The sequence below is a fragment of the Frigoribacterium sp. Leaf8 genome (assembly GCF_001421165.1).
Lineage (GTDB): Bacteria > Actinomycetota > Actinomycetes > Actinomycetales > Microbacteriaceae > Frigoribacterium.
The window spans coordinates 49,325-105,124 of sequence record NZ_LMKB01000001.1 but is presented as its reverse complement, the minus strand read 5'-3'; the positions used below and the strand labels follow the sequence as shown (position 1 = coordinate 105,124).

Sequence of the window (55,800 nt, the reverse complement as noted above, 5' to 3'; positions counted from 1 at the left end):
CAACTGGTCGCGCCGCTACAAGGCGAACCTCGAGAAGCTCGCCAGCGGTGACGTCATTAAGGTGTCCGAGGTCGTCCGCGACCTCTGGCGTCGCGATCAGGACCGTGGCCTCTCGGCCGGCGAGAAGCGCATGCTCGCCAAGGCTCGTCAGATCCTGATCAGCGAGCTCGCGCTCGCCGAGAAGACCGACGAAGAGAAGGCGTCGAGCGTCCTCGACGAGGTCCTTGCGTCCTAGCACTCCCGACGACCGCTCGGTCGACGACGGCGGGGTCCACACCCCGTTCGCCGCCGGTCGGGCGGTCGTCGTCGTTGCGGCCGGAAGCGGCACGCGCCTCGCGCTCGGCAAGCCGAAGGCCTTCGTCGAGGTGGCCGGGCGCAGCATCCTCGAACGCTCGCTCGACGCCGTCTTCGCCTCGGCCGTGCCGACGCAGGTCGTCGTCGTCGTGCCCGAGGCGCTCGTCGACGAGTCCCGCACCCTCGTCGACGCCCTCGCCGGCCCGGCCCGTGACTACGCCTCCGTCGTCGTCGGCGGTGCCACCCGCCAGCAATCGGTCGCGGCGGGCCTGACGGCCCTGGGGCCCGACGTCGAGACCGTGCTCGTCCACGACTGCGCCCGACCGTTCACGCCCACCGCCCAGTTCGACCTGGTCGCGACGACCGTCGAGGCGAGCGGTGACGGCGTCGTCCCGGGGCTCCCGGTCACCGACACGATCAAACGCGTCGACTCTGACGCCGCCTTCGTCGTCGACACCGTCGACCGCAGCGAACTCGTCGCCATGCAGACGCCGCAGGGGTTCCCGCGCGCCGCCCTCGACCACGCCTACGCGACGGCGTCCGTCGAGCACACCGACGACGCGGCGCTCTTCGCCGCCGCCGGTCACCGCGTCCGCGTCGTGGCGGGCGACCCCGTGGCCTTCAAGATCACCACCCCGTGGGACCTGCGCCGGGCCGAGACGATCGTCGCCGAGACCGAGGCGACCCGGCCGGGTCCCGAGGCGAGCGGTGGACCGGCCCCGCGCCTCCTGACCGGGGTCGGCACCGACGTCCACGCGTTCGACGCGGCCCAGCCGATGCACCTCGGGCTGCTGCACTTCCCGGGCGAGGCGGGCCTCGCGGGCCACAGCGACGGCGACGCGGTCGCCCACGCGATCGTCGACGCCCTGCTCTCGGCCGCGGGCCTCGGCGACATCGGGTCGAGTTTCGGCACCGACGACCCCCGGTTCGCCGGGGCGTCCGGCGACGTCTTCCTCACGGCGACCCTCGAGCTGCTCGCGGCGGCGGGGGCCGCTCCGGTCAACGTCGCCGTCCAGGTCGTCGGCAACCGGCCCCGGCTGTCCTCCCGCCGCGTCGAGATGCAGGCGGGGCTGACGCGCGTGGTCGGCGCCCCGGTGAGCGTGTCGGCCACGACGACCGACGGGCTCGGCTTCACCGGTCGGGGCGAGGGCGTGGCCGTGATCGCGACGGCACTCGTCACGCACGACGGATCGTCCACGCGCCACGGGGCGTCCCCGGGCGACGCGACCGAAGCCGCGTCAAATAGGCTGATCACGTGACCATCAGGCTCTACGACTCCCGTCAGCAGACGCTCGTCGACTTCGTCCCGCTCGTGCCCGGCCAGGTCGGGCTGTACGTCTGCGGACCCACCGTCCAGTCGTCGCCCCACATCGGGCACCTGCGCTCGGCTCTGGTCTACGACCTCTGGCGTCGCTGGTTCACCTACCGTGGCCTCGACGTCACCCTCGTGCGCAACGTCACCGACATCGACGACAAGATCCTCGCGCTGGCCGCCGACACGACCGAAGAATGGTGGGCGCGCGCCTACCGCTACGAACTCGAGTTCACCGCCGGCTACCAGGCGCTCGGCATCCTGCCGCCGACCTACGAGCCCCGGGCGACCGCCAGCGTCAGCGAGATGCAGCAGATCATCACGACGCTGCTCGAGAAGGGGCACGCCTACGTCGCCCCGGACGGCTCGGGCGACGTCTACTTCGACACCGCCGCCTGGCCGACGTACGGTGCCCTGACCAACCAGTCGATCGACGACATGGCACCCGCGGCCGACGCCGACCCGCGGGGCAAGCGCGACTCCCGCGACTTCGCCCTCTGGAAGGGCCACAAGGCCGACGAGCCCGAGTCCGCCTCGTGGGCCTCGCCCTGGGGTGAAGGGCGACCCGGCTGGCACATCGAGTGCTCGGCGATGTCGGCCCGCTACCTCGGCGAGGCGTTCGACATCCACGGCGGCGGGCTCGACCTGCGGTTCCCGCACCACGAGAACGAGCTGGCGCAGTCGACCGCGGCCGGCATGGGCTTCGCCTCGTACTGGATGCACAACGGCCTCGTCGCCGTCGAGGGCCAGAAGATGTCGAAGTCCCTCGGCAACTCCATCTTCGCCGCCGACTTCCTGGCGCAGGCCCGTCCCGTCGTCGTCCGCTACTTCTTCAGCGCCGCGCACTACCGGTCGACCATCGACTACCACGAGGGCGCGCTGCTCGAGGCCGAGGCAGCCCTCGACCGCGTCGAGACGTTCCTCGAACGGGCTCAGCGTCGCCTCGCCGACACGCGCTTCGCCGGGGTCGGTGCCCGCGTCGTGCCCGACGAGTTCGGCGAGGCGATGGACGACGACCTCAACGTCCCCCAGGCCGTGGCCGTGCTGCACGACACGGTGCGCGCCGGCAACGTGGCCCTCGACGACGGCGACCTCGACACCGCCGCGCGCTCCTGGCAGCACGTGGCCGCCATGGTGGCCGTGCTCGGCATCGACCCGACGGCGCCCGAGTGGCGCGCCGGTGACGAGGTCGACGCGCACCGCGCGCTCGGCACGCTCGTCGACGTACTCTTGGCCGAACGCCAGCAAGCCCGGGCCGATCGCGACTTCTCGCGGGCCGACGAGATCAGAGGCGTCCTGACGGGCGCCGGCATCACCATCGAAGACACCCCCAGCGGGTCGCATTGGAGCCTCGAACAGTGAAGAACACCAGCGGAGCACGCAAGGGCCGTCCCGGCAGCAGTGCCGTGCGTCAGGGCAGCAAGGGCAAGCAGGTCGGCAGCGGCGGCCAGGGGCGCCAGGCGCTCGAGGGCAAGAAGCCCACCCCCGCGGCGGAGGACCGCCCGTACCACCCCGCGGGCAAGGCCAAGGCGGCGCGCGAGCGACTCGAGGCGGCCCGTGGTCGTGGCGGAGCCGGTCCCCGTGCCGGGTCGCCGATCGCCGGTCGAGGCGGACCGGACGCCCCCCGTCGTCGCCCCAAGTCGGCCGACGACCACGAGATGGTGACCGGTCGCAACTCCGTCGTCGAGGCCCTGCGGACGCGCATCCCCGCCACGACGCTCTACATCGCGGCCCGCATCGAGATGGACGAGCGCACGAAAGAGATCCTGCAGCTCGCCACCCGCCGCGGCCTACCGATCCTCGAGGTCATGCGCCCCGAGCTCGACCGCATCACCGGGCACGACTCCGTGCACCAGGGCGTCGCGCTCAAGGTGCCGCCGTACGAGTACGCGCACCCCGTCGACATGCTCGAGGCCGCGGTCAAGCGCCAGCAGAAGCCGCTCTTCGTCGCGCTCGACGGCATCACCGACCCGCGCAACCTCGGAGCGATCATCCGCTCGGTGGCCGCGTTCGGCGGGCAGGGCGTCATCGTCCCGCAGCGTCGTTCGGTCGGCCTGACGGCGTCGGCCTGGAAGACCTCGGCCGGTGCGGCCGCGCGCATCCCCGTCGCGATGGCGTCGAACCTGACCCAGACCCTCAAGTCGTTCAAGGAGCAGGGCGTGTTCGTCGTGGGCCTCGACGGTGACGGCGACGTCATGCTGCCGGGGCTGGAGCTCGCCGACCGCCCGATCGTGGTCGTCGTCGGCAGCGAGGGCAAGGGCCTGTCGCGCATCGTCGCCGAGACCTGCGACGCGATCGTGTCGGTGCCGATCACGGGTGCCGTCGAATCGTTGAACGCCGGCATCGCGGCCTCGGTCACGTTGTACGAGATCTCGAAGCTCCGCGCCGAGCGCAAGAAGAAGTAGCGCAGGCGCCCGCGAGACGCGGGGCCTCGAGGAGGCGCGGGTCGGCTGGTCGCCGGCCCGCGCCTCCTGCGTTCTCAGACCTTGCTGCGCCAGTCCTCGTCGGCGTCGGCCTCGTCGGCCTCGAGCTGGGCGGCCTCGGGCAGCGTGAGGGACTCGGTCGCGGGCTCGATCACCATCTGCTCGTCGCGACGGTGGCGCAGCACGTCGTTGATGTACGAGGTGAGGGCCTCGGCGATCGGCACGTCGCGGTTCTCGGCCTGCGACTGGTACCAGCGGTGCTCGAGCAGCTGGTGGAAGACCTCGGCGGGTTCGAGCCGTCCGCGCAGGTCGCGGGGGATCGAGCGCACGACGGGCTCGAAGACGCGCGAGGCCCACTCGTGGGCGATCATCTCTTCGTCAGAGTCCGACTGGTCGGTGCGCATGCGGTACGCGTCGAGGTCGTTCAACAGTCGACGGGCCTGGTTCTCTTCGACGTCGAGGCCGGTGAGTCGGAGCAGGCGGCGCGAGTGGTGCCCGGCATCCACGACCTTGGGCTGGATCTTGACCTGGCTGCCGCCCTCGGCCGTCTTGATGGCCAGTTCTTCGATGTCGAAGCCGAGGTCGTTCAGGCGCTCGACGCGGTCGTTGATGCGCCAACGCTCCGAGCTGTCGAAGGTCTCGGCCCCGGTCAGTTCGGTCCAGAGGCTGCGGTACGCGGCGACGATGCCGTTGCTCACGTCGACCGGGTCCAGGTTGTCGTCGAGGCGACCCCCGGCCTCGAGGTCGAGCAGTTCGCCGGCGATGTTGACGCGGGCGACCTCGAGGTCGTTCTCGCGCTGCCCGTTCGAGAGGCCGCCCGGGTAGAGCTTGCCCGTCTCGGCGTCGACGAGGTACGCCGCGAACGCACCGGCGTCCCGGCGGAACAGCGTGTTCGACAACGACACGTCGCCCCAGTAGAAGCCGATGATGTGCAGCCGGACGAGCAGGAGGGCGAGCGCGTCGACGAGGCGACGAGCCGTGTCGGGGCGCAACGTCTGCGAGTACAGCGCCCGGTAGGGGAGCGAGAACTTCAGGTGCCGTGTGACGAGCACCGGGTTCAGGGGCGACCCGTCGGCGTCCTGGCGGTTGGTGATGACCGCGAGCGGGTCGACGCACGGGATGTCCATGCGCTGCAGCGTGCGCAGCATCTCGTACTCGCCGCGGGCCATCTCGCCCGACGTCTCCTTGATGGCGATGACGAAGCCGCTGAGGTGCGCGAACCGGACGAGGTGGCGCGAGATGCCCTTGGGCAGGGTCGCGATGGCCTCGTCGGGCCACTCCTCGAGCGGGAGGGCCCAGGGCAGGTCGAGCAGCGCCGGGTCGGCCGTGGCCGAGGTGATGTTGAGGGAGTCGGGCATGAGGGCCTCTCGTGCGGGGGAGCGCCGCCTGAGGCGAGGCGGCGGGGGAGGTTCGGGAGGCGCGGGGCCGGAACGCGGGACGGCCCGCCGGGTCGATCGGAGGAGTGCTCCGAGCGGACTCGACGGGCCGACCCGACGGGGTGCTACGCGCTGACGACGGCCTTGTCGCCGAGGCGCTCGCCGCTCTCGGTGTCGAAGACGTGCACGTGGTGCGCCTGCGGGGTGACGTAGATCGTCTCGCCCAGCTTGGGGTGGTTGCGACCGTCGACGCGGACGACGACGTCGACGCGGTTGCCGTCGACCTCGGTGTGGCCGTAGAGGTACCCGTCGGCGCCGAGCTCTTCGACGACGTCGACGGTGACCGCGAGGCCCTCGCCGGTCGTGTTGACCACGACGTCCTCGGGACGCACGCCCACGGTCACGCTCTTGCCGTTGGCCTGGCCGACGGTGTCGCGGTCGACCGCGGTGACGGCGGTGCCGAACTGGATGCCACCGTCGACGACGTCGGCGGGCAGCAGGTTCATGGCGGGCGAGCCGATGAAGCCGGCGACGAAGACGTTCTGCGGCTTCTCGTACAGGTCGCGCGGCGTGCCGACCTGCTGCAGGACGCCGTCCTTCAGCACGGCGATGCGGTCGCCCATGGTGAGCGCCTCGGTCTGGTCGTGCGTGACGTAGACCGTGGTGACGCCCAGTCGGCGCTGCAGCGACGCGATCTGGGTGCGGGTCTGCACGCGCAGCTTGGCGTCGAGGTTCGACAGCGGCTCGTCCATGAGGAACACCTGGGGCTGACGCACGATGGCGCGGCCCATGGCGACGCGCTGACGCTGACCACCCGAGAGGGCCTTGGGCTTGCGCGAGAGGTAGGGCTCGAGGTCGAGCAGCTTGGCGGCCTCGAGGACGCGGGTGGCCCGCTCTTCTTTGCCGACGCCGGCGATCTTCAGGGCGAAGCCCATGTTCTCGGCGACCGTCATGTGCGGGTAGAGCGCGTAGTTCTGGAAGACCATCGCGATGTCGCGGTCCTTCGGCGGGACGTCGGTGACGTTGCGGTCGCCGATGTAGATGTCACCCGAGTTGACCTCTTCGAGGCCTGCGAGCATGCGCAGGGTGGTCGACTTGCCGCAACCGGAGGGGCCGACGAGCACGAGGAACTCGCCGTCGGCGACCTCGAGGTCGATGCCGTCGACCGCGGCGCGGGTGCTGCCGGGGTAGAGACGAGTTGCCTTGCTGAACGTGACTGACGCCATGATCTTCTCCTTCACCGGCAGGTACGTGCCGGACGATCCGTTGTGAATGGACGGTGATCAACCTCAGAGGTCTGCGGTGACCACCACCGATCAGCATGCCATGAAAATCTCTCGGATCGCCACGGGAGCGCCTCTTCTCCACCCGCTCTCGCCCGCGCCTGGCGGACTTCTGCCAGGCTCGCCTCGTACCATGTTTCGTGGCCACGACTCGTGGCGACCGTCCCCACCACCCGCTCGACGCGACCATGCGAGGCCGTCGCGCACCGGAGCCCCATGACTGACCTGAATCCCGACGACTCGTCGTTGACCAAGAACCAGCGGCGCGCGGCGGCCCGCCAGAAGGCCCAGCTGGCGCGCCAGAAGCAGAAGCGGCGCCAGCGCGCGGGCAAGTGGGCGCTGCAGGGCGGTCTCGCCCTCGTGGTGATCGCGATCGTCGTCGGCGTCGTGCTGGTCATCACGAACAGCATCCGCCCGGCCGGCCCCGGCCCCGCCAACATGGCCAGCGACGGCATCAAGATCGGCCAGGGCTTCGAGGCCGTGCAGACCGGGGCCCTCGGCCCCGACGACGAGCCCACGGCGTCGGCGTCCACGGCGTCGAGCGACACGGTCGACATCGTCGTCTACCTCGACTACCTCTGCCCCATCTGCGGCGAGTTCGAGCAGGCGAACAACGACTACATCAGCGGCCTCGTCGAGTCGGGGGCGGCGACGGTCGAGTACCACCCGGTCGCCATCCTCACGAACCAGTCCCTCGGCACGAAGTACAGCAACCGGGCGGCCAACGCGGCGGCCTGCGTGGCGAACTACTCGCCGAACTCGTTCTTCGACTTCAACACCGCGATGTTCGAGCAGCAACCCGAAGAGGGCACGCGCGGTCTCGACGACTCGCAGCTCGCCGACATCGCGACCGGCGTCGACGGGGTGACGAAGGCGAGCGACATCACCAGGTGCATCGACGACGACGAGTTCGGTTCGTGGGTGACGGCGGCGACCCAGCGGGCCATCGACGGTCCCTTGCCGAACAGCGACCTCGACGCCCTCACGGGCACGCCGACGGTCCTCGTCAACGGGCAGAAGTACGACGGCAGCCGTCCGTTCACGGTGCAGGAGTTCCGCAGCTTCGTCGTGACGGCGGCCGGCAACAGCTACACCGAGTCGGGTACGGCCAGCCCGGCGCCGACCCCGACCGAGTCGGCTCCTGCCGAGTCGGCCCCGGCCGAGACGCCGGCCGGCTAGGTCGTCATGCGGGGGTGCGGGAGCACCCCCGTGCGGTCCCGGGCGGCCACGGGCAGCTCGTGCAGCACCACGTCGCGCACCTCGCCCGCGTCGAGGGTCAGCGTGAGGTAGGTGGCGTGCGGCTGGCGACGGCGGTCCGTGGGCGACCCCGGGTTCAGCAGGCGCAGGCCCGCAGGGGTCGTCGTGTCCCACGGGATGTGGCTGTGCCCGAACAGCAGCAGGTCGGTCTCGGGGAAGTCACGGTCCATGCGTCGCTCGCGCGCCTCCTTGGCTCCCGTCTGGTGCACCACGGCGAGGCGCACGCCCTCGATCGTCGTGCGGGCCACCTCGGGCAACCGGGCGCGCAGCGCGTCGCCGTCGTTGTTGCCCCAGACCCCGATCAGGAGGCGCGCGCGGGCCTCGAACTCGTCGAGCAGCGGTTCGCCGGTCCAGTCGCCCGCGTGCACGACGACGTCGGCCCTCTCGACCGCGGTCCACACGGCACCCGGAACGGCCTTGGCCTTCTGCGGCACGTGGGTGTCGGACACGACGAGGACGGAGGTCGGCATGCCTCCCACGCTAGGCGCGCGTCGGGTCGCGGGGGCACCGATCCGGCCCGATATTCTCGTGACGGGGTTGGCTGTCCTAGTCGGGCCGATCACCCCCGACGCCTCCGTCGGCGCACCGGCACGCGGCCGTGTCCGGCCGTGCCCTCCCCGGCGCCCCTCTCGACCCCCGCACCCCCAGAAACGAGGACGACACCGTGGCACTCTTCCGCAGCCAAGAAGCCGAGGTGGCCAAGCAGGACGCCGCGGTCCGGCACTCCCTCTGGGCCGACGCGTTCGGCACGCTCGCGACGCGCGCCGTGCAGATCATCGCGGTGCTCGTCGTCGCGATCGGCGTCATCTACGTCTTCCTCAGCCTGAGCCTCGTCACCCTGCCGGTGCTGCTCGCGCTGATCTTCGCCTCGGCCATGCTGCCGGTCGTCGCCTTCCTGCGGCGCCACAAGGTGCCCTCGGTGCTCGCGACCCTGATCTGCCTCTTCGCCGTGTTGATCATCCTCGGGCTCGTCGCCTGGCTGATCGTCTGGGCCGTCGAGAGCCAGGCCAGCTCGCTCGCCGACTCGGCCACCTCGGGCTTCAACAAGCTGCAGGACTGGGTCACGACCCTTCCGTTCTCGATCAGCGACCAGCAGATCGACGACGTCCGCAACACGGCCGTCGACTTCGTGACGAGCTCGCAGTTCGGTTCGGGCGCACTCGCCGGCGCCTCGGCCGTGGGCAGCTTCGCGACGGGCCTCGTGCTGATGATCGTCGTGCTGTTCTTCTTCCTCAAGGACGGCCCGGCGATCTGGGAGTTCCTGCTGCGCCCGTTCAAGGGTGAGAACTACGCCCGCGCCCGTCGCATCGGCGACAAGACGGTCACCACCCTCGGCGGCTACGTGCGCGGCACGGCGACGGTCGCCTCCGTCGACGCCATCGGGATCGGCGTCGGCCTCTGGATCGTGGGCGTGCCGCTGGCCCTGCCGCTCGCGGTCATCGTGTTCCTGACGGCGTTCATCCCCCTCGTGGGCGCCACGGCCGCGGGCATCCTCGCGGCGCTCGTCGCCCTCGTCGCACTCGGCCCCGTCCAGGCGCTGATCGTCGTCGGCATCGTGGTCGTCGTGAACCAGCTCGAGGGCAACTTCCTGCAGCCGGTGCTGATGGGCCGCACGTTGCAGCTCCACGGCCTCGTCATCCTCGTCGCCCTGACCGCCGGCACGATCCTCGGCGGCGTCGTCGGGGCCGTCATCGCCGTGCCGCTCATGGCCGTCGTCTGGGGCATCACCCAGGTCTGGAACGGTGACCACCAACCGGCCGAGATGTTCCGCCAGAAGCGGCCCGAAGAGGTCCGCTAGCGCTCACGGGCGAGGCGGGACGCGCAGGAGGCGCGGTGCGAGGACGACTCGCACCGCGCCTCCTGCGCGTCCTCGGTCGGGAGCCCCCTCGCGCGGGCGTTCGAGAGAAATGTGCAGCAACTGCACTCAAATGGTTGCGGATCGTCAACGAAAGCGTATGGTTGACATTCTGCAACCAACGGACCCGGCCAACGGCGGTCAGTCCTCACCATCTCGAACCACCGGAGCGCACCTTGTCGCAGACCACGACCGCCGCGGGCACGAAGCCCGCGGCACCCCACGAACCGGGCGAAGCGCCCGGCATGAGCCACCGCGAAGTCCTCACGGCCCTGTCGGGCCTGTTGATGGGCATGCTCGTGGCGATCCTCTCGTCGACCGTCGTGTCGACCTCGCTGCCGCGCATCGTCAGCGACCTCAACGGCAGCCAGACCTCGTACACCTGGGTCATCACCGCGACCCTGCTGGCCACCACCGTCAGCACCCCGCTGTGGGGCAAGTTCAGCGACCTGACGAACCGCAAGGTGCTGCTGCAGGTCGCCCTCGTGCTGTTCGTGCTCGCCTCCGTCGCCGCAGGTTTCTCGCAGAACACCGCGACGCTGATCACCTTCCGCGTCTTCCAGGGGCTCGGCGCCGGTGGCCTCACCGCGCTGGTGCAGGTCGTCATGAGCGACATCATCAGCCCGCGTGAGCGCGGCCGCTACATGGGCTACCTCGGCGCCGTGATGAGCGTCGGCACCATCGGCGGGCCGCTGCTCGGCGGCGTGCTCACCGACTCGATCGGCTGGCGCTGGAACTTCTTCGTCGGCGTGCCCGTCGGCGTCGCCGCGCTCATCGTCATCCAGCGCACCCTGCACCTGCCCCCGAAGCCCAAGAAGGCCGTCGTCGTCGACTACTGGGGCGCGGGCCTGATCGCCGGCGGCGTCTCGCTGCTGCTCGTCTGGGTGTCGCTCGGCGGCAAGCAGTTCGACTGGAACTCGACCACCAGCTGGCTGATGGGCGTCGGCGCGGCCGTCCTGCTCGCGCTCGCCGTCGTCGTGGAGTTCCGCTCGAAGGAGCCGATCATCCCCCTGACGCTCTTCACGAACCGCACCTTCACCTTCGCGGTGATCGCCTCGCTCAGCGTCGGCGTCGCCATGTTCGGCACCAGCGTGTTCCTCGGCCAGTACATGCAGCTCGCGCGCGGCCAGTCGCCGACCATGGCGGGCATCCTGACCCTGCCGATGGTGCTCGGCCTGCTGATCTCGTCGATGGTCGCCGGTGCGCTCATCTCGAAGTACGGCAAGTGGAAGCCCTACATGATCGTCGGGTCGATCCTGCTCGCCGCCGGCCTCTTCCTCATGTCGACCATCGAGTACGACACGAACTTCGCCATCGTCTCGGTCTTCATGGCCATGATGGGGCTCGGCATCGGCATGGTCATGCAGAACCTCGTCCTCGTCGTGCAGAACTCGGTCGACGTCAGCGTCGTCGGTGCCGCCTCGTCGAGCGTCGCGTTCTTCCGCAGCCTCGGCGGCACGATCGGCGTCTCGGTCATGGGCGCCGTCCTCGGCACCAAGGTCTCGGGCTACATCACCGACGGCCTCACCGACGCCGGGGTCGACCCCAGCGCGCTCGGCAGCGGCGGCTCGACGAGCATCCCCGACCTCAGCACCGTGCCCGGCCCGATCCGGACCATCATCGAATCGGCCTACGGTCAGGGCGTCGCCGACGTGTTCCTCATCGCGGCGCCGCTGGCGATCATCACCATCGTGTTCGTCTGCCTGCTGCCCAACGTCGAGCTCGGCACCAAGACCGGCCTCCAGCGTGCGGCGGCGAAGACGGACGACCCGGCGGACGGCGCTGCCTCGGCCTCGGCCTCGGTCGAGCACGACGGAGGCGCGGCTCCGGTCGACGCGAACGCCGCGTCCCCGGCCGCCAAGGGAGCCGCGGCCACGGCCGGCCTGGCCCCCGCCGTGTCGAGCGCCCCGGCGACGGAGTCGACGCCGGCACCGGTCTCGCCGATCGACGAGGGCCGCGGTCCCGCCGAGGGCCAGCGCCGTCACCACGGCCACACGACTACCGCCACCGGTACCATCGACACGATCATCGCGACGGGCGCCGCCGAGGTGGCAGGGCACCCGGTGCCCGCCGACGAACTGGCCGAGAGCCCGGTGTTCTCGTCCCTGGTCGAGGAGAAAGATGTCGCAGCCGACCGTTGACGGCCAGCCCGAGGGTGCGGTGCTCGACGCGCCGCGCCCCTCGGGGGGCGACCCTGCCGACCAGGCCGCACCGCACCTCCTCGGGGCTGCGGGGCAGGCCGCACCCCACCTCCCGGGTCCCGACGACGACGGGCGCGAGGGCCTCATGGCCGGCGTGGTCGACGAGATCGGCTCGATGATGGTCGAGGCCAAGCGCACCATCGCCGCGGCAGCGTCGCGCTTCGACCCGGACGTGCCGCCCACGGCCTTCTACGTGCTGCGCTACGTGATGAAGCACCAGCCGTGCAGCGCCGGCGACATCGTCAAGGCGATGGCGATGGACAAGAGCGCGGTCAGCCGGCAGGTCACGCTGCTGCGCGAGGCCGGGTTCGTCGACGTGGTGCCCGACGCGGCCGACGGTCGGGTCATGACCCTGCGCAGCACCGAGCGCGCCGAGAGCCGCATGCTCGAGGTGCGCCACGAGAACCGCGCCGTGTTCCGCAACCACGTCGAGGGCTGGTCCGACGACGAGCTCGCCGAGTTCGCCGGCTGGCTGCGCCGGTTCAACACCCCCGCCGGGTAGCGCCGGAGCCGTCCGGCAGCGCCCCGCACCACGACGACGAAGGCCCCCTCCCGTGATGGGAGGGGGCCTTCGTGCGTGCAGGTGGGTGCTAGATGGTCGCGGTGTCGATCACGAAGCGGTAGCGGACCTTGCTGGCGACGACGCGCTCGTAGGCCTCATCGACCTCGTCGGCGCCGATCGTCTCGATCTCGGCTCCGATGTGGTGCTCGGCGCAGAAGTCCAGCATCTCTTGCGTCTCGGGGATGCCGCCGATGTTCGAGCCGGCGAGGCTGCGACGGCCACCGATCAGCGAGCCGGCGCTGAACGACTGCGGGTTCTCGGGCAGGCCGACGAACACCATGGTGCCGTTCAGGCGCAGGGTGCGGGCGTAGGCGTCGATGTCCATGTCGGCCGAGATCGTGTTGATGATCAGGTCGAACGAGCTGCGCAGCTGCGTGAACGTCTCGGGGTCGCTCGAGGCGTAGTAGTGGTCGGCACCGAGCTTCAGGCCGTCCTCCTGCTTGGACAGGGTCTGGCTGATGACGGTGACCTCGGCGCCCAGCGCGTGGGCGATCTTGACGGCCATGTGGCCGAGCCCACCCATGCCGACGACCGCGACCTTCTTGCCGGGGCCCGCGCCCCAGTGCTTCAGCGGCGAGTAGGTGGTGATGCCGGCGCAGAGCAGCGGCGCGGCCTCGTCGAGCGAGATGCCCTCGGGGATCGACAGCACGTAGTTCTCGTCGGCGACGATCTGCTTGGCGTAGCCGCCGTAGGTGGGCTCGCCCGAGTACTGGCGACCGTTGTAGGTCGCGACGTTGCCCTTGACGCAGAACTGCTGTTCGCCCGCGAGGCAGTTCTCGCACTCGCGGCAGCTGTCGACGAAGCAGCCGATGCCGACGCGGTCGCCGACCTTGTGCTTCGTGACGTCGGAGCCGACCTCGGTGACGATGCCGGCGATCTCGTGGCCGGGCACCATCGGGAAGATGGCCTTGCCCCATTCTTCGCGGGCCTGGTGGATGTCGCTGTGGCAGATGCCGGCGAACGCGATGTCGATCTGGACGTCGTTCGGGCCGACGTCGCGCAGTTCGACGGTGGAGTGCTCGAAGGGGGCGCCGGCGGACGGCGTGAGCAGGACGGGGACGGTGGTGGGCATGAGATGACCTCTCTGCGAGTGGTGGTGCGGTGGTGGTGCGCGCCCCGCGGGCGCGACGGATTCCGACGACGTTGTGGGATGCAACCCAGCCTAGGCGGCACCTCCGACACCGGCTCCCAGAGAAGCGGCGGACCGGAGGAGGCGCGGGTCGTCGACCCGAGGAGGCGCGGCTCAGCCGAGCAGCTCGGCCTGCCAGACGAGCGCGGCGGCCCCGACCAAGGGGCTCTCGTCGCTCAACCCGGAGCGGACGACCCGGACGCGACGGGCGTACTCGTTGACCGGCGCCTCCTGGACCGCGGCCCGGACGAGGTCGAGGTAGTCGTCGCTGACGCGCGAGAAGCCGCCGCCGATGGCGACCACGTCGAGGTCGAGGAGGGTCGTGACCGACGAGATCGCCTCGCCCACGGCGTTCGCGGAGCGACGCACCGCCGCGACGGCGATCGCGTCCCCGGCGACGTAGCCGGCGGCGAGGTCCTCGCCGCGCTCGCCCGTCCAGCCTCGTTCCCGGGCCCAGGCGACGACGTTCGGGCCCGAGGCGATGACCTCGAGCGTGGCGGCCCAGGCGCTCTCGCCCTCGGGGCGGTCCGCGATCTGGATCTGGCCGATGTGACCGGCGTTGCCCGTGCCTCCCGAGAGCAGCCGGCCGTTGACGATCAGGCCGCCGCCGACGCCGGTCGAGACGGTGATCGCGAGGGCGTTGTCCGCCCCCTGCGTGGCACCCACCCAGTGCTCGGCGAGGGCGAGGCTGACGCCGTCGAGCCGCAGGGTGACCGGGGCCGCGTCGGGCAGGGTCGACGCCGCCAGGGCCGCCACCTGCTCGCGCAGCGGATAGCCGCGCCAGGCGTGCAGGTTGATCGGCGAGACGGTGCCGTGCACGAGGTCGACGGGCCCGGCGCTGCCGATGCCCGCCCCGACGAGGGCGTCACCGTCGGGCAGGGCGTCGAGGGCGTGCGCGACGACCGCGCGGACCGCCTCGGCGAGTTCGTCGGACGTCGACCCGGCACCGGTGGGGCGTCGGTCGCGACTTCCGTCGAGGAGGGCTCCGTCGGAGGCGACCAGCGCCGCCTCGACCTTCGTTCCGCCCACGTCGACGGCCAGTGCGTAATCGGTCACGTCGGCCAGCGTAGCGGGGGAGTGCGGCCCGACCGCGTGCCGGAATAGGGTGGCTGCCGGCACGCTGACGAAAGGCACCCCCATGGACACCACCGACGGTCGGGTCGCCGTTCTCGGCGACGCCCTCATCGACGAGCTCCGCACCGACGAGGGCTCGACCGACCACGTCGGCGGGGCCGGCCTCAACGTCGCCGTCGGGCTGTCGCGCCTCGGCGTGCCCACGACCCTGCTCGCCTCGATCGGGGACGACGCCGACGGCGAGGCCATCCGGTCGTTCCTCGCCGAGCACGGCGTCGAGCTCGTCCCGACGATCAACCCCCTCGGCACCGGCCGGGCGGTCTCGCTGCGGGTGGCCGGCGAGCCGACCTACGTCTTCACCGACGCCGCCGTCGCCCGCGGTCTCGACTTCTCGCCCGAGCAGCGGGCCGTGCTCGACGCCGCCCGCGTGGTCGCCGTCAGTTCGTACCCGTTCGACGACGCCCCGCTGACCGATCGCTTGCTGCGCGCGGTCGGCACCGACCCCGTGCGGCTCGTCGTCGACCCGAACCCGCGGCCGGGGTTCCTGCCCGGCGGGGCCGCGCAGATCGCCGACTTCGCCGCCGGCTTCGAGCGGGTCGCGGCCTCGGCCCTGCTCGTCAAGATCGGTGACGACGACGCCGAACTCGTCGCCGGGCGCTCGCTCGACGACTGGGAGGAGGCGCTGCTCGCGGCGGGCACCGGGGGAGTGCTCGCGACCCGCGGCTCGGCCGGGGCGGGTCTGGTGCTGGCCCCGTCGGCCGGCGACACGGCGGGCACCTCGCTCACCCGCGGCATCTCGGACGCCGACGGCGAGGTCGTCGACACGATGGGTGCGGGCGACGCGACCTTCGCGTCGATCGTCGCCTCGTTGCTCGCCGAGCGGCGCGGGCCCGGTTCGGTCGACTGGGCGGCCGCCCTCGGGCGGGCCATGGACGTGGCGGCGGCGACGGTCAGGGCTCCGGGAGCGCTCCTCCGGCTGCCCCGGTGACGTCGGCGGGTCCGGTGGTGCGCGCCTCCTGAGCCCGCCCGCCTCGCCCGCCGGGCGGGAGGCTCAGCCGAGCGACTCGGCGACCGCCCGCGCCTTGCCCGACAGGTACCAGTGCGAGCGTGCACCGGTCTCGACCGGCTGCATGCCCACGACGACCTTGCCGCGCGAGTGCTGCTCGGCGAGGTCCTCGAACGCCTGGGCGATGTAGTCGAACGGGTAGAAGCCCGAGACGAGCACGCGCAGCTTGTTCTCGGCGATGAGCTTCGCGAGGGCCGAGAGGATCATCGCGGGTTCGGTGTCGTCGCGCTCGGCGCCGATGAAGCGGATCTCGCGCTCGAGGCGGTCCTCGCTCGAACTGAACCGCGCCGGCAGGACGCCGAGGTCGGCGCTGAGGGCCGGGTTGTCCCCGCCGAAGTTGTCGATGAACGCCGTCACGTGGCGGTCGGTGCCCGCGGCCTTGTCGATGCGCTCGCGCAGGCCCTCGCCGTAGTCGACGGGCACGACGCCGATCGAGCGCAGGTAGTCGTGGTTGCCCGGGCTGCAGGTGCCGATCACCTTGGCGCCGAGCTGCAGGGCGAGCTGGCACTCGATGTGGCCCACGCCACCCGCCGCGGCCGTGATCACGACGACGTCGTCCGGCCCGAGGTGCAGGCTGCGGACGGTGTCGTACGCGGTGGCTCCCGCCAGGTAGAGCCCTCCGGCGACCTCCCACGGGACGTGCTGCGGCTTGGGCACGACGGCGCTCGCCGGCACGGCGATGTAGGTGGCGTGCGCGCCGCCCCCGACCGCGTGACCGATCACCTCGGCGCCGACCGAGAAGTTGCGCACCGCGGCACCGCGCTTCTTCACGATGCCCGCGAAGCACGAGCCCTCACGGGCCGGGAAGTCGAGGGGCAGCCGGTCGACGAAGTCTCCCTGCCGGATGAAGTTCTCGATGTGGTTGAGGCCCGCGCAGATCACCTCGACGACGACCTCGTCGTCGGCCGGTGTCGGCAACGGCTGCTCGACGAAGTGGAGCTGCGAGACGTCTCCGTACCCGTCGAACTCGATGGCCTTGCCCGGTCGTGCCATGACGTGCCTCCACTGCTGTCGTCGCGGCGGCGCCTGTGCCGTCGCGAGGGTGAGTGAAGTGTGCGCCCTCCGGGCCGCCCTCGCCCGGAAGCGCGCTTCGAGTTGCCTGGACGCACCGTGCCGCGGTGGCGGCGTCGACCGTCAGGAGGCGCGGGTCGGCCTCGTCGTCAGAGCTGGTCGGTCGGCACCGAGAAGGTGTCGCAGGCCGTCGCGCCCTGGCTGCGCCCGGTCTCGAACCACTTCTGGCGCTGCTCGGCCGAGCCGTGCGTCCAGGTGTCGGGATCGACCTGGCCGCCGCCGGCGGACTGGATGCGGTCGTCGCCCACCGCGGCCGCCGCGTCGAGCGCGTCGGCGACCTGCTGGTCGGTCACGGGCTCGAGGAACGTGGTGCCGTTCGCGTCCTGCACGGTGGACGCCGCGCCGACCCAGGCCCCGGCGTAGCAGTCGGCCTGGACCTCGAGCCGGATGGTGTCGGAGCCCGGGCCGGTGCCGCTGCGGTCGGCGCGGTCGAAGGCGCCGGTCAGCTGCTGGACGTGGTGGCCCCACTCGTGGCCGACGACGTACATCTGCGCGAGGGGGCCGCCGCTGGCGCCGAACTGCGACCGGAGCTGCTCGAAGAAGTCGGTGTCGACGAAGAGGGCCTCGTCGGGTGGGCAGTAGAACGGGCCCGTGGCGCTCGTCGCCCCACCGCAGCCGGTGTCGGTCGAGCCGCTGAAGAGGAAGAAGTCGGGGGTGCGGTAGTCGGTGACACCGAGTGCCGGGGCCTCGGCGGCCCAGTACGCGTCGAGCGAGTCGGCCGCGCCGACCATGCGGCAGTCCACGCTGTCGTTGGCCTGCGCGCCGGTGGTGCACTCGGACGACAGGTCGCCCTCGCTGACCGGCTGGGCGCCTCCGCCGGCCGTCCCGCCGCCGAGCAACCCCGAGACGTCGACGCCGGTGACCTGACTGATGAGGAAGACGGCGATCAGGCCGACGATGCCGATGCCGGCGACACCCACCGTGCGACCGCGACCGCGTCGCTTGACCTTGCTGCCGTCGAGGCGCGCGTCGTCGTTGAAGGACATGTCGCCGACGGTAGCGCAGGGCGGGGGTCAGTGCCCTTCGGCGGCTTCTTTCGCCTCGCGCTCTTTGCGGAGCACCTCGCGGCCGGCGTTGCGCTCTTTCACGCGCAGTTCTTCTTCGCGCACGTCGGCGTGGATGCCGCGTTCGGTGCGGAGCCAGTCGGGCATCTCGTCGAGCAGGGCGTGGATCTCGTCGGTGGTCATGACGTCGTCGACGCCGGCCCGGGCGAGGCCGGAGGTCGAGATGCCGAGCTTCTGGGCGACGACGGGTCGCGGGTGGGGACCGGTGCGGCGCAGCTCGGACAGCCACTCGGGCGGGTTCGTGCTGAGCTCGGCGAAGGCCTCGCGCGTGACGGGGGCGGCCTGGAACTCGGCGGGCGTGGCCGGCAGGTACACCCCGAGCTTCTTGGCGGCCGTGAAGGGCTTGAGGGTCTGCGGCTGCTTGCCGGACGGCGCGTCGGAGGTCATCTGCCCAGGGTACCGGGCCGATACCCTCGACCCATGACGACCGAGCCGGCCCGCACCCCGTTCCGCATCGGGGTCGTGCCCGGCGTCACCCTGTCGAAGTGGTCGAGGCTCTGGGAGGAACGCCGTCCCGAGACCCCGCTGGCCTTCGTGCCGCTCGCCGACGCGGACGCGGTGCCCGCCCTCGACGACGCCCGGGGCGACGACCGGGTCGACATGGTCCTGGCCCGTCTGCCGATCGAGGTCGAGGGGTTGTCGGTCATCCGCCTCTACGACGAGCGAGCCGTCGTCGTCGTGCCCAAGGACCACGCCGTCACCGCGGCCGGCCTCGAGGACGAGGTCGAGGCCGCCGCGTTCGACGACGAGCATCGTCACGACCTCGACCCGTCCCTCTCGCTCGCCGATGCCGTCGCCGTCGTCGCGACCGGGGCCGGAGTCGCCGTCATGCCGCAGTCCCTCGCGCGATTGCACGCCCGCAAAGAGGTGACGTACCGCTACGTCGCCGACCTGCCGCCGACCACGATCGCGCTCGTCTGGCCCGAGGGCGAACTCACCGACGACCTCGACGACTTCATCGGCGTCGTGCGGGGTCGGACGGCCCGCAGCTCGCGATCGCGGAGGCGCGACGAACCCGAGCAGGCCGCCACGGCCCGCAAGGGGTCGGCTCCCGACCCGCGCGGGGCGAAGCCGAAGCGCACGCCGCCGAAGGGCCGAGGGCCGCAGCGCGGCACGGGCCGCAGCCGACCGCGCCGCGGGCGCTGATTCCTCTCGCGTGACCCCGCCGGCGCCGACCGGTCTGACAAGCTGAGCGGATGTCGAAGGAGACCCGCATGTCGAAGAAGATCTGTCTGCTCACCGGTGCCGGCCGCACGAACTCGATCGCGAACGGCGTCGCCCACGAGCTCGCCGCCGACGGGTGGGACCTCGCCCTGACCACCTGGGACGGTTACGACGCCGCCATGCCCTGGGGTCTCAAGGCCGTCGACGTGGGGTCGCTCGTCGGCGAGCTCGAGGCCGCGGGTGCGCGCGTGGCCGTGTACCCGGCGGATCTGGCGGACCCCGCGACCCCCGCGCGCCTCCTCGGGGCGGTGAACGACGACCTGGGGCCGGTGACGGCGCTCGTGCTGTCGCACTCGCACAGCGTGGACTCGTCGATCCTCGACACGACGCTCGAGAGCTGGGACGCGCACTACGCCGTCAACGTGCGGGCGGCGTGGCTCGCGATCAAGGCGTTCGCCGAGCAGCTGCCCCCGGTCGACCTCCTCGACGACGGTGCCCGCATCGTCGCCCTCACGAGTGACCACGTCGTGCACAACCTGCCCTACGGCTCGAGCAAGGGCGCCCTCGACCGGCTCGTCATCGCGGCCGCCCGGGAGCTCGGGCACCTCGGCGTCTCGTCGAACGCCCTGAACCCCGGGCCGATCGACACGGGCTGGATGGACGACGAGATCCGCGCGAGCGGCATCGAGCGGCAACCGACCGGCCGTCTCGGCACGCCCGCCGACCTCGGCCCGGTCGTGCGCTTCCTGCTGTCGCCCGAGGGGCGCTGGATCTCGGGCCAGCTGATCAAGGCCGACGGCGGCTTCTCGGTCTGACCGGTCCGGCCCGCCGCCCGCCCGACCACGGATCGCCGCGCCCTGTACCCCGCGTCGCTGGGTGACGGGTCGGCACGGGCGGGGTACCGTCCACGCCACCACCGCGCGGCACCGGACGCCGACGGACGGATCGACACACCAAGGAGGCGCGATGTCGTTCAGCAAGGGAGATCACGTCACCTGGAACACCCCCCAGGGCGAGACCCACGGCACGGTCGTGGAGAAGCGCGTCGAGGAGTTCCAGCTCGACGGGCAGAAGTTCAAGGCCTCGGACGACGAGCCCTACTTCGTCGTCGAGAGCGACAAGAGCGGGGCGAAGGCCGCCCACAAGGGTTCGTCGTTGAGCCCGAAGAAGAAGTAGCACCAGCCGCACCCCACCCACCACCGCCCCACCCCACGAGGAGAACACCATGGCCGACCTGAACGACGTGCGCTGGAACGACGAAGCGCGTGACAAGATCCTGACCGACGCCGACAACGTGCTGCGTGATGCCGTCCGCGACGCGGCCGCAGCCCACTCGGGCGAGTCGTGGGAGGAGTCCTTCAAGGCGATCAACGACGCCGTCAAGGACCGCTTCATCGACTACGAGCCCGGCCCGGACGTCCGCAAGTACGCCGAGGCGATCGAGCGCGGCGACTTCAGCTGACCCGCGCCTCCTGGCCGGCGTCGATCCGTCGCACCCGTGAGCTCAGCGCCACGGCCACCGCGACGGCGACCACGAGGCCGGCCAGGGCGGCGAGGGTGGCCGGGGTGCCGATCACCTGGGTGAGCGGTCCGACCACCACCTCGCCGACGGGCACGCCCGCCAACGACGCCAGCGTCAGGCACGAGAAGACGCGCCCCAGGTAGGCCCCCGGCACCTGCCGCTGGACGACCACGTCCAGCGGCACCGTGAAGACCTCGAGCCCGACGCTGGCGGCGAAGAGGCCGAGGCTGATCCAGAAGAACCAGTGCAGCGGGTCGAAGACCACGGGGTCGGTGCCGTAGGCGAACGACAGCAGCACGAGCGGCAGGGCCAGCGCCGCGGCGCCGAGGCAGGCGGCCCACAACCGGAGCCGCCCGCGGAGGGCCCCGGCCCAGTACGCCCCGACGATCAGGCCGAGGGTCTGCAGGGCACCCGCGAAACCCCAGAGCAGACGTCCGAACGACTGGTCGGCCACGAGCGGGCCCACCACCTGGACCCCGCCCGCGAAGGCGAACTGGAACGTGAACGCGAGCGCCGCGGTCGAGACGAGCCAGCGCGTGCGCCAGACGAAGCCGAGTCCGCTGCCGAGGTCCCCGAGCACCGACGTCCCTCCGGAGGCGCGGGCACCGTCCCGGGGCAACCCCACGAAGACGGCCGCCGCGACCACGAAGACGACCGCGCCGACGGCCAGGGCGACGCCCGATCCGGCGGTCGCCACGACGGCCCCGCCCACCGCCGTGCCGATCACCAACCCGACGTTCATGCCGACGCGGCTGAGCACCGTCGCGTCCCGGAGCCGGTCGTCGGGGACGGTCTCGCGCAGCAGCGCGCTCGTGGCAGGGCCGAAGAAGGCGGCTGCGGCGCCGCTCACCGCGCCGACCGCCGCGAGGGTGGGCAACGTCTCGGTCTGGGTCAGCATCAGGGCGGCCGCGACGACGAGCGACGCCGCCGACAGCCACGACGAGGCGATCGCGACGGTGCGTTTCGAGAAGCGGTCCGCGAGGGCACCGCCGACCAGGACCAGGGCGATGTTGGGCACCGACCGGGCGACGACCACGAGCCCGAGGTCGACGGCGTCGGCCCCCAGGTCGATCGCCGCGAAGACGATGGCCAGGGGCGCGAAGCCGCTGCCCACCCACGAGAACAGGCGCCCGACCCAGAGGGCCCGGAAGGCAGGCGTTCTCAGCAGCGACCACGGCACCGCTGAACTCTATGCCGACGCACCGTGTGCGGACGCCGCGTCCCGCGGCGTCGTCATCCGCGCGGGGACGACCTAGGCTGACCCCGATGGACGCCCCCGAGCCCGACACGACCCGCGCCGACGTCACCGACGTCCCGCCGGTCGCTGCGGTGCGCGAACCCGGTCGCTACCGCAAGGGCATCGCCAAGCGCGAGGCGATCCTCGACGCGGCCCTGCCGGTCTTCGGCAAGGTCGGGTTCCACGGTGCCACCCTGCGCGAGATCGCGCGGCGGTGCGGCGTCTCGCACCAGTCGCTCATGCACTATTTCCCGACCAAGGACGAACTGCTGATGGCCGTGCTCCGGCGGCGCGACGAACGACTGCGACGCCACTTCGACGACGACGGTGGCATGCGCGTCGACGAGCTCGTCGCGCTCGCCGAGTACAACGTCGACGTGCCGGTCGTCATCTCGCTGTTCATCACGGCGTCCGCCGAGGCCACCTCGCCCGACCACCCGGCGCACCGCTACTACGCCGACTACTACGAGCGCATCGTCTCGTCGACGTCGGCCTACCTCGGGCTCGCGCAAGCCCGCGGTTGGTTGCGCGACGGCTACACCGCCGAGTCGGCGGCCCGCGTCGTGCTCGCCGTGCAGGACGGTCTGCAGTTGCAGTGGTTGTACGAGCGCGACGCCGTGGACGTCCCGGCCCTCATGCGCCTCGTGATCGGGAGCGTCCTCACGGTGCCGACGAGCGAACTCGACACCGCCGTGCGCGAGGCGGCCGGGCACGCGGGCTGACCCGCGCCTCCTCGGCGGACGGGCGACGCCAACGGCAGGCGACGGGCGTCCGGCGTCCGCTACTTCGCGCTGATGCGCTGGAACTTGCGGATGCACAGCGGCACGAAGACCACCAGCATCACGGTGATGCCGAGCAGGACGGTCGCGTAGGGGTGCTGCATCGTCCAGATGTCGGGCACCGGGGTGTCACCCAGGTTGCCGAACGAGGTGCGGGCGGCCTGCACGAGCGACGACACCGGGTTCCACTCGGCGAAGACCCTCAGCACGGTCGGCAGGGTGTCGCTCGGCACGAACGCGTTCGAGACGAAGGTCAACGGGAACAGGATCATGAACGACGCGTTGTTGATGGTCTCGGGCGTCTTGACGCTCATGCCGAGCAGGGCCATAACCCAGCTGAACGAGTAGCTGAACAGCAGCAGCAGGGCGACCCCGCCCACGAACGAGGCAGGTGAGGCGTTGACCCTCCAGCCGACGGCGAGACCGGTGAGCATCATGATGACCATCGAGATCGTGTTGAGCGCCAGGTCGCTGTTCGTGCGACCGATCAGCACGGCCGACGGGCTCATCGGCAGGGTGCGGAACCGGTCGATGATGCCCTCCTTCAGGTCTTGGGCCATGGCGGCACCGGAGAAGGTCGAGCCGAAGACCACGGTCTGCGCGAAGATGCCCGCCATGAGGAACTGCGTGTAGTCGGTGCCCTGGACGGCGATGGCACCGCCGTAGACCTGGCTGAAGAGCAGGACGAACATGATCGGCTGCAGCACGGCGAAGATCAGCATGTCGGGCGAGCGCTTCACCTTGATCAGGTTGCGCTTGGTGACCGTCCAGCCGTCCGAGGCCCAGGTGCCGAGGCCCGTGTCGGTCGACGGGACGAGCGTCTGCGCCAGGGCGGAGGTGGTTCCGGTGGTGGTCATGCCCGTGCCTCTCTCTTCTTCGCACCGCGCCGACCGCGACCTCGACCGCCGGCCGGGTCGTCGTCGGGGGAGTCGTGGTCGTCGCGCGCGTCGTCGTCGGCCGCGCGGTGGCCGGTGAGCTGGAGGAACACGTCGTCGAGGGTGGGGCGTCGCATGCCGGCGTCGTGCAGCTCGATGCCGGCCGCCCCGAGGTCGGCGAGCGTCCGCTGCAGAGCGGTCGGGCCGTCGGTGACCGCGACCTCGAGCTGGCGGCCGTCGGCCCCGACGGTCGGCTCGGAGTCGCCGTGCCGCCGGAGCACCTCGACCGCCTGGTCGGCCCGCGCCTCGTCGACGAGGGCGACGACGAGGCGGTGGCCGCCGACCTGGGCCTTGAGCTGGTCGGCCGTGCCCTCGGCGATGACGGCGCCACCGTCGATGACCGAGATGTCGTCGGCCAGGCGATCGGCCTCCTCGAGGTACTGCGTGGTCAGCAGCACCGTCGTGCCACCGTCGACCAGCCCGGTGATGATGTCCCAGAGGGCGAGGCGGCTGCGGGGATCGAGCCCCGTCGTCGGCTCGTCGAGGAAGAGCACGCGCGGATTCGTCACGAGCGCCCCGGCGAGGTCGATCCGTCGGCGCATGCCGCCCGAGAAGCCCTTGACCGGCCGGTCGCCCGCAGCGGCGAGGTCGAAGACCTCGATCAGCTCGCGGGCGCGATCCCGACTCACTCGGCTGCCCAGGTGGTATAGCCTCCCGATCATGTCGAGGTTCTCGAATCCGGTGAGGTTCTCGTCGACCGCGGCGTACTGCCCCGAGACGCCGATCGAGCGGCGCACGGCCTGGGCGTCGGCGTCGACGTCGAGCCCGGCGATCGTGGCCGTGCCGGCGTCCGGACGTTCGAGGGTGGTGAGCATCTTGACGCCCGTGGTCTTGCCCGCGCCGTTCGGCCCGAGCAGCGCCTTGACGGTGCCCTCGGGCACGATCAGGTCGAGGCCGGTCAGTGCGTGGACCGGGCCGGACTTCGACCGGTAGGTCTTCGTGAGGCCGCGGGCCTCGATCATCGCCATGGGTGCTCCCGGTGCAGGGGGCCCGTCCATCCGCAGACGGGTCCGTCTTGGCGGCCGCTGTGCACCGCCTGAACGCGCCCAAGGTAGCGCTGTCCGGCCCTCGCCGCCAGTGCCGATCGACCCCTCGTGGAGAAGGAGGCGCGGCCACGTTACGGTCTCGTGTCAAACCTTGCCAGGTGGCAAGTTCCGCCCTACATTCATCCCATGACCACCATCGACGAGACGGCGGGGCCGTCCACCGCTGAACAGCTCCTGCCCGTCGGCATCGGCGACGACGCCGTCGCCCTCGCCCGCCGCTGGGCGCACGAGGCGTCCGGCGCCCCGAGCACCGGTTCGGCCCACCTGCTCGCCCAGGTCCTCAAGGACGAGTCGGGCCTCGCGTTCACGATCGGTTTCGTCGACCGGGTCGTCCGGCCGGAGGACCTCGGCGTCGCGGCCCGCAACCTGTCGACCCTGGCGAAGCAGGCACCGGCCTTCCTGCCGTGGCACATGCGTTCCGCCGTGCGTCTCGGCGGCGTCATGGCACCCGTGCTCCCCGGCGTGGTCGTGCCGATCGCCCGTCGCGTCCTGCGCGGCATGGTCGGCCACCTCATCGCCGACGCCCGCCCCGCCAAGCTCGGTGCGGCCATCGCGAACATCAAGAAGGACAGGACGCGGCTCAACCTCAACCTGCTCGGCGAGGCCGTCCTCGGTGACGCCGAGGCCGAGCACCGCCTCGCCGGCACCCGGGCGCTCCTCGCCCGCGACGACGTCGACTACGTGTCGATCAAGGTCTCGTCCATCGTCAGCCAGCTCTCGATGTGGGCCTTCGACGAGACCGTCGAGCGCGTCGTCGAGAAGCTCACCCCGTTGTACGAACTCGCCGCCCGGTCGCCGAAGCCGAAGTTCATCAACCTCGACATGGAGGAGTACCGCGACCTCGACCTGACGATCGCGGTCTTCACGCGCCTCCTCGACCAGCCGCAGCTGAAGGGCCTCGAGGCCGGCATCGTCCTGCAGACCTACCTGCCCGACGCCCTCGGCGCCCTGCAGCACCTCACCACCTGGGCGACCGAGCGGGTCGACGCCGGCGGGGCCGCGATCAAGGTGCGCATCGTCAAGGGCGCGAACCTCGCGATGGAGACCGTGGACGCCACGGTGCACGAGTGGCCGCTCGCCACCTACGGCACCAAGCAGGACAGCGACACCAACTACAAGCGCGTCCTCACCTGGGCCTTCACCCCCGGACGCACCCGTGCCGTCCGCGTCGGCGTCGCCGGTCACAACCTCTTCGACATCGCCTTCGCCCACCTGCTCGCCGAGGCCCGTGGCGTGAGCGACCGGGTCGAGTTCGAGATGCTGCTCGGCATGGCCGAGGGGCAGGCCGAGCTGGTCAAGGCCGACGTCGGCGGGCTGTTGCTCTACACGCCCGTCGTGCACCCCCGAGAATTCGACGTCGCCATCAGCTACCTGATCCGCCGCCTCGAGGAGAACGCGTCGAGCGAGAACTTCATGTCCGCCGTTTTCGAACTCGCCTCGAACGAGGCCATGTTCGAGCGCGAGAAGGGCCGGTTCCTCGCCTCGCTCGCCGAGGTCGACGGAGACACCCCGGCACCGCACCGCGTGCAGAGCCGCCTCGACGCGGCCCAGGCGTTGCAGCCCCGCGCGGCCGGCAGCGGCTTCGACAACGAGCCCGACACCGACCCCGCCCTCGCCGACAACCGCGCCTGGGGTCGTGAGATCGCCGCCCGCTCGGCCGACTCGCGCCTCGGCGTCGAGCTGATCGAGTCCGCCCGGGTGACCGACGAGGCCACGCTCGACGCGATCGTCGCCGAGGCCGTCGCCGCCTCCGCCGCCTGGTCCGACCGCGGAGGCGCGGGTCGTGCCGCGATCCTGCGCGAGGCCGCGGCCACGCTGTCGGCCCGCCGCGCCGACCTGATGGAGGTCGCCGCGAGCGAGACCGGCAAGACGGTCGCCGAGGGCGACGTCGAGGTCAGCGAGGCCATCGACTTCGCCAACTGGTACGCCCACCTCGCCGAAGAACTCGACCGGGTCGACGGTGCGACGTTCGTCCCCGAGCGACTCACCCTCGTCACGCCGCCCTGGAACTTCCCCCTGGCGATCCCGGCCGGCTCGACCCTCGCCGCGCTCGCCGCGGGCAGCAGCGTCGTCGTCAAGCCGGCGGGCCAGGCCAAGCGCAGCGGGGCCGTCATGGTCCAGGCGCTCTGGGACGCCGGCGTGCCCCGCGAGGTGCTGAAGCTGGTCGACGTCGACGAGGGCGACCTCGGTCGTCACCTGGTGTCGCACCCGTCGGTCGACCGCGTGATCCTCACCGGCGCCTTCGAGACGGCCGCGCTGTTCACCAGCTGGCGCACCGACCTGCCCCTGCTCGCCGAGACGAGCGGCAAGAACGCCATCATCGTCACCCCCAGTGCCGACCTCGACCTGGCCGCGTCCGACGTCATCAAGTCGGCCTTCGGCCACGCGGGTCAGAAGTGCTCGGCGGCGAGCCTGGTGATCCTGGTCGGCTCGGTCGCCACCTCCGAGCGCTTCCGCCGTCAACTCGTCGACGCGGCGTCGACCATGCGCGTCGGACTGCCCTCCGACCCCACCACGCAGATGGGCCCGATCGTCGAGCCGGCCCACGGCAAGCTCGAACGTGCGCTCACCACGCTCGGCGCGGGCGAGACCTGGCTCGTCGAGCCGAAGCGACTCGACGACACCGGGCGCCTCTGGTCGCCCGGCGTGCGCGCCGGCGTCGCCGCGGGCAGCGAGTTCCACCTCACCGAGTACTTCGGACCGGTGCTCGGCGTCATGACCGCGAAGACGCTCGACGAGGCGATCGAGCTGCAGAACGCGACCGACTACGGCCTGACCGCGGGTCTGCACACCCTCGACCCCGCCGAGCTGTCGACCTGGCTCGACCGCGTCGAGGCGGGCAACCTCTACGTGAACCGCGGCATCACCGGGGCGATCGTGCGTCGCCAGCCGTTCGGCGGCTGGAAGAAGTCGTCGGTCGGTGCCGGCGCCAAGGCGGGCGGGCCGAACTACCTCGTGCACCTGGGGTCCTGGCAGCCGACGACGCTGACCGAACCGCAGGAGGCGCGCCCGGGTCGCGAGGCCCTGGCCGCCCTCGAGGCCGCGTCGCCCCTGCTCGGGGCGTCGGGTGCGTCGGCCCCCGACGACCTGCGGGCCGCCGCCGCCAGCGACGAGCACTTCTGGGCCACCGAGTTCGGCGTCGCCCGTGACGTCAGCGACCTCGGCCTCGAGCGCGACCTGCTGCGCTACCGTCCCCTGCCCGTCACGATCCGCGCCGCCGACGGCGCGGCCCCGGCCGACGTGGTCCGCGTGTTGCTCGCCGGTCTGCGCTCGGGCGCGCCGCTCACGGTGTCGTCGTCGGTCGAGCTGCCCGGCGCCCTCGTCCGTGCGCTCGGCCTCGCGGCATCCGACGTCGTGCACGAGGACGACGCCACGTGGCACGACCGGGTGCGTGCGGGGCGCCTGTCGACCGAGCGCGTGCGGTTGGTGACCGGTGCCGGTGACGCGACCCGCGCCTCCTCGGCCCTGGCGGACGCCCTGGGCGGCGACCCGGCGGTGGCCGTGTTCGCGGCCCCGGTCACGCCGACCGGCCGGCTCGAACTGCTGCCGTTCCTGCGCGAGCAGGCCGTCGCCATCACGGCCCACCGCTTCGGCAACCCCGACGACTGGAGCGCCTCGGTCATCTGACCCCGCTGGCGCACGCAGACGCCCGAACCCGCCGGACCCTTCGGGAACCGGCGGGTTCGTGTCGTCCACGGCGGTCCGGCGATGGCCCGCCGGGAGCGACGGGAACAGCCGGCCCGAGGCCCTAGCCGGGGACGACCTCGACCTTGGTCCAGCCGGGCTCCCGGCGATCGAACGCCTCGTAGGCCTCGATGGCCGAGCCGATGCCCTCGTGCTCGGTGATGAACGCCGTGGGGTCGAACTGACCCGAAGCGACCAGGTCGATCAACGGCGGGGTCACCGAGTGGTGGTCGCAGTTGCCCATGCGGATGGTGAGGTTCTTCAGCATCGCCTCGCCGAAGGGGAACGACGTCACGGTCGGCGAGTAGACGCCGATGACTCCGATGCGGCCGTACTTCGCCACGACCTCGACGGCCCAGCGCAGGGCCTGGGTCGGCGCGTTGCCGGGCACCCACTGGTCGCCCTGCGGGTTCGCGTCGGGGGCGACCTGCTCGACCTCGGCGGCGAACTCGGCGGCCGTGTCGGGGTCGGGGGCGGCGGGACCGTGGCTCGCGTGCTGGGCGTCCACGCCGACCGCGTCGATGACGGCGTCCACACCGGCGCCACCGGTGAGGCGCTTGATGGTCTCGACCGGGTCCTCCTCGTCGAAGTTCACGATCTCGGCGTTCTGGGCGAGCGCCTGCGCCAGGCGGGTCTCCTCACGGTCGACCACGATCACGCGGCTCGCGCCCTGCTTGAAGGCCGAGGCGATCGCGAACTGGCCCACGACGCCGGCACCGAAGACGGCGACCACGTCGCCGCGGGTGACCCCGGCGAGTTCGGCGCCGAACCAGCCGGTGGGGAAGATGTCGCTCAACAGGATGGCCTGCTCGTCGCTGACCGTGTCGGGCAGGCGGTGCATGGTGTTCTGCGCGAACGGGACGCGCACCTGCTCGGCCTGCAGGCCGTTCACCGGTCCGGTCGAGGCCGGGCCGCCGAAGAAGCAGGTGCCGGCGTCGGGGCCGTTGGGGTTCGCCACGTCGCATTGAGCGGTCTGGCCCTGGCGGCAGTAGCGGCAGGTGCCACACGACACCGTCGAGTTGATCACGACCCGGTCGCCGGCACTGAAGCCGCGCACGTCGTCGCCGACCGCGGTGACGACGCCCACCGCCTCGTGGCCGAGGATCGTGCCCTCGGCCATGGGCGCCATCGTGCCGCGCACGAAGTGCAGGTCGGTGCCGCAGATCGCACTCCGGGTGATGCGGACGACCGCATCGGTCGGGTCGACGATCGTGGGGTCGGCGACCTCGTCGAGTCGGATGTCGCCGATGCCGTGCCAGACGACTGCCTTCATGGGATGGTCCTTCCGTTGAGCCCTGGGCACCGGAGCTGCCCGGTACCCGTGCGACGGTAGGCGGCACGACGCCGGAGCGACATGTGCCCTCACACAGAGAACGGGGGACGCCGCCTCGCCCTGGTTCCCTCCGCCCGGGGGAGTCGGCGGGCTCCCGTCACCCCTGGCGGGTCATCGCCGACCCGCCGGGCACGACGGGAACCCGCCGACCCGAGGGTGGCCGGGCGGCGGGTCTCAGACGGCGGGCTGCCCGGCGGCGTACCAGGCGGCGAGACGACTCAGGCCCTCGTCGACGGTCACGGCCGGTGTCCACCGCAGGTCGCGCTGGGTGCGCCGCTGGTCGAACCAGTGCGCCGTGGACAGCTGCTCGGCGAGGAACCTCGTCATGGGTGGTTCGTCGGTGCCCGGCCGCACGGCCCAGACGCGCTCGACCAGCGACCCCGCGGCGCGGGCGATCCCGGCCGGCACCCGCAGGCGAGGCGCGGGCACCCCGGCGGCCGCGCAGATGCCGGCCATCAGGTCGGCGACGGTGCGGGGCTCGCCGTTGCTGATCACGTACGACTCGCCGCTGACCTCGTCGACGCGTGCGAGCGCGGCGGCGATGCCGGACGCCGCGTTGTCCACGTAGGTGGAGTCGATCAGGGCGGCGCCGTGGTCGAGCAGCGGCAGGCGGCCGGAGCGCGCACGGTCGACGATCCGCTCGACGAGCTGCGTGTCGCCCGGTCCCCAGACGAGGTGGGGGCGGACGGCCACCACGCGCAGGTCGGCGTCGGCGGCCCCGAGGGCGACCCGCTCGGCCGCGGCCTTGGTGCGGGCGTAGTCGCCTCGGGCGTGTCCGGGCGAGGCGGGCAGGGCGTCGTCACCGACGATGGACGACCCGGCGTGCGCCACGGACGGCGACGAGACGAAGACCAGCCGGGGCACCGAGGAGGCGCGCATCGCCTCGATCAGGGAGCGCGTGCCCCCGACGTTGACGGCTTCGAACTCGGCCGGTTCACCGGTGAGCGACACCTTGGCCGCGAGGTGGACGACGGCGTCCTGGTCGCGGACGGCGGCGGCGACGGCCCGCGGGTTCGTCATCGACCCGAGCACGTCGCGGGCACCGGGCACGCCGGAGGGCCGACGCTGGAAGGTCGTGACATCGTGTCCGGCGTCGGTGACGGCGCGGGCGACGGCACCGCCGAGCAGGCCGCTCGCGCCGGTGACCAGCACCCTCACGGGCGACGCATCCGGCCGCCGGACAGCACGGACGTCGCCCACGCGGCCAGGCCCGTGCGGTCGATCTTGCTGTTGTGCCGCACGTCGGTCGGCAGCTGCGGCACGACGAGCACCGCGGCCACGGGTCGACCCGACGCCGACCGGACGGCCGAGCGGACCGAGGCCGCCAGGGCCGCGGACGCCAGCCCCGGGCGACGAGCCGGGGGGACGGTCTCGGCCACGACGACGACCTGCTGCGTGCCGGCCGGACCGACGCCGACGACGGCGGCGCGCGCGATGGCGGCCCGCGCCTCCACGGCCTGTTCGGATGCCACCGGCGTCAGCACGCCCGTCGACGTCGTGATCACGTGGGGCAGGCGGCCCTCGACCCAGAGTCGACCCTGCGCGTCGAGGTGCCCGACGTCGCCGGTGCGGTGCCAGCGGGTCTCGGCGGTCGAGCCCAGGCGGCTGAGGCGGTGCGTCAGCCAGAGACGGTCGTAGTGGTCCTCGACGTGGGGCGCCGAGACGACGATCTCGCCCGTGACGCCGGGGGCGTCGGTGAACGCCGAGGAGGCGCGGCCCCCGTCGTCGAGGGGAGCGATCCGCACCGTCGTGGTCGCGCCGGGCAGCCCGACGCAGACCCCGCCGGCGTCGGGCGCACCCGCGGCGACGGCTGCCCCACGGTCGGCGGCCGCGGAGCGCACGCCCTCGAGCGTGACGTCGGTCATCAGCAGGCCCTCGGTCATGCCGTATGGCGTGTGGGGCGTCGCGTTCGGCATGAGGTCGCCGGCCGCCGCCAGCAGCGCCTCGGAGACGGGCGCGCCCGCCGACAGGAAGGTCTCGACGCCGGCCAGCGCGCGGTGGTCCGCGTCGTCGAGGTCGTCCGACGTCGCGACGACGTTGGCGAGCGCGGCGGGGGAGAGGAACACCACGGTGGCGTCCACCGCCGCCGTGGCGGCCGCGACGGACCGGGCGGTGAGGGTGCGCGGCTTCGTGACGTCCATGTCGGGGGTGACGCTCGTCGCCCCGAGGGCGGGGCCCAGCAGGGCGAACGGGGCGAAGCCGGCCACCAGGCCCGTGCCCGGACCGACGTCGTACTGCTCGGCCAGGGCGTCGCGCAGGGCCGTCAGCTGGCCGTGCCGGTAGACGACGCCCTTCGCGGGGCCGGTCGAGCCCGAGGTGAACAGGATGGCGGCCTCGGCGTCGGCCGTGGGGGCGTCGGGCAGCTCGGCGAGGGCACCGTGGGCGCGGCGGCCGAGGGCGGCGATCTCGGGCAGCGAGGCCTCGACGCCGAGTGCCCGGGCGGCGACCGGCGACAGCGTCGTCGTCGAGATCTTGCGGCCCGGCCAACCGAGGGCGGTGGCCGCCGTGAGCCCCGGGAGCTGCCCGATCACGTGGTCGGGCCACGCGCCGCGGACGGCGCGGGTCAGGCCGCGCACGCCGAGACCGGCGTCGGCCACGACCACGACGGCACCGAGGCGGACGCAGGCGTAGAGCACCGCGGTCAGGTCGGCACCGGGCTGGACGAGCAGCGAGACGCGGTCGCCGGGGCGCACGCCGTGCTTCCGCAGACCGAGCGCGATCTCGTGGACGCGCCGGGCGAGCAGGCTCCAGCTGATCGAACGCGGGCCGTCGGCACCCGCGGGTGCCATCTCGACGAGCGCGGTGGCCGGGCTGTCGGCCAGGGAGTCCAGGTACGACCAGAGCGGGCGGTCCTGCGGGGAGGCGACCCGCGCCTCCTCGGTTCCGACCGGGGCGGCGACTCGGGCCTCGGTGGCGGCTCGGGCCGGGGCGTCGACGGCGGCCGTCCCGCCGGGCAGCCGGTCGCCCAGCCAGGTGAGCACGGCTCCGGCGTAGTCGACGTCCTCGGCGACGAGGTGGCCCGCACCCTCGAAACGGTGCACGTCGGCGTGCGGCAGGCGGCCGACCAGGTCGTCGAGGTACCGGTCGGAGAAGATCGGATCGCGCGGGCCCCAGAGCATCAGGGCCGGCACGGTGAGTGCGCGCAGGCCCTCGGCGATGCGGTCGAGCTCGGGGCTGCTGACGTGCCCGTCGTCGACCGGGATGTCGGCCACGAAGCCACCGATGCCGCCGCGGCGGTCGGCCTGGCGGTACGGAGCGCGGAAGCCGGCCTTCACCTCGGGCGAGAGCGGCGGGTGGGCGAGGCCGAGGGTCACGTCGAGGAACCCGGTGGTGCCGACGGTCGCCCGGCCCAGCACGCCGCGGGCGAGGGTGAGGCGCAGGGGAGGGGGGATCTTCTCGCCCTCGGGCTGGTGGATCGCGGTGTTGAGCAGCATGAGCCCGGCCAGTTGGTCGGGGTGGTCGACCGCCCAGCCCATCGAGACGACGCCGCCCCAGTCGTGGCCGAGGGTGACGACGGGCCCGGTGACCTCGAGGGCGTCGGTGAGGTCGCCCAGGTCGGCGACGCGGCGGGCCAGCGTCTGCGGCGAGCCCGTGCGCTCGGAGAAGCCCATGTCGAGCTGGTCGACCGCGACGACGCGCCACGCGGGCCCCCCGGCGACGGCCGTCTCGACCGTGCGGGCGACGAGGCGGCGCCAGAGGTACGACCAGGTCGGGTTGCCGTGCACGCAGAGGATGGTGCCGACCGGTTCGGCGCCGACCTCGGCCAGCGCCTCGGCGTTGTCGAGGACGTGCCAGGTGCGGGAGGCGCGGTGTGCGCCGAGCCCGTACGGCACGTCGACGAGACGCGACCACGACGGGTCGAGCCCGTCGAGACCCGCGGGGGGACGTGACGCCGGCGCCGTGGCGGAGGCGGACCGCGGGAGCCGACTCACCAGGCGAGCTCCATCATCGCGGTGTTGATGCCCGAGCCGACGCCCATCAACAGGACGCGGTCGCCCTTGCTGAGGGTTTTGCTCTCTTCGACCAGCGTGATCGGGATCGACGCCGGGCCCACGTTGCCGAGGGTCGGGTAGGTGAGCGGGACGAGCTTCTTGTCGATGCCGGCGGCCTTGACGAAGGCACCCGTGTGCACGTCGCTGACCTGATGCATGATGTAGCGGTCCATGCGCTGCCAGTTCCAGTCGCGCTTGGCCTCTTTCCAGGCCGAGACGACGAGTTCCATGCCGCGCTTGAGCAGGGCCTTGGCGTCGGTGAACATGCCGTCGACGCTGCCGACGCAGAGGTCGTAGTTCTCGGTGGCGGCGCGGGTGACGCCGCCGACGATGCGGTGGCCCTCGGGGTGGAGGTCGGCACGGCCGATGACGGCGGCGGCGGCCCCGGAGCCCAGGGTGAGGCTGGCGAACTCGCTCATGAAGTCGTCGCGGCCGTAGCCCTTGGTGAGGAGGCGATCGATCGTGTTGACCTGGACGTCGTCGGCGTCCTCGCCGTCGATGATGACGGCGTAGTCGATCTGACCCGCGTCGATCAGCTGGGCTGCGAGGGTCATGCCGTTGACGAAGCCGAGGCAGGCGTTGGCGATGTCGAAGTTCGTGGCCGACGAGGGCAGGCCGAGGCCGTGGTGCAGGCGCACGGCGACCGAGGGCTCGAGGTGGGGGCGCGTGACCGACGTGTTGATCAGCAGGCCGACCTGGTCGGGGCGGATGCCGGCCTCGGCCAGCGCCCGCTTGCCGGCGTCGATCGCCGCCGCGTCGAAGCTCTGCTCGGTGCTCCAGTTGCGGCGCTCGTACACGCCGGCGACGCGCTGCAGCAGGCCCGTGGGCAGCTTGAGGCGCTTGAGCACGGGGCCGAGCTTCTCGTCGATGCTCTCGGAGGTGGTGACCCGGTCGGCCATGGTGCTGGTGACCGACAGCAACGCGACGTTGCTGTGCCGGGTCGTAGCGTTTCCGTTCAACGGAACTCCCTGTCGAGTTGTGGCGGGGTGGGGCTGCACGCGCGCGCGGGGTCGCGAGCGGAGCCGAACGTCGTGGGCACCGGTCCGGTGCATCAGTCAGTTTACGGCGGCGCACGCTGGGTGGTTGCCAGGTTGACGGGGCACGTCCATGCCCTGAACGGCATGTGACCGGGGGTTCCGGCGTCAGGCCCCGGGGTCGCGGGGCAGCCGGACGATGCGGCGGCGGTCGTCGCGCGTCCACCAGACGAGGTCGGCCACCGCCCAGGTGACGGCACCCAGGCCGGCGGCGACGACGACGACGGTGACGACGGTGACGTGGCCGCCGCCGACCGTCAGGGCGGCGACGATGCTCGCGATCACGACGAGCGCGCAGAACGACGTGACGAGGGGCAGGGCGAGGCCGCCGCGTTTGGTCAGCAGCCAGTTCGGCACGTCGGGATCGACGTGGACGTCGCGTCGTCGCACGGTGCCTCCTCGGCGGATCGGGGTCCCGGCGATCGTAGCCCGCGCACCTTGTACCCTCGGGTGCATGAGCGACCTGCGGCGACCCTGGTTCACCCTGACGAAGACGGGTGCCGTGGTGCCCGCCGTGTTCGAGGTGCTGATCGGCCTGTTCGGCCTCGTCGTGCAGGTGCTCAACATCGCCTCGGGGGTGCCGGTCCAGGCGATCACCGTCATCATCCTGATCGTCGCCGTGCTGCTGGTCGCGCAGGGCGTCGCCGACCTCATCTGGTGGAGCAAGGACGGCCGCCGGGCGAGGGCGCGCCAGGCCTGACCGCTCGGCCGGGGCCACCCGGCCCCTCGGGTCAGACGGACGCCTCCGGCCGGGGCCTCCGCAGCCGGTGCGTCGCGAGGAGCACGACGACCACCACGCCCACCCCGATGGCGGTGTCGGCCGTCCGGGCCGCCACGAGGGCGCCCACGTCGACGGGTGCGCCGCCGAGTGCCCGCATGCCGAGCGCCATGGGCGTGATGGTGACCAGCGCGAGCCCGTAGTTGCGGACGATCAGCAGCTCGGTCGCGAACTGGAGCACGCCGAAGGCGACGATCAGGGCCGCGACCCCGGGGTGCCACGCCAGCAGCAGAGCGGCGAGGCCCACCCCGACGAGGGTGCCGAGGAGGCGGTGGCCGGCCCGCACGAGCTGGCCCGCCGTCGCGGTCCCCACCACGGGCACCACGGCCGACACCATGGCCCAGTACGGGCTCTGCACGCCGAGACCGAGGCTGATCAGCCCGGCCGCGATCGAGGCGACCAGGCAGACGGCGGCGTGGACGACCGTCCGCCGGCCGTCCAGGGGACGGGGCCCGCGCCTCCATCGGCGTCCGCCGACGGTCGCGAGCGCGCGACGACCGGCGGGCAGCAGCACGCCCGCGAGCGACGCGAGCAGGGCGAGGGCGAGGCTCGCCGGGGCGACCACGGCCGCGACGGCGACGGTCGACCCGGTCGCGGGCACGAACGCGGTGACGCCCAGGCCGAAGACGAAGAAGAGCGGCCCGGGCGGGCTCCAGCGGCGCAGGTCGGAGAGGGCCGAGGTGATGCCGGCCACGACGCCGATCGTGACGACGAGCAGCCAGACCGGGGCCGTCGAGGCGGCCAGCGCGGTGCCGAGCACCACGCAGGCGACGAGGACGAGCCCGGCCTCGAGCTGCATCTCGAGCCGCTGGAAGCGGGGCAGCCCCCGGCCGAAAGCCGAGGCGAAGGCCCCGAACACCGCGTAGGGCGTCCACTCCACGCGGCCGATCAGCGCCAGCACGACCATCGGTGCCAGGACGGACGCGGCGACGCGGGCTGCCGGTCGGTGGGCGCCGTCGTGCGGGCCGAAGCGGACCAGGTCGCGCGGGTGCGGCAGCAGGCGGTGGGGGGAGGTCGTGGTCGTGATGGGCGGTCCTCTGGTCGGCGCGGCGTGGGCGCTCGTCGTCGAACTGCTTCACGGGTGAATGATCTGCGCATCACTTTACTCGTGAAGCATCGCTAGGCTCAAGGGCATGACCGATCCCGGACTCCGAGACGTGATGGACGACGTCCACGACCGGTGGCGCGAACTCCGACCCGACCTCGACGTCTCGGCGATCCCGGTCGTCGGCCGGGTGAACCGGCTCGCCCGCATCGTGCAGCGTCGCAGCGACGACCTGCTCGCCGAGTTCGGCCTGGGGCGCGCGGACTTCGACCTCCTCGCCGCCCTGACGCGCCGCGGCGGACCGATGAGTCCGACGCAGTTGGCGGACGAGACCCTGCTCTCACCGCCGGCCGTGACGAAGCGCGTCAAGGGGCTGCTGGCGGCGGGCCTCGTCGATCGCTCGGCGAATCCCGCCGACCACCGTGGCTACTTCGTCGCGCCGACCGCGGCCGGGCGTCGTCTGATCGACCGCGTGCTCGAGGTCCAGCTCGCGGACGAGCGGGCCGTGCTCGCCGCCCTGCCCGAGGAGGCGCGCCCAGCCGTCGCGGACGGCCTGCGTCACCTGCTCGTCGCCCTCGAGGGGTGAGCCGTGAGCGTCTTGTCGGAACGGCGGGAGAAGAGAGCCGGCCACGGGACTTGAACCCGTAACCTTCCGATTACAAGTCGGATGCGCTACCAATTGCGCCAGGCCGGCGGAGCGTGCCCATCTTACCCAGCCCGCGCCTCCTCACCCGGCGAGCAGCATGCGGTCGGTGCAGGATTGGCGTTCCGAGGCCGAGAAGTGGTGAAGTAGACGCAGCGCACCGCGTCCGCCGGACGCACCGACCTGAGGAGCCCCCTTGTCCACGATCTTGACCGCGCTCGGTTCGCTCGCCATGCTCTTCGTCAGCTTCGCCCTGTTCGCCTACTCGTTCGGTTCGGGCGAGCCCAACGCCTTCGTCTTCTTCGGGGGCATCGTCCTGATGACCGGGTCGTTCTGGCTGCCCATCACGGTGATCGGCAACAGCCACAAGACCTGGTGACCGGCGCGGCACCCGCGACCGGGTGCCGCCGAGGGCGGTCGACCCGCTACGGCGTGCTGACGAACTGCTCGGGGTCGAGCAGCTTGCGAGGCTTGGCGTCGTCACCGTCGCGTCCGCCCACGTAGAGCCAGCCCAGCAACTGCTCGCCCTCGCGCAGGCCGTGCGCGGCCGCCACCTGGGGAGCCCGGGTCAGGACGCCCGTGCGCCAGAACACGCCCCAGCCCTCGTCGTCGAGCACGAGGGACAGCAGGTGCGCGACGCCCGAGGCGACCGATTCTTGCTCCCAGTAGGGCACCTTGCGGCTGTCGCGGGGCGAGACGACCACCGCGACGATCAGCGGCGCCCGCAGCGCCTTCTGCGTGAGCTTGTCGCGAGCGTGGCCCTCGGCCCCACCCGCGTCGGCCAGCGACCGGCCCACGACGAGCCGGTCGTCCCCGCGGAACTCGATCAGGCGCCAGGGCCTCAGCTCGGAGTGGTCCGCCACCGTCGCCGCCGACCGCACCGCGTCGAGCAACTGCTCGTGCGTCGGCGCGACGTCGGTGACCTTCGACCGCGACCGACGACGTCGGGCGGCGTCGGCGACGGCGCTCACTACTCGGCGGCCTTGAAGTCGAGCGAGATGCTGTTCATGCAGTAACGGTCGCCGGTCGGCGTGCCGAAACCGTCGGGGAACACGTGGCCCAGGTGCGAACCGCAGTTCGCGCACCGGACCTCGGTGCGGGTCATGCCGAGCGAGTTGTCCTCGATCAGCTGGACCGCGTCCGGGTTCACCGACTCGTAGAAGCTGGGCCAGCCGCAGCCGCTGTCGAACTTGGTGCCGCTCTTGAACAGTTCGGCGCTGCACGCCGCACAGGCGTAGACGCCGGCACGGCTCTCGTCGAGCAGTTCACCCGTCCACGGGCGCTCGGTGGCGGCCTCCCGCAGGACGGAGTACTGCTCGGCGTCGAGCTCTTCGCGCCACTGCTCGTCGGTCTTCTCGATCTTGTACGCCACGATGATCTCCTTGCTTGTCGGGACTCCTCATTCAACACGGTCGGCCGGTGCACGATTCCCCGGCCCCCACCGGGCTGTCAGACTCCTGCTCGTGAGCACCTCCGACCGCTTCCTGGCCGCGGCCCTCGCCTTCGACCGCGAGGGGTCGCCGTCGCAGGCAGAACTCGCGCGGGGCGTCGCGGGCGATCCGGCGGCGCTCGCCGTCGTCGATCGAGCCGAGGAGGCGCGGCGCCAGCCCGTCCTCGTCCTCGCGGTCTGCCGGTGGCTGGGTGCGCCGCACGGCCCCTGGTCGGTGCTGCGGCCCTGGCTGCTCGCCCGCTCCGACGACGTCGTGGCCGAACTCGGCCGACGGCTCACCCAGACCAACGACGTGCGCCGCTGTGCCCCGTTGTCGATCGCGCTGGCCCGCGTGCCGGGCCCGATCGCCCTCATCGAGGTCGGCGCCTCGGCCGGGCTCTGCCTCGCTGTCGACCGCTACGGCTACCGCTCCGGTGGCCGGAGCTGGGGCGATCCGTCGAGCACGGTGCAGCTCGGGATCGACGTCGTCGTCGACGGCGCGGCCCGGTCCGAGGCGGAGCTGCCGACGGCCCCGCTTCCCGAGATCGTCTGGCGGGCGGGGATCGACCTCGACCCGGTCGACGTCCGCGACCCCGACCAGGTCGCCTGGCTCGCGACGCTGCTGCCCCCCGAGCGCGCCGATCGGCGGGACCTGCTGGGGCGGGCCGTCGCGCTCGCCCGCACCGCGCCTCCTCGTCTCGTGGCGGCGGACGCCGTCGACGGTCTCGCCCCGCTCGCGGCCGAGGCCCCGACGGGCGTCACGCTCGTCGTCGTCTCGACGGGCACCCTCGTCTACCTGCCGGGTCGCCGGCGTCAGGCCTTCGTCGACCAGGTCGGCCGGCTGGGCGCGCGGTGGATCTCGTACGAACGACGAGACCTGCTGAGCGACGTGGTCGCCGAGGTGCCGACGGGGGTGTCTCCCGACGACGCGTTCGCGGCCCTCGCCCTCGACGGCCGGGTGCTGGGCGTGGGGGACGCCCACGGCTCGCGGCTGCACCTCAGGGCCTGACCACGGGTCGGCAGCTCGCGGCGCCGGGCGGCTCCCCGAGCGCGTGGACGGGTTGTCGGACCACGCCCCCGGCCTCCGCGATCGGTCGGGGTGCCGCCCATAGGATGACCCGGAACCCAGGGGAGGGCCTCGACGATGGACGAGAAGGCGACAGGTGACGACGTGCGCTCGAGCGCGTTGTCCGAGCTCGACCGTGCCGTCCTGGACTTCGAGCAGCACGCCCCGGCCGCCGCCGGTGCCCGGGAGGCCGCCGTCCGTCGCGAGTTCGGCCTCGGGATCGTCCGCTACCAGCAACTGCTCAACTCGCTCATAGACCGACCCGCTGCACTGGCCTACGCACCCATGCTCGTCGGCCGCCTGCAGCGCCTGCGAGTCGCCCGCCGCGACGCCCGATCGACCCGTTCGTTCGGTCCGACCCGCTGACCCACGAGAGACCACGCATGCCGAAATTCGACCGAGACCGGTTCGACGACGTCCCCGCCGACCTCGACCGCGTCGGAGCCCACCGGGCCGAGAAGCGCCCCGGCAGCGGCTGGATCGCCTTCGCCTGGGCCGCGTTGGCCGTCGGCGTGCTGGTCGGTGCCGGCGTGGTCTACCTCGGGGTCGCGAACAACAGCTTCCAGTTCGTCAACCCCTCGTCGTCGAGCACCGCCGAGGCCCAGGCGCCCGAGACGGAGACGGTGACCCCGACGGCCTCGCCGACGGTGGCCCCGCTGACGGACCCCTCGCAGGTCGACCCCTCGGTCACCACCATCACCGTCCTGAACGGCACGGCCACCGCCGGGCTCGCCGGTTCGGCCTCCGAGCGGCTCGAGACCGCCGGGTGGGTCGTCGGCACCCAGGGCAACGCCAGCGAGCGCGTCGCGACGTCGACCGTCTACTACTCGGCGGCCGACGACGAGGCCGCGGCGCTCGGGCTCGCCCAGCAGCTCGGCATCACCGACGTCGAGGCGAGCGACGCCTTCCCGGGTGCCGCCGTCACCATCGTCCTCGGGGCCGACTACAGCGCCTGAGGACGCCGCTCCCGCGGCATCGATCCGAGGAGGCGCGGGTCCCGTCGGGCCCTCACCGCACCTCCCGTGTTACGCCCACGTTTAATAACCGGTGAAATCCTCGCTTTCTGCGGGTGTTTCTCGGTCGGGGCGCGCTTTTCCGCTTTTCCCGTGGTTACCATCTGGAATTGGTCGCCCCTCACGGCTCGCCGACCTGGTGTTCTGCACGAGTGACGCTGTCCCGTCCGGGTTCGCAGGTCGCTGCGTCGACGACCCGGCCCTGCAGCACCGCACGCGCCGTACCACCACAGCAAAAGGGGAGCGACACCATGGCAAACGGGACCGTGAAATGGTTCAACGCGGAGAAGGGCTACGGCTTCATCACCGTCGAGGGTGATGGCCAGGACGTCTTCGTGCACTACTCGGCCATCGACATGAGCGGGTACAAGGTGCTCGAAGAGGGCCAGGCCGTCGTGTTCGAGGTCGGCACGGGCGACAAGGGGCCGCAGGCGGAGTCCGTCCGGCTCGCCTGAGGCCCGCCGGAGCGCCTCGCCGCGCCCACTCCCACGCCGCACGCCGTCACGGTCCACCGTGGCGGCGTGCTCGTGCGTCCGGGCCCCGTCACGTCACTTGCACTCTCATCGGGCGAGTGCCAGAATCGTTGCTGGCACTCGCGACACGTGAGTGCCAATGCTTCTGCTTCATGACGTCCGGGAGGGACGAAAAACACACATGGCTAAGATCATTGCTTTTGACGAAGAGGCCCGTCGTGGCCTCGAGCGTGGCCTGAACATCCTGGCCGACGCGGTGAAGGTCACGCTCGGCCCGCGTGGTCGCAACGTCGTGCTCGAGAAGAAGTGGGGCGCCCCCACCATCACGAACGACGGCGTCTCCATCGCCAAGGAGATCGAGCTCGACGACCCCTTCGAGAAGATCGGTGCCGAGCTCGTCAAAGAGGTCGCGAAGAAGACCGACGACGTCGCCGGTGACGGCACGACCACCGCGACGGTGCTGGCCCAGGCCCTCGTCCGCGAAGGTCTGCGCAACGTCGCGGCCGGTGCCGACCCCATCTCGCTGAAGCGCGGCATCGAGAAGGCCGCCCAGGCCGTCTCCGACCAGCTGCTCGCCGACGCGAAGGACATCGAGACCAAAGAGCAGATCGCTGCCACGGCCTCGATCTCGGCCGCCGACCCCACCATCGGTGCGCTCATCGCCGAGGCGATCGACAAGGTCGGCAAAGAGGGCGTCGTCACCGTCGAGGAGAGCAACACCTTCGGCACCGAGCTCGAGCTCACCGAGGGCATGCGCTTCGACAAGGGCTACCTGTCGCAGTACTTCGTCACCGACCCCGAGCGACAGGAGGCCGTCTTCGAAGACGCCTACGTGCTCATCGTCAACTCGAAGATCTCGAACATCAAGGACCTGCTGCCGATCGTCGACAAGGTGATCCAGTCGGGCAAGCAGCTGCTGATCATCGCCGAGGACGTCGACGGTGAGGCCCTTGCCACGCTCGTCGTGAACAAGATCCGCGGCATCTTCAAGTCGGTCGCCGTCAAGGCCCCCGGCTTCGGTGACCGTCGCAAGGCTCAGCTCCAGGACATCGCCATCCTCACCGGTGGTCAGGTCATCGCCGAAGAGGTCGGTCTCAAGCTCGAGAACGCGACGCTCGACCTGCTCGGCCGTGCCCGCAAGGTCATCATCACCAAGGACGAGACGACCATCGTCGAGGGTGCCGGCGACGACGAGCAGATCGCCGGCCGCGTCCGTCAGATCCGCAGCGAGATCGAGGCGACCGACAGCGACTACGACCGTGAGAAGCTCCAGGAGCGCCTCGCGAAGCTCGCCGGTGGCGTCGCCGTCATCAAGGCGGGTGCCGCGACCGAGGTCGAGCTGAAAGAGCGCAAGCACCGCATCGAGGACGCCGTGCGCAACGCGAAGGCCGCCGTCGAAGAGGGCATCGTCGCCGGTGGTGGCGTCGCCCTCATCCAGGCCGGCAAGACCGCTCTGGCCAACCTGCAGCTCGAGGGCGACGAGGCGACGGGTGCGAACATCGTCCGCGTCGCGATCGACGCTCCCCTGAAGCAGATCGCCTTCAACGCCGGCATGGAGCCCGGCGTCGTGGCCGACAAGGTCCGCGGGCTCGACATCGGTTGGGGCCTCAACGCCGCGACCGGCGAGTACGTCGACATGCTGGCCGCCGGCATCATCGACCCCGCCAAGGTCACGCGCTCGGCTCTGCAGAACGCCGCGTCGATCGCCGGTCTGTTCCTCACGACCGAGGCCGTCGTCGCCGACAAGCCCGAGAAGAACCCGGCCCCGGCCGGCGACCCCTCGGGTGGCATGGACTTCTAGTCCGCAGCCGCGCGGCTCACGCCGCGCACACGCTCAAGGGCGGTTCCCCTCCGGGGGAGCCGCCCTTCGGCGTCGCCGGGGGGAGGGACGTGAGCCGCGGTTCGGCCGGGCTTCGGCACCGGCTCCGGACGACGCTAGAAGTGGACACGACACCACGTTGTGGACACGACACCACGTTGTGGACACGGCGCCACGAGAAGACGTGGTGCGGTGTCCACTTCCTGGCGTCGTGCGCCGGTTGCACGGGTCACGGGTCACGGGGCACGGGGCGCGGGGCGCGCGGCGTCCGGCGCGGGCCGGGGTCGGTCGGGCTACGCGGTCGCGACGGAGGGCTCGGCCGGGGTGAGAGCGTCGGCGGGCATCAGCGGCAGGGCGACACGGAAGGTGGCTCCACCGCCGGGGGTGTCGTCGACGTCCACCGAGCCGCCGTGGGCCGCGACGATGCCCGAGACGATGGCCAGGCCGAGGCCGCTGCCACCGGTGTCGCGCGTGCGGGACGAGTCGGCACGCCAGAACCGCTGGAAGATCTTCTCGCGGATCTGCGGCGGGATGCCCTCGCCGTGGTCGACGATGGCGACGGTGGCCACACCGCGTCCGGGGTCGGACTGCACCACGAGTTCGATCGGGCTGTCCGGCTCGGTGAACCGCATGGCGTTGCCCATCAGGTTCGTGATCACCTGACGGATCTTGTTCTCTTCGCCGTGCACGATGGCCGGGGCCTCGAACCTCTGCACCTCGTCCTGCAGCTGGGCGGCCGTCGCCGTGTCGCCGTTGCGGACGGCCCGAGCCCTCAGGCTGCGGAGGCGCGCGAGGGTCGCGCCCGCGAACGAGATCGGGCTCGTCGCGCCGACGGCTGCGCCCGTGAGCGCCGTGCCCGTCGCGGGGGTGTTCGCGGCGGGCGAGGCCGTCTCGGGGGAACGTCCGTCGGCCGGGGTCTCGTCGCCGTCGGCGGGGGTGGGCGACGGCGCGAGGACGGGCTCGAGCACGATCACGTCGATGTCGCGATCGGGGTTCGACGCCATGGTGTCGAGGGCCGAGTCGCGGGCGAGCTGGACGAGGTCGACGGGGCCGAGCTCGAGCGGCTTGGATTCGTCGAGACGGGCGAGGGCGAGCAGGTCCTGCACGAGGACGCCCATGCGGATGGCCTCCTTCTCGATCCTGTCCATGGCCTGGGCCACGTCCTCGGGTTTCGTCAGGGCACCCATGCGGTAGAGCTCGGCGTAGCCGCGGAGGGAGACGAGCGGCGTCCGGAGCTCGTGACTGGCGTCGCCGACGAAGCGGCGCATCTGGTCGATCGTCTTGGCCCGGTCGTCGAAGGCGCTGTCGATCCGGTTGAGCATCGTGTTGAGCGATCGGTTCAGACGCCCGACCTCGGTGTTAGGCGTCGTGGAGTCGAGCCGCTGGGTGAAGTCGCCGTCGGCGAAGCGGGCCGCCGTGGCCTCGACGTCACGCAGCGGCGCGAAGGTCGACGTGACGAGCAGGCGGGTGAGGGCGGCGCCGAGCACGACGACCGAGAGGCCGAAGCCGAGGAAGATGCCGCCGAAGCGCCCGATCGTCGCATTGGTGCCCGCCAGGTTCGTGCCGGCCACGATGACGGCGGGCACGGTCGTCACGCTGCCCTGGGCGTCGGTCGAGCGCAGGGCGGCCGCGTGGGCGAAGAGGCGCCACTCGTTGTCGCGGCTCGAGTTGTACCGGTTGAAGGCCTCGTCGAGGGGAGCGCCGGCGACGCCGACGCCCGTGAGGTCGGGGGCGTCGGTGGCACTCGACAGCTGCGAACGGGTGTCGCAGATGAGGTCGCCCTCGTCGTCTAGGATCGCGACGTAGCTGCTGGTCAGGCCCGCGAAGTTCACGGTGCACGAGCGGGAGTCCGCCTGGTCGAACGAGGCGCTGGTGAAGTTGGTCGCCGAGTTCCGCAGGGACGTGTCGACCTGACCCATGAGGTAGGTGCTCAGGACGGTCATCGTTCCCAGGCCGGCGACGACGAGGCCGAGGGTGACCAGGGTCACCGTGATGCCGGTGATCTTGGTGCGGATGGAGATCTCGTTCCACCACTGCGAGAGGCGAGCGTGCATGAGGACAGACGCTAGCGGAACCGGCTGGGCGCACCCCGCCCGTCGGAGCACGCACGATGACGCCCGACCGCTCGGGGCGGTCGGGCGTCGTCGTGTTCACGCACCAGGGCTGGTGGTCAGGCCTTTGTGGCCTTGAGCATGTAGCCGAAGCCCCGCTTGGTCTGGATGATGGGCTCCGTCGAGAACTGGTCGAGCTTGCGACGCAGGTACGAGATGTAGCTCTCGACGATGCCGGCGTCGCCGTTGAAGTCGTACTCCCACACGTGGTCGAGGATCTGGGCCTTCGACAGCACGCGGTTCGGGTTGAGCATGAGGTAACGGAGCAGCTTGAACTCGGTGGGGCTGAGCTCGATGGCCGTCTCGCCGATGGTGACCTCGTGGGTGTCCTGGTCCATCGTCAGCTCGCCGGCACGGATGATGGCGTCTTCGTCCTCGTTCATCGTGCGACGCAGGATCGCCTTGATGCGCGCGACGATCTCGTCGAGGCTGAAGGGCTTGGTGACGTAGTCGTCGCCGCCGACCGTGAGGCCCGTGATCTTGTCCTCGGTGTCGTCCTTCGCCGTGAGGAAGAGGATCGGCGAGGTGTAGCCCGACGAGCGGAGGCGCTTGGTGACGCCGAACCCGTTCATGTCGGGCAACATCACGTCGAGGATGATCAGGTCGGGTTCTTCTTCGAGGACCGCCGAGATCGCCTGCGCGCCGTTGCCGACCGCACGGACGGCGAAGCCTGCGAAACGCAGGCTGGTGGTCAACAGGTCGCGGATGTTCGGTTCGTCGTCGACGATCAGGATCTTGGGGCCGTCACTCATGCGCCCAAGTATCTGCGCGCCTCCTCGGTGTTTCCTGTGAGCCGGAGGCACGTCACCCGCACGCTGCCGGAGCGGCAGCCCTCAGGTGGCCGAGACAGCGGGACGCATGGACGTGGACGTGGACGTGGACGTGGACGTGGACGCAGACGCGGACGCGGACGCTCAGGCGTCGGGGGCGGACCACTCGACGTTGGGCACCAGGGCGACGCGCGTCGTCAACTCGAGCAGCTCGTCGGGCACGGCCAGCGTGAAGTCGACGCCTTCACGCCGCTCGAGCACCGCGGTGTAGCCCGAGGCCCGGGTGATCTGCCACCCCGGGAACTCCTCGACCGACGCGGCGACGACCTGGGCCTCGGAGGCGTCGTCGGTGGCGCCGATCGCGGTGAGGCCGGCGAACAGGTGGTCCTTGACCGGCGACCCGGCGAGCAGGTCGCTGCGTTCGATCACCTCGGGGTCGGGGCTCCAGGTCACGATGCTGAGGGTCGCGCCCGCGTGGAGGCCGCCCTGCACCTCGTAGGTGCGGGCGACCGACACGACGACGGACGGGTCCCACTCGGCGAACCGGGCGACCTGGCCGCGGAACTCCATGGCGTCGTGGTCGAGGGAGGCCACGAGCGGACCGAACGTCGCGAACGGGGCCTGGTCGGCCGCGAACACCCTTCGCAGGCTGTCGCGCCAGAGCTCGTCGTCGCCCAGGGGGAGGTCGGCGTCCGTGGCGTCGCTCACGCGGCGACCACCGGCGAGTCGAGGATCGTGTAGCTGTAGCCCTGTTCGGCCAGGAACCGCTGACGGTTCTGGGCGAAGTCCTGGTCGACCGTGTCGCGGCTGACGAGCGTGTAGAACGAGGCCGGCAAGCCCGACTTCTTCGGCCGCAGCAGACGACCGAGTCGCTGTGCCTCTTCTTGCCGCGACCCGTACGAGCCGCTCACCTGGATGGCCACGGTCGCCTCGGGCAGGTCGACCGAGAAGTTGGCCACCTTCGAGACGACGAGCACCTTGAGGTCGCCGTCGCGGAAGCGCTGGTAGAGGCGCTCGCGCTCGTCGATGGCCGTGCTGCCGGTCAGCGTGGGGGCGTCGAGCACCGCGGCGAGCTCGTCGAGCTGGTCGAGGTACTGGCCGATGACGAGGATCTGCTCGCCGTCGTGCCGGGCCACGAGGTGCTTGACCACGTCGAGCTTGGCCGGGGCCGTCGCGGCCAGCCGGTAGCGCTCGTCGTCGGGGGAGGCCGCGTACTCGAGCCGCGCCTCCTGGGGGAGGTCGACCCGCACCTCGTAGCACGAGGCCGGCGAGATGAAGCCCTGGGCCTCGATCTCCTTCCACGGGGCGTCGAAGCGCTTGGGGCCGATCAGGCTGAAGACGTCGCTCTCGCGGCCGTCCTCACGGACCAGCGTGGCGGTGAGGCCGAGGCGCCTGCGGGCCTGCAGCTCGGCGGTCAGCTTAAAGACCGGCGCGGGCAGGAGGTGCACCTCGTCGTAGACGACCAGGCCCCAGTCGAGCGCGTCGAGCAGCGAGAGGTGCGTGTACTTGCCCCCACGGCGGGCCGTGAGGATCTGGTAGGTGGCGATGGTGACCGGCTTGACCTCTTTCACCGAGCCGGAGTACTCGCCGATCTCGTCCTCGGTCAGCGAGGTGCGCTTGAGCAGCTCGTCCCGCCACTGTCGCGCGGAGACGGTGTTCGTGACGAGGATCAGCGTGGTGGTGCCGGCGGCCGCCATGGCCCCGGCCCCGACGAGGGTCTTGCCGGCGCCGCACGGCAGCACGACGACGCCCGAGCCGCCCTCGAAGAAGTTGTCGATCGCCTTCTGCTGGTAGTCGCGCAGGTGCCAGTCGCTCTCGTCGAGGTCGATGGCGTGCGGGGTGCCGGGCGTGTAACCGGCGTGGTCCTCGGCGGGCCAGCCGAGCTTGACGAGCTGTTGCTTGACCTCGCCGCGCGCCCACGGCAGGAGCTCCCACAGGTCGTCGGCCCGCTTGACGCCGAGCAGCTCGCCGACCTTCTTGGCCCGGGTGACCTCGCTCAGCACGGAGCTGTCGGTGCCGCGCAGCAGCAACTGGTCGCCGTCGCGCTCGATGACGATGCGGCCGTAGCGGGCGACGGTCTCGGCGATGTCGACGCTTACGCTCTGCGGCACCGGGAACTTGCTGTACTTCTCGAGCGTGCCGAGCATGTCGTCGGCACTGTGCCCGGCCGCCCGTGCGTTCCACAGTCCGAGGCGGGTGATGCGGTAGGTGTGCACGTGCTCGGGAGCGCGCTCGAGCTCGGCGAAGACGCTCAGGTCGTGCCGCGCGTCCTCCGCCTGCTCGTGCGCGACCTCGAGCAGGACGGTGCGATCGCTCTGCACGATCAGGGGTCCGGTCATGAGGGTCGAGTCTAGGCGCGCCCGGTCTCGGCTCTCACAGCCGGGCACCGGTCGGCGCCCACCCGGCAGGACGAGGAGGCGCGGCTCGGCCGACGAGGGGCGCCCGCCTCAGTCGCGACTCGCGACCGCCACCACGTTCTTCAGCGGCAGCGTGCGCTCGACGTCGGACTTCTTGTCGCGACCGCGGACGCGTCCGCCCCCGATGCCGGTGGGCTCCATGTCGAGGGTCGTGGTGCTGCCGTCGGGCATCGCGACCGTCACCGTGACCGTCAGACGGCCCTTCACGGCGGCGTCGAGCTGGCGGGCGATCCAGGCACGGTCGGTGGACTCGTCACCGGAGCCGGGGTCGGTGTGCAGACGCTGGACGAGTTCGCGCAGCGGGTCACGCGTCTCGATCGGGGCCGGTCGCCGGGGTCGGCGTCGGGACGGCGGGACGACCTCGGCACCGCCCTCGTCGACCACGACGACGGGGTAGCGCTCGTCGCTCAACGACCAGAAGACGGTGTCGCGTTCGAACCGGCTCGCCACGGTCGTCGCGTCGACCCGGGTCAGGGCGAGGGGCGAGAGCGACTGGTCGACCTCGAGGGTGTCGAGGCTCGCGCGGTCGTCCGCGACCACGAGCGACAGTGCGTCGCCCGGGACGCCCGCGGGGGCGCCGCCCGGCGCGATCGCGCGGACGCGGTAGCGCCCGTGCCGTTCGGCGCTCTGCTGGATCAGGTAGTCGAGCGGCTGGGGGATGCCCGTCGACGAGATGCCGCCGAGGAACTCGCGCAGCGATTCGGCGGACTCGCCCTCGCTCAGGGCCCGTTGCAGTCCGCCCTCGGTGATGCGGTAGGTGGCCGCGAGGCCCGCGCTCTCGACCACCGCGATGACGCGGAGCCGGGCGTCGATGGCGGGCGACAGGGGCCCGGGCGACACGACGCTGAGGTCGTGCTGCAGGTAGACCTGCTCGACCGCGTCGGGCAGCAGGGCGGCGACCCGGGTGCGGGCGGCGGCCGGACCGTCGCGGAACAGGACGACGGCCGCCGAGGTGGGGGTGTCGTCGGAGGTCAGGCCCAGCACCTCGGCGCTGCGCGAGAACGCGGCGATGCGCTCGGTGATCCAGCTGCCGCCGGCCGGGTAGGACCAGTCGGAGAACTCGCGCAGCGGCAGTCCCCACGACGTGTCGACGCGTTGCTCGAGCACCGCGAGGATCTCGGTCGGCAGCGATGCGAGCCAGGCCCGCGTCAGCGTCTGCCACCGGTCGGGCCAGGAGGCGCGGAGCCAGTCGGTCGCGTCGGCGGCCACGACCCAGCCGTCCGGGCTCGGCGCGGCCAACCCGGCCCGCACGGCGATGGCGAGCACGGTCGCCACGTCGTCGACGTCGATGCGGGCGGCCTCGGCGAGGCGCCTCGACTCGGGCAGGGCCAGGCCCCCCTTCGCGAGCTCGCGGGCAGGTGACTGCTCGAGGGCACGGAGGATCTCGGCGACCTCGATGACGACGGCGTACAGCCGCTCGGCCGAGCGGGCGTCGGCGTCGTCGCGGGCCTGGTCGAGGACGGTCTCGAGCACGACCGGGGGTCGCTCGGAGGTCAGGACCTCGAGGGCCAGGGCGGGGTCGTCGTCGAGTCGCTCGCCCACGGCGTCGAGGGTCGAGACGGAGTCGCCGCGGCGGACCACGAGGAAGGCCTCGTCCACACGGTCGAGCGCGGCGGACACCGTCTCGCGGTCGACCTCGAAGGCGGCGTCGATGCGCTCGTGCACGGCGTCGACGTCGCCCGGCACCCGCACGACCTGCAGCACGATGAGCGCGACGCGGTCGAGGTGGGCGAGGGCGTCGCGCACGCTGGCCGGCTCGAGCAGGACGTCCGCGAGGTCGAAGGCGTCGTGGACGCTCGACGCCCGGACCTGCCGTCGAGCGAGGCGGCGCAACAGGTCGTCGTCGTCGATGGCGCGCAGGACGCCTGCGAGGTCGAGTGCACTAGCCATGGTCGAGGCCTCCAGCCGTCGTGCAGCCCGGGTCTGCGGTTACCGTCTGGTGCCCCGTGAGTCGCGGCTGCGACGCACGGCGCTCGCCACCACGAATGCGAGGAGCATCGCGAAGGCGATCGGGAGCCCGATGAGGGGCAGGATCGTGAGTGCGGGCCAGACGCCCGCGGTGAAGTCGGTGACACCCGTCGCCACGCCCACGAACCTCGTGAAGAACGCGAGGACCGAGACGACGACGATGGCGAGGATCATGAAGAGGAGGACGCGCTCTGTACGATTGACGTCAGAGGGCGCACTCGGTTCGATCTTCTTGGCCACGGGTCAACGATAGTGCGGTGCGGCCCTACCCGGCGATCTAAGCTGGGGCGACCCACCCCCAGGGTCACCCGTCTTCACGAGAGGTCCAGTCATGCCCACCGGCAAGGTCAAGTTCTACGACGACGAGAAGGGCTTCGGCTTCATCAGCAGCGATGACGGCCAAGAGGTCTTCCTCCACGCGTCGGCCCTGCCCGCCGGCACCGTGGGTGTCAAGGCGGGAACCCGCCTCGAGTACGGCATCGCCGACGGCAAGCGCGGCGCGCAGGCCCTGTCGGTCCGCGTACTCGAAGCCGCCCCCAGCCTCGCCAAGATGAACCGTCGCTCCGCCGACGACATGGCCGTCATCGTCGAAGACCTCGTCAAGGTGCTCGACAAGGCCGGCGGCGACCTCCGTCACGGCCGGTACCCGCAGAACGGCGCGCGCATCGCCGTGCTGCTGCGCACCGTCGCGGACTCGTTCGATGCCTGAGGCCGCCACGCGCACGCCCTGGTCCGAGCTCGCCCGTCGCGCTCTCACCGAGATCACGCCCGACGAGACGATCGGTGCCGAGGCCGACCCGATCGACGACGAGCCCGGCGTCACCTCGGTGCGCTTCGCCACGCTGCTGCCCGGTTACCCCGGCTGGCACTGGACGGTCAGCGTCGCCCACCTCGACGGCGAAGAGCCCTCGGTGCTCGAGGCCGAGCTCATGCCCGGTGACGGCGCCCTGCTCGCCCCGGACTGGGTGCCGTGGGCCGACCGCCTCGCCGACATGAAGGCCCAGGAGGCCCACGGCGACGACGAGGACGACGAGTCGGACGACGACGACGAAGACGACTCGGACGACGACGACTCGGACGACGACGACTCGGACGACGAGGACGAGTCCGACGACGAGCGCGGGTCGATCGTGCACGGCGGCGACGTGGACGGCGTCGACATCGACGACTTGGTCGACGCCTCCGAGGACTCCGAGGACTCCGAGGACTCCGACGACGACTCTGACGACTCCGACGATTCCGGGCGGGCCGTCGACGCACCCGTCGTGCCGGCCGCGCACCCCGAGGCGGACCTCGACGACGACTCGCACGACGACGACTGGGACGGCGAGGACGAGGACCCGCTGAGCAGGCGACGGAAGTAGTCCCTCAGGCCCGACCCGCGCCTCCTGCGTCGGGGTCGGACCACGACGAAGGCCCCGACACGATCGTGTCGGGGCCTCCGTCGTGCGGGCGATCGGTCAGAGGGCGTCGACGACGAACTCGATCGACCGGATCAGCTGGCGGACGTCGTCGGGCTCGATGGCCGTGAAGGTCGCGACGCGCAACTGGTTGCGGCCGAGCTTGCGGTAGGGCTCGGTGTCGACGATGCCGTTGGCGCGGAGCACCTTCGCGATCGCGGCGGCGTCGATCGACTCGGCGAAGTCGATGGTCGCCACGACCTGGGAACGGTGCGACGGGTCGACGACGAACGGGGTCGCGTACTCGGAGGCGGTGGCCCAGTCGTACAGCGCCGACGACGACTCGCGCGTGCGGGCGTCGGCCCAGGCGAGTCCGCCGTTCTCGAGCATCCAGCGGGTCTGGTCCTCGAGCAGCAGCAGGGTCGTCAGGGCGGGCGTGTTCAACGTCTGGTCGAGCCGCGAGTTGTCGACGGCGTTCTTGAGGCTGAGGAACTCGGGGATGTAACGGCCGCTGGCGGCGATCCGCTCGACGCGCTCGATCGCCGCGGGGGAGAAGAGCGCGAACCAGAGGCCGCCGTCGCTCGCGAAGTTCTTCTGCGGGGCGAAGTAGTAGACGTCGGCCTGCGAGGCGTCGACGTCGATGCCGCCCGCCGCGCTCGTCGCGTCGACGACGGTGAGGGCACCGGGGTCGCCGGCGACCCGGGTGACCGGTGCCATGACGCCGGTCGAGGTCTCGTTGTGCGGCCAGGCGTAGACGTCGACGCCCTCGAGCACCTCGACCTCGGCCAACGACCCGCCCTCGGCCGTGATCACGTGGGGTGCCTCCAGCCAGGGGGCGGCGACGGCCTTGGCGAACTTCGAGCCGAACTCGCCGAACGACAGGTTCTCGGCCCGCTTCTCGACGAGCCCGAACGCCGCCGCGTCCCAGAAGGCGGTCGAGCCGCCGTTGCCCAGCACGACCTCGTAGCCGTCGGGCAGGCGGAAGAGCTCACCCAGTTCGGCGCGGACGCGACCCACCAGGTCCTTCACGGGGGCCTGACGGTGCGAGGTGCCGAGGATCGTCGCTCCGGCGGTGACGAGGTGCTCGAGCTGGGCGGCCCGCACCTTCGAAGGGCCGCAACCGAAGCGGCCGTCGGTGGGCAAGAGGTCAGTGGGAATCCGGATGTCCGCCATGCGCTCGATCCTAGTGACGCGGCGCGGTGCCCAGCGTGCAGCCGGTAGGCTTGCGGGGTAGTCCACGTGTTCCACCGGGAGGCCCCTGTTGACCGATCTCGTCGACACCACAGAGATGTACCTGCGCACGATCCTCGACCTCGAAGAAGAGAACATCGTGCCGCTGCGTGCGCGCATCTCCGAGCGTCTCGGCCACTCCGGTCCGACCGTGTCACAGACCATCGCCCGCATGGAACGCGACGGCCTGGTCGTCGTCTCCGGCGACCGACACCTCGAGCTCACGCACGACGGACGCGCGAAGGCGACCCACGTCATGCGCAAGCACCGCCTCGCCGAGCGCCTGCTCGCCGACGTGATCGGCCTCGACTGGGCCTACGTGCACGACGAGGCCTGCCGGTGGGAGCACGTCATGAGCGAGCAGGTCGAACGACGCCTGCTCGACATGCTCGACCACCCGACCGAGTCGCCCTACGGCAACCCGATCCCCGGGCTCGACGAGCTCGGCGACTCTCCCGCGGGGCGCTTCCTCGACGGCGTGGTCAACCTCGTGGCCGTGCTCGCCGAGCACCCCGAGGGCGTCACCCGGCCGATCCGTCGCCTGGCCGAGCCGGTGCAGTTCGAGCCCGAGCTGCTGCAGCAGTTGCAGGGCGCCGGCGTGCTGCCGGGCGGCGTCGCGACCCTTCGCTCGGCGGGGTCGTACGTCTTCGTCAAGGTCGAGGGCCACGACGAGGGCCTCGAGCTGCCGACCGAGGTCGCACAGCACATCTACGTCGGGCTCTGACCGCTCACCGAGGCGGGATGCGGCCGCGCGGGATTCTTGCGTCCGTGCGCCGCGCCTCCTGCGTTCTGCGCCGGATCACGCAGTCGTTTACCGATTCGTTACAAATATCCCTCTCGAGGATGATCTCGCAGGGGTCGCTGGGCTACAGTCGCTGAGTCCCCAGGCTGCTGAACCGGCCGCCGGACCCGTGGCAGGACGTCTTTCACGCCCGTCTCCTGCCGTGTGTCGTCGCGATACGAACGAACGGACGGGACAGCTTCCCGAAAGCTGTCGAGACGCAGGAGACCCACCCTCTTGACCCTCCCCGGCTCAGACCACACCCCCGACGTGCGCCCGAACCGCACCGTCGCCACCCGCACCCCCGCCGATCTGCCGACCCGCTCGTCGCTGCGTCGCGCCCAGGCCACGGCCGCGCCCGCCGCCCGCCCGGGCCGCCCGTCGGTCAAGCGCAGCGTGGTCTCGGTGACCGTGATGACGCTCACCGCCGGTCTGATCGGCACGATGGCGCTGCCGGCGTTCGCGTCGAACCCGGCGGCGGCGAACGGCCCGAGCGTCGGCGCCGCGTCGACGAGCTCGTCGACCAGCCACGCGCAGAGCGTCGCGGTCGCGGACGACGTCGCCCTCGCGGACGCCACCCGAGACGGCTACACGGCGACGTCGCAGGCGGACCTCAACGCGGCCGCCCTCGCCAGCCAGCGTGAGGCCGAGCGTGCGGCGTTGGCCGCGAGCTATGCCAGCTACACGGGCCCGACGGCCGCCCAGAACGTGGCCGCCGCGACGAGCTCGGCGACGGGCACCGTCGCCACGCCGGGAGCGTTCAGCCTCAGCGCCGTCTACGCGACGGCCCTGCAGTACGTCGGCACGCCCTACGTCTTCGGTGGCGCGACCCCGGCCGGCTTCGACTGCTCGGGCTTCGTGATGTACGTCTACTCGCAGTACGGCATCTCGCTGCCGCACTCGGTCACCCGCCAGGGAGCCCTGGGCACGCCGATCTCGGCCGCCGAGGCGCAGCCCGGCGACGTCGTCATCTTCAACGACGGGTCGCACGACGGGTTCTACGCCGGAAACGGCATGATCCTCGACGCACCGAAGCCCGGTGGCTCGGTCAGCGTCCGCCCGCTGTGGACCTCCGCGGTGCACTACGTGCGCTACGGGGCGTAGGCGACCCGCGCCTCCTGGGGCACCGCGCCTCCCGGGACACCGCGCCTCCCGGGGCATCGTGCGCCCGGACGGCGCCCCGCGTGAACAACCTGTGAAGGGTCGTCCTGCCTCTAGGCAGTGCGACCCTTCCGGGGTTAACCTGGCGATCTCGGAGTTCCGCTGAGACCAGGAGCGTCAGATGCCTCGTTCGACCGCCACCCGCACCATGGGTGCGCTGTCGCACGAGCACATACGACACCCCGCCATGTGACAGAGCACCGTCCTCGTGACGGTGCTTTTTTCGTATCGGTGGGCCTGTTGGGCCTGCGCAGCCCCGAGAGATCGAATCCCTGGAAGCCGTCCAGGGTGCTTCGAAAGGGAAAGCATGCGCACTCTCGTCCTGAACGCCGGTTACGAGCCCCTCGGAGTCGTGTCCGACCGGCGGGCCCTCGTCCTCGTCATGAGCCAGAAGGCGACCGTCGTCGCCGCCGATGCGGAACACCCCGTGCGCGGGGCGGCGACGTCGTGGGATCGCCCGTCGGTCATCGTGCTGACGCGGTACGTGCGCATCCCGCACACCCGGCAGATCCCCGTCTCGAGGCGGGGCGTCATGCGGCGCGACTCGCACCGGTGCGCCTACTGCGGTCGGTCCGCGACGACGATCGACCACGTGCAGCCGCGGTCGCGGGGCGGGGCGGACAGCTGGGAGAACCTCGTCGCGTGCTGCCTCAAGTGCAACAACCTCAAGAGCGACCGCACCCCGCACGAGATGGGCTGGGAGCTGCTCTTCACGCCCAAGCCGCCGCACGGGGTCGGCTGGGTCGTGCGCGGCATGGAGCGGACGCAGGCGAACTGGGACGAGTACCTCGCCGCCGCGTGAGGCCTGGCGCCGGCGCCCGCTCGTCTGCCCATGAACCCCGTTTGCGAAGACGAACCCCGCTTCATCGGGGTTCATCTTCGCGAACGGGGTGCATGGTGGGCCGGACGGCAGGAGGCGCGGGTTCGGTAGACTCGCGGGGTCAGCCTCTGTAGCTCAATGGAAGAGCAGTTCCGTCCTAAGGAAAGGGTTGGGGGTTCGAGT

General features: G+C 71.7%; 54 protein-coding genes and 2 tRNA genes (2 of these 56 only partly in view). 29 read left to right on the top strand and 27 right to left on the bottom strand.

Annotation, left to right across the window (positions count from 1 at the left end; genetic code table 11):
- The 4 genes in view from ASL10_RS00510 to rlmB are tightly spaced (each overlapping or abutting the next) and all read left to right on the top strand, a layout consistent with a single transcriptional unit that may run on beyond the window.
- Positions 1-235: the final stretch of a CarD family transcriptional regulator gene (locus ASL10_RS00510; protein ID WP_043597211.1), read on the top strand. It extends 248 nt beyond the left edge of the window; the window shows 235 of its 483 coding nt (coding positions 249-483); its start codon lies off the left edge, out of view; the stop codon is at positions 233-235.
- Entirely contained in the window at positions 225-1,553 is a 1,329-nt protein-coding gene (gene ispD / locus ASL10_RS00505) for a 2-C-methyl-D-erythritol 4-phosphate cytidylyltransferase (RefSeq protein WP_056043196.1), read from the top strand. Before ASL10_RS00510 ends, ispD begins: the two co-directional genes overlap by 11 nt.
- The gene (cysS, locus tag ASL10_RS00500; protein WP_056043191.1) at positions 1,550-2,968 is read left to right on the top strand and encodes a cysteine--tRNA ligase; all 1,419 of its coding nucleotides are present in this window, start codon (positions 1,550-1,552) and stop codon (positions 2,966-2,968) included. The genes ispD and cysS overlap by 4 nt, the downstream gene beginning before the upstream one ends.
- Positions 2,965-4,011: a 23S rRNA (guanosine(2251)-2'-O)-methyltransferase RlmB gene (rlmB, locus tag ASL10_RS00495; RefSeq protein ID WP_056043187.1), complete on the top strand. Its 1,047-nt coding sequence runs from the start codon at positions 2,965-2,967 to the stop codon at positions 4,009-4,011. Before cysS ends, rlmB begins: the two co-directional genes overlap by 4 nt.
- A gap of 74 nt (positions 4,012-4,085) precedes the next feature.
- Here the strand turns inward: rlmB and ASL10_RS00490 are convergent, their stop codons facing one another.
- Both ASL10_RS00490 and ASL10_RS00485 read right to left on the bottom strand, forming a co-directional pair.
- Positions 4,086-5,387: a DUF4032 domain-containing protein gene (locus tag ASL10_RS00490; protein ID WP_056043184.1), complete on the bottom strand. Its 1,302-nt coding sequence runs from the start codon at positions 5,385-5,387 to the stop codon at positions 4,086-4,088.
- Between the two features lie 143 nt (positions 5,388-5,530).
- A complete protein-coding gene (locus ASL10_RS00485; RefSeq protein ID WP_043597318.1) occupies positions 5,531-6,631 on the bottom strand; it encodes an ABC transporter ATP-binding protein in 1,101 nt (366 codons plus the stop codon).
- 273 nt (positions 6,632-6,904) lie between these two features.
- Between ASL10_RS00485 and ASL10_RS00480 the strand changes: the two genes are divergently transcribed.
- Positions 6,905-7,867 carry a thioredoxin domain-containing protein gene (locus tag ASL10_RS00480; RefSeq protein WP_056043182.1) on the top strand — a complete coding sequence of 321 codons (963 nt, stop codon included), beginning with the start codon at positions 6,905-6,907 and terminating at the stop codon, positions 7,865-7,867.
- Here ASL10_RS00480 and ASL10_RS00475 read toward each other — a convergent pair.
- Positions 7,864-8,415 carry a metallophosphoesterase gene (locus ASL10_RS00475; RefSeq protein ID WP_056043179.1) on the bottom strand — a complete coding sequence of 184 codons (552 nt, stop codon included), beginning with the start codon at positions 8,413-8,415 and terminating at the stop codon, positions 7,864-7,866. The two genes, ASL10_RS00480 and ASL10_RS00475, sit on opposite strands and share 4 nt — an antisense overlap.
- A gap of 194 nt (positions 8,416-8,609) precedes the next feature.
- Here ASL10_RS00475 and ASL10_RS00470 point away from each other — a divergent pair, with 194 nt between their 5' ends.
- From ASL10_RS00470 to ASL10_RS00460, 3 genes are all read left to right on the top strand, one after another.
- A complete protein-coding gene (locus ASL10_RS00470; protein ID WP_056043176.1) occupies positions 8,610-9,743 on the top strand; it encodes an AI-2E family transporter in 1,134 nt (377 codons plus the stop codon).
- A 302-nt stretch (positions 9,744-10,045) separates the two neighbouring features.
- Positions 10,046-11,941 carry an MDR family MFS transporter gene (locus ASL10_RS00465; protein WP_082460131.1) on the top strand — a complete coding sequence of 632 codons (1,896 nt, stop codon included), beginning with the start codon at positions 10,046-10,048 and terminating at the stop codon, positions 11,939-11,941.
- Entirely contained in the window at positions 11,922-12,503 is a 582-nt protein-coding gene (locus ASL10_RS00460) for a MarR family winged helix-turn-helix transcriptional regulator (RefSeq protein ID WP_056043173.1), read from the top strand. Before ASL10_RS00465 ends, ASL10_RS00460 begins: the two co-directional genes overlap by 20 nt.
- 88 nt (positions 12,504-12,591) lie before the next feature.
- Here ASL10_RS00460 and ASL10_RS00455 read toward each other — a convergent pair whose 3' ends face one another.
- Both ASL10_RS00455 and ASL10_RS00450 read right to left on the bottom strand, forming a co-directional pair.
- Complete coding sequence (locus ASL10_RS00455) at positions 12,592-13,635, bottom strand: NAD(P)-dependent alcohol dehydrogenase (protein WP_056043170.1); 1,044 nt, start codon at positions 13,633-13,635, stop codon at positions 12,592-12,594.
- A gap of 171 nt (positions 13,636-13,806) precedes the next feature.
- Positions 13,807-14,748 (bottom strand): ROK family protein, encoded by a 942-nt coding sequence (locus ASL10_RS00450; protein WP_056043167.1) that lies wholly within the window; start codon positions 14,746-14,748, stop codon positions 13,807-13,809.
- Positions 14,749-14,830: 82 nt separating this feature from the next.
- Here ASL10_RS00450 and ASL10_RS00445 point away from each other — a divergent pair, with 82 nt between their 5' ends.
- Positions 14,831-15,754 carry a carbohydrate kinase family protein gene (locus tag ASL10_RS00445; RefSeq protein WP_056043164.1) on the top strand — a complete coding sequence of 308 codons (924 nt, stop codon included), beginning with the start codon at positions 14,831-14,833 and terminating at the stop codon, positions 15,752-15,754.
- A 63-nt stretch (positions 15,755-15,817) separates the two neighbouring features.
- Here ASL10_RS00445 and ASL10_RS00440 read toward each other — a convergent pair whose 3' ends face one another.
- The 3 genes from ASL10_RS00440 to ASL10_RS00430 all read right to left on the bottom strand — a co-directional run bounded on the left by ASL10_RS00440 (position 15,818) and on the right by ASL10_RS00430 (position 18,354).
- Complete coding sequence (locus ASL10_RS00440; RefSeq protein ID WP_056043162.1) at positions 15,818-16,825, bottom strand: NADP-dependent oxidoreductase; 1,008 nt, start codon at positions 16,823-16,825, stop codon at positions 15,818-15,820.
- Positions 16,826-16,992: 167 nt separating this feature from the next.
- The gene (locus ASL10_RS00435; protein ID WP_056043159.1) at positions 16,993-17,889 is read right to left on the bottom strand and encodes a neutral zinc metallopeptidase; all 897 of its coding nucleotides are present in this window, start codon (positions 17,887-17,889) and stop codon (positions 16,993-16,995) included.
- Positions 17,890-17,916: 27 nt separating this feature from the next.
- The gene (locus ASL10_RS00430; RefSeq protein WP_043597192.1) at positions 17,917-18,354 is read right to left on the bottom strand and encodes a DUF5997 family protein; all 438 of its coding nucleotides are present in this window, start codon (positions 18,352-18,354) and stop codon (positions 17,917-17,919) included.
- A gap of 33 nt (positions 18,355-18,387) precedes the next feature.
- On the opposite strand from ASL10_RS00430, the gene ASL10_RS00425 reads away from it, so the two are divergent.
- From ASL10_RS00425 to ASL10_RS00410, 4 genes are all read left to right on the top strand, one after another.
- Entirely contained in the window at positions 18,388-19,113 is a 726-nt protein-coding gene (locus tag ASL10_RS00425) for a LysR family transcriptional regulator substrate-binding protein (RefSeq protein ID WP_056043156.1), read from the top strand.
- Between the two features lie 68 nt (positions 19,114-19,181).
- The gene (locus tag ASL10_RS00420) at positions 19,182-19,946 is read left to right on the top strand and encodes an SDR family oxidoreductase (protein WP_082460130.1); all 765 of its coding nucleotides are present in this window, start codon (positions 19,182-19,184) and stop codon (positions 19,944-19,946) included.
- 151 nt (positions 19,947-20,097) lie between these two features.
- Positions 20,098-20,307 (top strand): DUF2945 domain-containing protein, encoded by a 210-nt coding sequence (locus ASL10_RS00415; RefSeq protein WP_056043151.1) that lies wholly within the window; start codon positions 20,098-20,100, stop codon positions 20,305-20,307.
- 49 nt (positions 20,308-20,356) lie between these two features.
- Positions 20,357-20,593, top strand: coding sequence for a hypothetical protein (locus ASL10_RS00410; RefSeq protein ID WP_043597179.1), 237 nt, complete (start codon positions 20,357-20,359; stop codon positions 20,591-20,593).
- Here the strand turns inward: ASL10_RS00410 and ASL10_RS00405 are convergent.
- Positions 20,586-21,833 carry an MFS transporter gene (locus ASL10_RS00405; protein ID WP_082460038.1) on the bottom strand — a complete coding sequence of 416 codons (1,248 nt, stop codon included), beginning with the start codon at positions 21,831-21,833 and terminating at the stop codon, positions 20,586-20,588. The two genes, ASL10_RS00410 and ASL10_RS00405, sit on opposite strands and share 8 nt — an antisense overlap.
- A gap of 86 nt (positions 21,834-21,919) precedes the next feature.
- On the opposite strand from ASL10_RS00405, the gene ASL10_RS00400 reads away from it, so the two are divergent.
- On the top strand, positions 21,920-22,612 hold the full coding sequence (locus ASL10_RS00400) for a TetR/AcrR family transcriptional regulator (protein ID WP_056043144.1): 693 nt from the start codon (positions 21,920-21,922) through the stop codon (positions 22,610-22,612).
- A 59-nt stretch (positions 22,613-22,671) separates the two neighbouring features.
- On the opposite strand, the gene ASL10_RS00395 is transcribed toward ASL10_RS00400, so the two are convergent.
- Both ASL10_RS00395 and ASL10_RS00390 read right to left on the bottom strand, forming a co-directional pair.
- Positions 22,672-23,526: an ABC transporter permease gene (locus ASL10_RS00395; RefSeq protein WP_056043141.1), complete on the bottom strand. Its 855-nt coding sequence runs from the start codon at positions 23,524-23,526 to the stop codon at positions 22,672-22,674.
- A complete protein-coding gene (locus ASL10_RS00390; protein ID WP_056043138.1) occupies positions 23,523-24,572 on the bottom strand; it encodes an ATP-binding cassette domain-containing protein in 1,050 nt (349 codons plus the stop codon). The genes ASL10_RS00395 and ASL10_RS00390 overlap by 4 nt, the downstream gene beginning before the upstream one ends.
- Positions 24,573-24,776: 204 nt before the next feature.
- Between ASL10_RS00390 and ASL10_RS00385 the strand changes: the two genes are divergently transcribed.
- Complete coding sequence (locus ASL10_RS00385) at positions 24,777-28,277, top strand: bifunctional proline dehydrogenase/L-glutamate gamma-semialdehyde dehydrogenase (RefSeq protein WP_056043135.1); 3,501 nt, start codon at positions 24,777-24,779, stop codon at positions 28,275-28,277.
- A 121-nt stretch (positions 28,278-28,398) separates the two neighbouring features.
- On the opposite strand, the gene ASL10_RS00380 is transcribed toward ASL10_RS00385, so the two are convergent.
- The 5 genes from ASL10_RS00380 to ASL10_RS00360 all read right to left on the bottom strand — a co-directional run bounded on the left by ASL10_RS00380 (position 28,399) and on the right by ASL10_RS00360 (position 35,083).
- Complete coding sequence (locus ASL10_RS00380; protein ID WP_056043133.1) at positions 28,399-29,607, bottom strand: alcohol dehydrogenase catalytic domain-containing protein; 1,209 nt, start codon at positions 29,605-29,607, stop codon at positions 28,399-28,401.
- A gap of 234 nt (positions 29,608-29,841) precedes the next feature.
- Positions 29,842-30,825, bottom strand: coding sequence for an NAD-dependent epimerase/dehydratase family protein (locus tag ASL10_RS00375; protein ID WP_056044478.1), 984 nt, complete (start codon positions 30,823-30,825; stop codon positions 29,842-29,844).
- Positions 30,822-33,599, bottom strand: a complete 2,778-nt coding sequence (locus ASL10_RS00370) for an alpha/beta fold hydrolase (RefSeq protein ID WP_056043130.1) — start codon at positions 33,597-33,599, stop codon at positions 30,822-30,824. The genes ASL10_RS00375 and ASL10_RS00370 overlap by 4 nt, the downstream gene beginning before the upstream one ends.
- Positions 33,596-34,618, bottom strand: a complete 1,023-nt coding sequence (locus ASL10_RS00365; protein ID WP_056043127.1) for a 3-oxoacyl-ACP synthase III — start codon at positions 34,616-34,618, stop codon at positions 33,596-33,598. Before ASL10_RS00365 ends, ASL10_RS00370 begins: the two co-directional genes overlap by 4 nt.
- A 183-nt stretch (positions 34,619-34,801) precedes the next feature.
- Complete coding sequence (locus ASL10_RS00360; RefSeq protein ID WP_056043124.1) at positions 34,802-35,083, bottom strand: hypothetical protein; 282 nt, start codon at positions 35,081-35,083, stop codon at positions 34,802-34,804.
- Positions 35,084-35,147: 64 nt separating this feature from the next.
- Between ASL10_RS00360 and ASL10_RS00355 the strand changes: the two genes are divergently transcribed.
- The gene (locus tag ASL10_RS00355; protein ID WP_056043121.1) at positions 35,148-35,393 is read left to right on the top strand and encodes a hypothetical protein; all 246 of its coding nucleotides are present in this window, start codon (positions 35,148-35,150) and stop codon (positions 35,391-35,393) included.
- Positions 35,394-35,424: 31 nt separating this feature from the next.
- Here ASL10_RS00355 and ASL10_RS00350 read toward each other — a convergent pair whose 3' ends face one another.
- The gene (locus ASL10_RS00350) at positions 35,425-36,372 is read right to left on the bottom strand and encodes an FUSC family protein (protein ID WP_162234584.1); all 948 of its coding nucleotides are present in this window, start codon (positions 36,370-36,372) and stop codon (positions 35,425-35,427) included.
- A 232-nt stretch (positions 36,373-36,604) separates the two neighbouring features.
- Between ASL10_RS00350 and ASL10_RS00345 the strand changes: the two genes are divergently transcribed.
- Complete coding sequence (locus ASL10_RS00345; RefSeq protein ID WP_082460032.1) at positions 36,605-37,102, top strand: MarR family winged helix-turn-helix transcriptional regulator; 498 nt, start codon at positions 36,605-36,607, stop codon at positions 37,100-37,102.
- A gap of 35 nt (positions 37,103-37,137) precedes the next feature.
- On the opposite strand, the gene ASL10_RS00340 is transcribed toward ASL10_RS00345, so the two are convergent.
- Positions 37,138-37,210 (bottom strand) — tRNA-Thr (locus tag ASL10_RS00340).
- A 145-nt stretch (positions 37,211-37,355) separates the two neighbouring features.
- Between ASL10_RS00340 and ASL10_RS00335 the strand changes: the two genes are divergently transcribed.
- Positions 37,356-37,538 carry a hypothetical protein gene (locus ASL10_RS00335; RefSeq protein ID WP_055974590.1) on the top strand — a complete coding sequence of 61 codons (183 nt, stop codon included), beginning with the start codon at positions 37,356-37,358 and terminating at the stop codon, positions 37,536-37,538.
- 46 nt (positions 37,539-37,584) lie between these two features.
- On the opposite strand, the gene ASL10_RS00330 is transcribed toward ASL10_RS00335, so the two are convergent.
- Together ASL10_RS00330 and msrB are read right to left on the bottom strand one after the other, a co-directional pair.
- Positions 37,585-38,130, bottom strand: a complete 546-nt coding sequence (locus ASL10_RS00330; protein WP_056043113.1) for a nitroreductase family protein — start codon at positions 38,128-38,130, stop codon at positions 37,585-37,587.
- The gene (gene msrB, locus ASL10_RS00325; protein WP_043593533.1) at positions 38,130-38,531 is read right to left on the bottom strand and encodes a peptide-methionine (R)-S-oxide reductase MsrB; all 402 of its coding nucleotides are present in this window, start codon (positions 38,529-38,531) and stop codon (positions 38,130-38,132) included. Before msrB ends, ASL10_RS00330 begins: the two co-directional genes overlap by 1 nt.
- Before the next feature lie 91 nt (positions 38,532-38,622).
- Here msrB and ASL10_RS00320 point away from each other — a divergent pair, with 91 nt between their 5' ends.
- The 5 genes from ASL10_RS00320 to groL all read left to right on the top strand — a co-directional run bounded on the left by ASL10_RS00320 (position 38,623) and on the right by groL (position 42,941).
- Positions 38,623-39,597, top strand: coding sequence for a DUF2332 domain-containing protein (locus ASL10_RS00320; RefSeq protein WP_056043109.1), 975 nt, complete (start codon positions 38,623-38,625; stop codon positions 39,595-39,597).
- 135 nt (positions 39,598-39,732) lie between these two features.
- Positions 39,733-40,020: a DUF3263 domain-containing protein gene (locus tag ASL10_RS00315; RefSeq protein ID WP_056043106.1), complete on the top strand. Its 288-nt coding sequence runs from the start codon at positions 39,733-39,735 to the stop codon at positions 40,018-40,020.
- 17 nt (positions 40,021-40,037) lie between these two features.
- Positions 40,038-40,610 (top strand): LytR C-terminal domain-containing protein, encoded by a 573-nt coding sequence (locus ASL10_RS00310; RefSeq protein ID WP_056043103.1) that lies wholly within the window; start codon positions 40,038-40,040, stop codon positions 40,608-40,610.
- A gap of 308 nt (positions 40,611-40,918) precedes the next feature.
- The gene (locus tag ASL10_RS00305; protein WP_054146828.1) at positions 40,919-41,122 is read left to right on the top strand and encodes a cold-shock protein; all 204 of its coding nucleotides are present in this window, start codon (positions 40,919-40,921) and stop codon (positions 41,120-41,122) included.
- A 199-nt stretch (positions 41,123-41,321) separates the two neighbouring features.
- Positions 41,322-42,941, top strand: coding sequence for a chaperonin GroEL (groL, locus tag ASL10_RS00300; protein ID WP_043593524.1), 1,620 nt, complete (start codon positions 41,322-41,324; stop codon positions 42,939-42,941).
- Between the two features lie 311 nt (positions 42,942-43,252).
- Here groL and ASL10_RS00295 read toward each other — a convergent pair whose 3' ends face one another.
- From ASL10_RS00295 to ASL10_RS00270, 6 genes are all read right to left on the bottom strand, one after another.
- Complete coding sequence (locus tag ASL10_RS00295) at positions 43,253-45,013, bottom strand: cell wall metabolism sensor histidine kinase WalK (protein ID WP_056043100.1); 1,761 nt, start codon at positions 45,011-45,013, stop codon at positions 43,253-43,255.
- Positions 45,014-45,129: 116 nt separating this feature from the next.
- Positions 45,130-45,822 (bottom strand): response regulator transcription factor, encoded by a 693-nt coding sequence (locus tag ASL10_RS00290; protein WP_043593521.1) that lies wholly within the window; start codon positions 45,820-45,822, stop codon positions 45,130-45,132.
- 162 nt (positions 45,823-45,984) lie between these two features.
- Positions 45,985-46,548: a hypothetical protein gene (locus ASL10_RS00285; RefSeq protein WP_056043098.1), complete on the bottom strand. Its 564-nt coding sequence runs from the start codon at positions 46,546-46,548 to the stop codon at positions 45,985-45,987.
- Positions 46,545-48,179 (bottom strand): DNA repair helicase XPB, encoded by a 1,635-nt coding sequence (locus tag ASL10_RS00280; protein ID WP_056043095.1) that lies wholly within the window; start codon positions 48,177-48,179, stop codon positions 46,545-46,547. The genes ASL10_RS00285 and ASL10_RS00280 overlap by 4 nt, the downstream gene beginning before the upstream one ends.
- 108 nt (positions 48,180-48,287) lie before the next feature.
- Positions 48,288-50,147 (bottom strand): helicase-associated domain-containing protein, encoded by a 1,860-nt coding sequence (locus ASL10_RS00275; RefSeq protein WP_056043092.1) that lies wholly within the window; start codon positions 50,145-50,147, stop codon positions 48,288-48,290.
- Between the two features lie 39 nt (positions 50,148-50,186).
- The gene (locus ASL10_RS00270) at positions 50,187-50,465 is read right to left on the bottom strand and encodes a hypothetical protein (RefSeq protein WP_054146822.1); all 279 of its coding nucleotides are present in this window, start codon (positions 50,463-50,465) and stop codon (positions 50,187-50,189) included.
- A gap of 91 nt (positions 50,466-50,556) precedes the next feature.
- Between ASL10_RS00270 and ASL10_RS00265 the strand changes: the two genes are divergently transcribed.
- Both ASL10_RS00265 and ASL10_RS00260 read left to right on the top strand, forming a co-directional pair.
- Complete coding sequence (locus ASL10_RS00265) at positions 50,557-50,934, top strand: cold-shock protein (protein WP_043593516.1); 378 nt, start codon at positions 50,557-50,559, stop codon at positions 50,932-50,934.
- Positions 50,927-51,589, top strand: a complete 663-nt coding sequence (locus tag ASL10_RS00260) for a DUF3027 domain-containing protein (protein WP_056043087.1) — start codon at positions 50,927-50,929, stop codon at positions 51,587-51,589. Before ASL10_RS00265 ends, ASL10_RS00260 begins: the two co-directional genes overlap by 8 nt.
- Positions 51,590-51,685: 96 nt before the next feature.
- Here ASL10_RS00260 and serC read toward each other — a convergent pair whose 3' ends face one another.
- The gene (gene serC / locus ASL10_RS00255; RefSeq protein WP_056043084.1) at positions 51,686-52,798 is read right to left on the bottom strand and encodes a phosphoserine transaminase; all 1,113 of its coding nucleotides are present in this window, start codon (positions 52,796-52,798) and stop codon (positions 51,686-51,688) included.
- An 88-nt stretch (positions 52,799-52,886) separates the two neighbouring features.
- Between serC and ASL10_RS00250 the strand changes: the two genes are divergently transcribed.
- From ASL10_RS00250 to ASL10_RS15780, 4 genes are all read left to right on the top strand, one after another.
- On the top strand, positions 52,887-53,579 hold the full coding sequence (locus ASL10_RS00250) for a metal-dependent transcriptional regulator (RefSeq protein ID WP_056043076.1): 693 nt from the start codon (positions 52,887-52,889) through the stop codon (positions 53,577-53,579).
- A 327-nt stretch (positions 53,580-53,906) separates the two neighbouring features.
- Complete coding sequence (locus ASL10_RS00245) at positions 53,907-54,740, top strand: C40 family peptidase (protein WP_157485169.1); 834 nt, start codon at positions 53,907-53,909, stop codon at positions 54,738-54,740.
- 364 nt (positions 54,741-55,104) lie between these two features.
- On the top strand, positions 55,105-55,599 hold the full coding sequence (locus tag ASL10_RS00240) for an HNH endonuclease (RefSeq protein WP_056043069.1): 495 nt from the start codon (positions 55,105-55,107) through the stop codon (positions 55,597-55,599).
- Positions 55,600-55,741: 142 nt separating this feature from the next.
- Positions 55,742-55,800: transfer RNA gene (locus ASL10_RS15780), tRNA-Arg, on the top strand; it runs 42 nt beyond the window's last position.

Excerpts from the sequence above, each read along its gene's own strand:
- ASL10_RS00490 (WP_056043184.1), bottom strand. The coding sequence starts at position 5,387 with ATGCCCGACTCCCTCAACATCACCTCGGCCACGGCCGACCCGGCGCTG.
- ASL10_RS00485 (WP_043597318.1), bottom strand. The coding sequence starts at position 6,631 with ATGGCGTCAGTCACGTTCAGCAAGGCAACTCGTCTCTACCCCGGCAGC.
- ASL10_RS00480 (WP_056043182.1), top strand. The coding sequence starts at position 6,905 with ATGACTGACCTGAATCCCGACGACTCGTCGTTGACCAAGAACCAGCGG.
- ASL10_RS00475 (WP_056043179.1), bottom strand. The coding sequence starts at position 8,415 with ATGCCGACCTCCGTCCTCGTCGTGTCCGACACCCACGTGCCGCAGAAG.
- ASL10_RS00465 (WP_082460131.1), top strand. The coding sequence starts at position 10,046 with ATGAGCCACCGCGAAGTCCTCACGGCCCTGTCGGGCCTGTTGATGGGC.
- ASL10_RS00460 (WP_056043173.1), top strand. The coding sequence starts at position 11,922 with ATGTCGCAGCCGACCGTTGACGGCCAGCCCGAGGGTGCGGTGCTCGAC.
- ASL10_RS00455 (WP_056043170.1), bottom strand. The coding sequence starts at position 13,635 with ATGCCCACCACCGTCCCCGTCCTGCTCACGCCGTCCGCCGGCGCCCCC.
- ASL10_RS00445 (WP_056043164.1), top strand. The coding sequence starts at position 14,831 with ATGGACACCACCGACGGTCGGGTCGCCGTTCTCGGCGACGCCCTCATC.
- ASL10_RS00440 (WP_056043162.1), bottom strand. The coding sequence starts at position 16,825 with ATGGCACGACCGGGCAAGGCCATCGAGTTCGACGGGTACGGAGACGTC.
- ASL10_RS00435 (WP_056043159.1), bottom strand. The coding sequence starts at position 17,889 with ATGTCCTTCAACGACGACGCGCGCCTCGACGGCAGCAAGGTCAAGCGA.
- ASL10_RS00430 (WP_043597192.1), bottom strand. The coding sequence starts at position 18,354 with ATGACCTCCGACGCGCCGTCCGGCAAGCAGCCGCAGACCCTCAAGCCC.
- ASL10_RS00425 (WP_056043156.1), top strand. The coding sequence starts at position 18,388 with ATGACGACCGAGCCGGCCCGCACCCCGTTCCGCATCGGGGTCGTGCCC.
- ASL10_RS00420 (WP_082460130.1), top strand. The coding sequence starts at position 19,182 with ATGTCGAAGAAGATCTGTCTGCTCACCGGTGCCGGCCGCACGAACTCG.
- ASL10_RS00415 (WP_056043151.1), top strand. The coding sequence starts at position 20,098 with ATGTCGTTCAGCAAGGGAGATCACGTCACCTGGAACACCCCCCAGGGC.
- ASL10_RS00410 (WP_043597179.1), top strand. The coding sequence starts at position 20,357 with ATGGCCGACCTGAACGACGTGCGCTGGAACGACGAAGCGCGTGACAAG.
- ASL10_RS00400 (WP_056043144.1), top strand. The coding sequence starts at position 21,920 with ATGGACGCCCCCGAGCCCGACACGACCCGCGCCGACGTCACCGACGTC.
- ASL10_RS00395 (WP_056043141.1), bottom strand. The coding sequence starts at position 23,526 with ATGACCACCACCGGAACCACCTCCGCCCTGGCGCAGACGCTCGTCCCG.
- ASL10_RS00390 (WP_056043138.1), bottom strand. The coding sequence starts at position 24,572 with ATGGCGATGATCGAGGCCCGCGGCCTCACGAAGACCTACCGGTCGAAG.
- ASL10_RS00385 (WP_056043135.1), top strand. The coding sequence starts at position 24,777 with ATGACCACCATCGACGAGACGGCGGGGCCGTCCACCGCTGAACAGCTC.
- ASL10_RS00380 (WP_056043133.1), bottom strand. The coding sequence starts at position 29,607 with ATGAAGGCAGTCGTCTGGCACGGCATCGGCGACATCCGACTCGACGAG.
- ASL10_RS00355 (WP_056043121.1), top strand. The coding sequence starts at position 35,148 with ATGAGCGACCTGCGGCGACCCTGGTTCACCCTGACGAAGACGGGTGCC.
- ASL10_RS00345 (WP_082460032.1), top strand. The coding sequence starts at position 36,605 with ATGACCGATCCCGGACTCCGAGACGTGATGGACGACGTCCACGACCGG.
- ASL10_RS00315 (WP_056043106.1), top strand. The coding sequence starts at position 39,733 with ATGGACGAGAAGGCGACAGGTGACGACGTGCGCTCGAGCGCGTTGTCC.
- ASL10_RS00310 (WP_056043103.1), top strand. The coding sequence starts at position 40,038 with ATGCCGAAATTCGACCGAGACCGGTTCGACGACGTCCCCGCCGACCTC.
- ASL10_RS00305 (WP_054146828.1), top strand. The coding sequence starts at position 40,919 with ATGGCAAACGGGACCGTGAAATGGTTCAACGCGGAGAAGGGCTACGGC.
- groL (WP_043593524.1), top strand. The coding sequence starts at position 41,322 with ATGGCTAAGATCATTGCTTTTGACGAAGAGGCCCGTCGTGGCCTCGAG.
- ASL10_RS00295 (WP_056043100.1), bottom strand. The coding sequence starts at position 45,013 with ATGCACGCTCGCCTCTCGCAGTGGTGGAACGAGATCTCCATCCGCACC.
- ASL10_RS00290 (WP_043593521.1), bottom strand. The coding sequence starts at position 45,822 with ATGAGTGACGGCCCCAAGATCCTGATCGTCGACGACGAACCGAACATC.
- ASL10_RS00280 (WP_056043095.1), bottom strand. The coding sequence starts at position 48,179 with ATGACCGGACCCCTGATCGTGCAGAGCGATCGCACCGTCCTGCTCGAG.
- ASL10_RS00275 (WP_056043092.1), bottom strand. The coding sequence starts at position 50,147 with ATGGCTAGTGCACTCGACCTCGCAGGCGTCCTGCGCGCCATCGACGAC.
- ASL10_RS00265 (WP_043593516.1), top strand. The coding sequence starts at position 50,557 with ATGCCCACCGGCAAGGTCAAGTTCTACGACGACGAGAAGGGCTTCGGC.
- ASL10_RS00260 (WP_056043087.1), top strand. The coding sequence starts at position 50,927 with ATGCCTGAGGCCGCCACGCGCACGCCCTGGTCCGAGCTCGCCCGTCGC.
- serC (WP_056043084.1), bottom strand. The coding sequence starts at position 52,798 with ATGGCGGACATCCGGATTCCCACTGACCTCTTGCCCACCGACGGCCGC.
- ASL10_RS00240 (WP_056043069.1), top strand. The coding sequence starts at position 55,105 with ATGCGCACTCTCGTCCTGAACGCCGGTTACGAGCCCCTCGGAGTCGTG.